Consider the following 52829-nt stretch of genomic DNA (forward strand, 5'->3'; position numbering starts at 1 on the left):
CCGCACGCCCGCGGACCTGACAGCTTTCCTCACCCCGGAAGCCGCCCAGCACAAGATCAAATCCGCATGTTGATTCTCTGCGCTCCCTAACGACCCGGGGAGCAATAGGGAGTGGATCAGCGAGCGGCGTCATGCGGCTTCGAATCCAAGGCGGAGGAGGGAGGCGGATGGGGTCTCCTCTGCTCGAACGCAGCTGAGAGCTTGGGGAAGGAGCGTCGGTGACCGACGACAACGCGGGAGGCGGAGTCGCAGGGCGTCGGGAGCCCGCTCCCTCTTGCTCCCCAGGTCGTAAGGGCTGTCCCGTGACCGGCAATGTCCGCCGCGACGGGAAGGGGTCACCGGCCGCGAGGCCCGGTCCGGTGCCCCGCCGGTTCAGTCCCCCGCCGGGCCCTCCGGCCCGTGCGGGTCCTTGCGCACGTCCGTGTCCGGCCCCTTGTCCGGTTCCTTGTCGCGACTCGGCTGGAGTCTCGACTTCACGTCCTCCGGCGGCAGGAACCGCGACCAGCGCTCCGGGAACTCGGACGGCATGTAGGGGCTGTCGACCTCGTCGTCGCCCTCCTCGTCGTCGCCGTCGTCCCCGGCCGCGCGCCGCGCCCGCGAACGCGCCACCAGCTCCGCGGCCTGGGCCGCCCGCACCCGGTCGTTGGCCGCACGCGCCGCGGCCGTCGCCAGCGAGGGCCACACCCGGTCGATGGCGGCGTTGACCGCCGCGCCGACCAGCACCGCGAACGCGGAGACGCCGATCCACAGCAGGACCGCGATCGGGGCCGCCAGCGAGCCGTAGATGGTGGGCCCCTCGACCGTGCTGGTGAGGTAGATCCGCAGCAGGAAGCTGCCGAGCACCCACATCGCGAGCGCCACCAGCGCACCCGGCATGTCCTCTATCCACGGCGAACGGACCGGCACGGACACGTGGTAGAGCGTCGTCAGGAAGGCGATCGACAGGAGGATCACCAGGGGCCAGTACAGGACGCTGATGATCTCGGTGCCCCACGGCACGAACTCCACGACCCGGTCCGGGCCGACCACGAGCAGCGGCAGTACGACGGCGCCGAGCAGCAACGCGACCACGTAGAGCAGGAAGGCGAGCAGCCGGGTCTTGACGATGCCGCGCTGGCCGTCGAGGCCGTACATCACGGTGATCGTGTCGATGAAGACGTTGACCGCGCGGGAGCCGGACCAGAGCGCGATCGCGAAGCCGATCGAGATGACGTCGGGCCGCGCCCCGGTGGTGACGTCCGCCAGGAGCGGCTTGGCGAAGTCGTTCACGCCCCGCTCACTGAGCACCGTCTGCGCGGCGTTGAGGATGTTGCGCTCGATGGAGGCGACCGTGGTGGTGCTGGTCCATTCGTCGACGTAACCGAGCAGCCCGATCAGGCCGAGGAGCAGCGGGGGCAGGGACAGCAGGGTGAAGAACGCCGCCTCGGCCGCGAGCCCGAGAATGCGGTACTCCATGCACGAGTTGACGGTGTCCTTGAGCAATTGCCAGACCATCTGCCGCTTGGACACGTTGCGGTAGAGGGCCCGGGCACGGTGGAGCCGCCCCGATGGCCGCTCGGGTGTTTCGTTTGCTGCCTGCACGTCTTTACCGTATCGGCATGGCACCCTCCACCCACACCGTGTCCAATCAGGCACCGCCGCTGGTCGGCTACGACGTCTTCGCCGCCGACCTCGCCCTCTCCGAGGCGGTGCGGCGTCATCTGCCGTCCGAACTCCTGGCCGCGGCCAGGGCCGAGCTCGGCGAGCTCGGCAGGGCCGCGGGGTCCGCGCAGGCGCAGGCGTGGGGAGCGCAGGCGAATGAGAATCCGCCGGTGCTGCGTTCCCACGACCGCTACGGTCACCGCATCGACGAGGTCGAGTTCCATCCGTCCTGGCACCGGCTGCTGGGGCACGCGGTCGGCGCCGGTCTGACCGGTGCGTGGAGTCGGCCGGGCGGTCATGTCCGGCGGGCAGCCGGCTTCCTGGTGTGGACGCAGGCCGAGGCGGGCCACGGCTGCCCGCTGTCGATGACGCACGCGGCGGTGCCGGCGCTGCGGACCGATCCGGCGCTGGCCGCCGAGTGGGAACCGCTGCTCACCTCGACGGTGTACGAGCAGGGGCTGCGGCCGGCTGCGCGGAAGGCCGGGGTGCTGTTCGGGATGGGCATGACGGAGAAGCAGGGCGGCACCGACGTCCGCTCCAACACGACCCGGGCCGAGCCGCTGTCCGCCGACGACGCGTACCTGCTCACCGGGCACAAGTGGTTCTGCTCCGCGCCGATGTCCGACGCGTTCCTGGTCCTGGCGCAGGCGCCGGACGGCCCGACCTGCTTCCTGCTGCCGCGGGTACTGCCGGACGGCACCCGCAACCCGTTCGCGATCCAGCGGCTGAAGGACAAGCTGGGCAACCGGTCGAACGCCTCGGCCGAGGTCGAGTTCGACGGGACGTGGGCGCGCCGGGTCGGTGGGGAGGGGCGCGGGGTGCGCACCATCATCGAGATGGTGGCGGCGACCCGGGTGGACTGCGTGACCGGTTCGGCCGCGCTGATGCGGCAGGCGGTGGCGCAGGCGATCCACCACTGCACCTACCGCAGTGTGTTCGGCGGGGTGCTGGTCGAAAAGCCGCTGATGCGCAACGTGCTGGCCGACCTGGCGTTGGAGTCGGAGGCCGCGACGGTCCTGGCGATGCGGTTGGCCGCGGCCTACGACGCGGACACCGAGAGCGAGCGGGCCTTCCTGCGGATCGCGGTGCCCGCGGCGAAGTACTGGGTCACCAAGCGGTGCGCGCCGGTGGTGGCCGAGGCCCTGGAGTGCCTGGGCGGCAACGGCTACGTCGAGGAGTCGGGGATGCCCCGGCTGCTCCGGGAGGCGCCGCTCAACTCGATCTGGGAGGGCTCGGGGAACGTCCAGGCGCTCGACGTGCTGCGGGCGCTGCGGCGAGAACCGTCGGCGCTCGACGCGTTCCTCCGGGAGGTCGGCAGGGCGCGGGGAGCCGATCACCGGCTGGACGGCGCGATCAGGGGCATGCTGACGGAGCTGGCGGATCTGGAGGGGATCGAGGCGCGGGCCCGTCGGCTGGTCGAGCGGATGGCCCTGGTGCTCCAAGGGGCGCTGCTGGTCCGGTGGGCTCCGCCGGAGGTCGCCGACGCGTTCTGCGCGTCGCGCCTGGGCGGGGACGGGGGCGCGGCGTTCGGTACGTTGCCGCACAGTCTCGACCTGGCCGCGGTGGTGGAACGGGCCCGGCCCGTCGAGCGCGGGACGCCCTGACCGGGTCTGCCCGGGACCGTCGTCCGGGACGCTGCGCGGGATGCGTTTCCGGCCACGCCGAGGGCGGCGGGGCGACACGCGCGGGAGAGCGACGGAGGGTGGTGCTGCGCCGACACGGCACCACCCTCCACGCGGTACACACCGCTCGGCGGGGCACAGGCGCCGCCACACGGTGTTCTGTCACTCTCGTACGGACCCGCACCCTCTCGCCAGAGTTGCAAAGGGTTGCAGCCATTATGTGGAGAGCACAGTATCGGGCCCCCCGGCGGGGCAGTATGGGCCGGCTGGTCATCGGGCCGGCCCTGGCGTTGGGGGTACGAGAGTGGATGCACGCGCTGCCGAGGTGACACGTTCGGCGGTCCCGAAATCCGCCCGGGACCTGCGCGGGACCCACCTGGCCAGGGAGGCGAGGCTCGCGGGCGATCCCTCGCCGACCGCCCCGCGCGCCGAGATCGGCGCCTCCTGGGACCGGGTGCTGCGCAGCGGCCTCGATCCCGACCAGTCCACCGAGAGCGTGCTGCTCCAGCGGGACGAGGTCGAGCGCCGGCGCCGCATGTCGGCACTGGGCGAGGTGATGCCGCTGCTGAACGAGAGTCTGGTGTCGCTGGCGGATGCCACCCAGCAGATCGTGGTGATCACGGATGTGGAGGGGAGGGTGCTGTGGCGCCGCGGCAACACGAGGGTGCTGCGCCGGGCGGACAGCATCTGCCTGGCCGAGGGGGCGACATGGGCGGAGGAGAGTACGGGGACGAACGCGATCGGTACGGCGCTGGTCTCGCGCGCACCGGTCCAGGTCCATTCGTCGGAACACTTCGTGCGCCGGCTGCACGACTGGACGTGCGCGGCGGCCCCGGTCCGTGATCCGCGGGACGGCAGGCTGATGGGGATCGTCGACATGAGCGGTCCGGCGTCCGGCTTCCATCCGACCTCGCTGGCGCTGGTCGGTTCGGTGGCCAGGCTGGCCGAGAGCGAGCTGCGCAACCGGCACCTGCGGGCCATCGACCGGCTGCGTTCGGTGGCGGCGCCGCTGTTGTGCCGGCTGAGCGGCCGGGCCGCGGCGGTGGACGTGCACGGCTGGCTGGCCGCGGTGACCGGGATGCCTCCGGTGGAGCGGCTGCCGCTGCCCAAGTCGATGCGGCCGGGCCGGGTCTGGCTGCCGTCGCTCGGCATGTGCGAGGTGGAGCCGCTGCCCGGGGGCTGGCTGGTGCGGGTCGCGGACGGGCCCGGGGACGGGCCGCGGCAGCGGGTGGTGCTGGACCTCAGCCGGCCGCACCGGCTCTCGGTCAGCGTGGTGGGTTCCGTGGGCACGTGGACGCAGCGGCTCTCGCCGCGCCACGCGGAGTTGCTGTACGCCCTGGCGCTGCACCGCGAGGGGCGCACGGCCTCCGAGCTGGCGCAGGACGTCTTCGGCGACGCGACCCGGACGGTGACGGTGCGGGCGGAGATCTCACGGATCCGGCGCCATCTCGCGGAGGTGCTGGCGCACCGCCCGTACCGCTTCGGCGAGGGGGTCGAGGTGGAGGTGATCCACCCCGATCAGCCGGCCGATCTGCTGCCGCGTTCGACGGCCCCGGTGGTGGTCGCGGCGCGCACCGCCTGAGTGGGCGGCGCACGGGGGTCCGGGGCGGCGCGGCCCGGACCTCGTGCCGTGCCGGGCCGCCCGGCGGCGGACCGGCTTGGGCGCGGGGCGCGCGGCATGGTTCCCTGGCAGCCATGAACAGCCCCGCGCACAGCAGCACCACCGTCGACGCCACCACCGTCGCCGCTCCCACTGTCGAGGTGACCGTCTGGTCCCTGGAACAGACCTCCCCCGACGACCTGCGTCCCGCCGCGGTCCCCGGGGGCGAGGTGCGGATCGTACGGTCCGCGGTGCCGTCGCCCGAGTTCAGCCGGTTCCTGTACACGGCGGTCGGCGGCGACATCCGGTGGACGGACCGGCTCGCGATGACCTACGCGCAGTGGCAGGAGACGCTGGACCGTCCGGGGGCGGAGACCTGGGTGGCGTACGAGAACGGCACCCCGGCCGGGTACATCGAGCTGGACCCGCAGGAGGACGGCGTGGTCGAGATCATGTACTTCGGGCTGATACCCGCCTTCCGGGGGCGCGGGCTCGGCGGGCACCTGCTGTCGTACGGGGTCGCCCGTGCCTGGGACCTGGCGGAGCGCTGGCCGGAGCGGGCACCGACGAGGCGGGTGTGGTTGCACACCTGCTCCGACGACGGTCCGCACGCCATGGACAACTACGTGCGGCGGGGCTTCCGGCTCTTCGACACGAAGGTGGAGCTGGGGCCGGCGATCGCGACTCCGGGGCCGTGGCCGGGGGCGGACCGGTAGGTACGGCCGGACCGGGCGATTGCCGTCATTACCGGGCACGACGAGCCGCACGCGGGGAGTGACCGGAAGCATAGCGTCTCGCATGGCGGGACATTCGCGTCCGCATCATGGATCGTGGTGGACTGGCCCGAGATCCGCGTGCCACGCTTTCGCCATGTCCGGAACTGGAATCGCCTTGGTGAGTCGACGCCACGTCGACCTCGGCCGCATGTCCAGCGCCATCTGTCCGGTGAGCTGAGAGTCCCAGCACCGCCGCGTTCCGCCGCTTCCCCGCGCCCCTCCGCATCTCCTGCGCACCGCCATGCCTCACCGCGAGTGTGCAGGTCAGAGCCGCCCTCCCGCAGTCCCGAAGGACGTATCGTCATGGCCGCCAGCCCGGATCAGCCCACGACCGCCACGCCCCGCCGCAAGGCCGGACGCCACCGTGGTGAGGGACAGTGGGCCGTCGGACACCACACTCCGCTCAACGGCAACGAGCAATTCAAGAAGGACGACGACGGTCTCAATGTGCGGACACGCATTGAGACGATCTACGCCAAGCGCGGATTCGACTCGATCGACCCCAACGACCTGCGCGGGCGCATGCGTTGGTGGGGTCTGTACACCCAGCGCAAGCCCGGGATCGACGGCGGGAAGACAGCCGTCCTGGCCCCGGAGGAACTGGACGACAGGTACTTCATGCTGCGGGTGCGCGTCGACGGCGGCCGGCTCACCACCGCGCAGCTGCGGGTGATCGGCGAGGTTTCGCAGCAGTACGCGCGCGGCACCGCGGACATCACCGACCGGCAGAACATCCAGCTGCACTGGATCCGCATCGAGGATGTCCCGGCGATCTGGGAGAAGCTGGAGGCCGTCGGGCTCTCCACCACCGAGGCGTGCGGCGACTGCCCCCGCGTGATCATCGGCTCCCCGGTGGCGGGCATCGCCGCCGACGAGATCGTCGACGGCACCCCGGCGGTCGAGGAGATCCACGACCGCTACATCGGCAACAAGGAATTCTCCAACCTTCCGCGCAAGTTCAAGACCGCGATCTCCGGCTCCCCGGTCCAGGACGTGGTGCACGAGATCAACGACGTCGCGTTCGTCGGTGTGGTCCACCCCGAGCACGGTCCGGGCTTCGACGTGTGGGTGGGCGGCGGTCTCTCCACCAACCCGCGGCTCGCCGAACGGCTGGGCGCCTGGGTGCCGCTGGACGAGGTCCCGGACGTCTGGGCCGGGGTGGTCGGCATCTTCCGCGACTACGGCTACCGGCGCCTGCGCAACCGGGCGCGGCTGAAGTTCCTGATGGCCGACTGGGGTCCGGCGAAGTTCCGCCGGGTGCTGGAGGACGAGTACCTGAAGCGCCCGCTGGTCGACGGCCCCGCGCCCGAGCAGCCCAGCAGCCGCTGGCGCGACCACATCGGCGTGCACCCGCAGAACGACGGCCGCTTCTACGTCGGGTTCGCCCCCCGGGTCGGACGGGTGGACGGCTCCACCCTGGCCACGATCGCCGATCTCGCCGCCGCACACGGCTCGGACCGGCTGCGCACCACCGTCGAGCAGAAGATGATCGTTCTCGACGTGGCCGAGGACCGGGTGGAATCGCTGGTCGCGGGTTTGGAGGCGCTCGGCTTCCAGGTGAGTCCGTCGCCGTTCAGGCGGGGCACGATGGCCTGCACGGGCATCGAGTTCTGCAAGCTGGCGATCGTCGAGACGAAGGGGCGCGGCGCCCGGCTGATCGACGAACTGGAGCGCCGGCTCCCGGACTTCGACGAGCCGCTCACCATCAACCTCAACGGCTGCCCCAACGCCTGCGCCCGCATCCAGACCGCCGACATCGGCCTCAAGGGCCAGCTCGTGCTGGACGCCGACGGCAACCAGGTGGAGGGCTACCAGGTCCACCTGGGCGGCGCGCTGGGCCTGGAGGCCGGCTTCGGCCGCAAGGTGCGCGGGCTGAAGGTCACCGCGGCCGAACTTCCCGACTACGTCGAGCGGGTACTCGTGCGCTACCTGGCGGAGCGCACGGACGGCGAGCGGTTCGCCACCTGGGCGGCACGGGCCGGGGCGGAGTCGCTGTCATGAGCGAACGCGCCGCGCCGTTCCACTGCCCGTACTGCGGCGACGAGGACCTGCGCCCGCACGAGAGCGGGCACGGCGCCTGGGAATGCGCCTCCTGCAACCGTGCGTTCCAGCTCAGGTTCCTGGGCCTGCTGAGCCGGGGGCTCCGGCACGACGACGTGGAGGGGGACCGGATATGACGCATGGTCATATCGGCGGCGCGACCGCCGAGGAGCTGCGGGAGATCGCCGGGCGGGCCGGGCGGGAGCTGGAGGACGCCTCCGCGACGGAGATCCTCCGCTGGGCCGTCGACGCGTTCGGCGCGGGGTTCTGCGTCACCTCGTCCATGGAGGACGCGGTCGTCGCGCACCTCGCCTCGCGCGTCCGTCCCGGCGTCGACGTGGTCTTCCTCGACACCGGGTACCACTTCCCCGAGACGCTCGGCACCCGCGACGCGGTCGAGGCGGTGATGGACGTCCGCGTCCTCACCCTCACCCCGCGGCAGACCGTCGCCGAGCAGGACGCCGAGTACGGGCCGAAGCTGCACGACCGCGACCCCGACCTGTGCTGTCGGCTGCGCAAGGTCCAGCCCCTCCGGGAGGGGCTGACCGGGTACACGGCCTGGGCGACCGGGCTGCGCCGCGACGAATCCCCCACCCGGGCGAACACCCCGGTCGTCGGCTGGGACGAGAAGCGGCGCAAGGTCAAGGTCTCCCCCATCGCCCGCTGGACCCAGGACGACGTCGACGCGTACGTCGCCGAGCACGGCGTCCTCACCAACCCGCTGCTGATGGACGGCTACGCGTCCGTCGGCTGCGCGCCCTGCACCCGCCGGGTGTCGGCGGGCGAGGACGCCCGCGCCGGACGCTGGGCGGGCCGGGGCAAGACCGAGTGCGGGCTGCACGACTGATGACGACTGATCAGGAGACTTCGATGAGCGTGACGGAGACGGGAGCCACCATCTGGCTCACCGGTCTGCCGAGCGCGGGCAAGACCACCATCGCCTACGAACTCGCCGGGCGGCTGCGCGGCGAGGGCCACCGCGTGGAGGTGCTCGACGGCGACGAGATCCGGGAGTTCCTCTCCGCCGGTCTCGGCTTCTCCCGCGAGGACCGCCACACCAACGTGCAGCGGATCGGCTTCGTCGCCGAACTCCTCGCGGCCAACGGCGTGAAGGTGCTGGTCCCGGTCATCGCCCCGTACGCGGACAGCCGCGACGCGGTCCGCACCCGGCACCGGGCGGAGGGCACCCCGTACCTGGAGGTGCACGTCGCGACCCCGGTCGAGGTGTGCTCGGAACGCGATGTGAAGGGGCTCTACGCCAAGCAGGCGGCGGGCGAGATCAGCGGGCTGACCGGGGTCGACGACCCGTACGAGGCGCCGGAGTCGCCGGATCTGCGGATCGAGTCGCACCGGCAGACCGTGCAGGAGTCCGCGGCGGAGCTGTACGCGCTGCTGAGCGAGAGGGGCGCGGTGTGACGACCGTCGCGAACGTGTCGGAGGGAACCGGCAGTCCGTACGCACTGAGCCATCTGGACTCCCTGGAGTCCGAGGCGGTGCACATCTTCCGCGAGGTGGCGGGCGAGTTCGAGCGGCCGGTGATCCTGTTCTCCGGCGGCAAGGACTCCATCGTGATGCTGCACCTGGCGCTCAAGGCGTTCGCGCCCGCGCCGGTGCCGTTCGCGCTGCTGCACGTCGACACCGGGCACAACTTCCCGGAAGTGCTGGAGTATCGCGACCGTACGGTGGCCCGGCACGGGCTGCGGCTGCACGTCGCCTCGGTCCAGGAGTACATCGACGCCGGGAAGCTCCGCGAGCGTCCCGACGGCACCCGCAACCCGCTCCAGACCGTGCCGCTGACCGAGGCCATCCAGCAGCACCGTTTCGACGCGGTGTTCGGCGGCGGGCGCCGCGACGAGGAGAAGGCGCGCGCCAAGGAACGGGTGTTCTCGCTGCGCGACGAGTTCTCCCAGTGGAACCCGCGCCGCCAGCGCCCCGAACTCTGGCAGCTCTACAACGGCCGGCACGCCCCCGGCGAGCACGTCCGGGTGTTCCCGATCTCCAACTGGACCGAGCTGGACGTCTGGCAGTACATCGCCCGCGAGGGCATCGAGCTGCCGGAGATCTACTTCGCCCATGAGCGCGAGGTCTTCGCCCGCTCCGGGATGTGGCTGACCGCGGGCGACTGGGGCGGCCCCAAGGAGGGCGAGCGGGTCGAGAACCGGCAGGTCCGCTACCGCACGGTCGGCGACATGTCCTGCACCGGCGCCGTCGACTCGGACGCGACCACGCTCGACGCCGTCATCGCCGAGATCGCCGCCTCCCGGCTCACCGAACGGGGCGCGACGCGCGCCGACGACAAGCTGTCCGAGGCCGCGATGGAAGACCGCAAGCGCGAGGGGTACTTCTGAGATGACCACGTCCACCCGGAGCACAGAGCAGTTGTCGGCGACCACTCTGCTGCGGTTCGCCACCGCGGGGTCCGTCGACGACGGCAAGTCCACTCTCGTGGGGCGTCTGCTGCACGACTCCAAGTCGATCCTCGCGGACCAGTTGGAAGCCGTCGAGCACGCCTCCCGCAACCGCGGCCAGGAAGCGCCCGACCTGGCGCTGCTGACCGACGGGCTGCGGGCCGAGCGCGAGCAGGGCATCACCATCGACGTGGCCTACCGCTACTTCGCGACGACCCGCCGCCGGTTCATCCTCGCCGACACCCCGGGCCATGTGCAGTACACCCGGAACATGGTCACGGGCGCGTCGACGGCCGAACTCGCCGTCGTCCTCGTCGACGCCCGCAACGGCGTCGTCGAGCAGACCCGCCGCCACGCCGCCGTCGCCGCCCTGCTGCGCGTCCCGCACGTCGTCCTCGCCGTCAACAAGATGGACCTCGTCGGCTACGCCGAGCCCGTCTTCGCCGCCATCGCCGAGGAGTTCACCGCGTACGCGGCCTCGCTCGGTGTCCCGGAGATCACCGCGATACCGATCTCCGCGCTGGTCGGCGACAACGTCGTGGAACCGTCCGCGCACATGGGCTGGTACGGCGGTCCGACCGTCCTGGAGTACCTGGAGACGGTGCCGGTCAGCCACGACCTGACCACCTGCCACGCCCGCTTCCCGGTCCAGTACGTGATCCGGCCGCAGACCGCGGAGCACCCCGACTACCGGGGCTACGCGGGCCAGATCGCGGCCGGGGCGTTCCGCGTCGGCGAGGCGGTGACGGTCCTGCCGTCCGGCCGTACGTCGACGATCAGCGCGATCGACGCGCTCGGCGAGAGCGTCGACATCGCGTGGGCCCCGCAGTCGGTGACGCTCCGGCTGGCCGACGACATCGACGTCTCGCGCGGCGACCTCGTCGCGCCGTCCGCCGACGCTCCGGCGGTGACCCAGGACGTCGAGGCGACCGTCTGCCACGTCGCCGACGAGCCGCTCGCCGTGGGCCGCCGGGTGCTGATCAAGCACACCACCCGCACCGTCAAGGCGATCGTCAAGGACATCCCCTCGCGCCTCACGCTGGACGACCTCTCCCAGCACCCGGCGCCCGGCCGGCTCGTCGCCAACGACATCGGCCGGGTGGTCCTGCGCACCGCGGAACCGCTCGCGCTGGACTCCTACGCGGACTCCCGGCGCACCGGATCGTTCCTGCTGATCGATCCGGCGGACGGCACCACGCTCACGGCCGGCATGGCGGGCGCCTCCTTCGCCACCGCGGCCGGGACCGGGGCGGCGGCCGACGACGCCGGATGGGACTTCTGATGGGCATCGACGTCTACTCCACGTTCGCGAAGGAGGGCGGCCGCGTCGGCAGCGGCGCCCTCGGCAGCGGCCAGGGCGGGGTCGCACGATGTGCGCGATGACGTACGCGCACCGCACGCGCGCCCACTCGCACCTTCCGCACCACCGGTTCAGACGAAGCCCTGCCGACCACCCGGCCGCGTCCCCGTAGGCCCCCGCGACTCCTGCGGTTTTCGAGGGACATGAGCACCGGGCCGACGAGAGGAACACCTCCCGTGCCTGCCCCCCGCACCACCGCACGCCGCCTGGCCGCCGTCGCCGCCCTGCCGCTGCTCGCCGTCGCGCTCACGGCCTGCGGCTACGGCTCCGCCGCCGACGACGACTCCGACACCTCGGGCGTCGCCGCCGGTGCGAAGAAACTCTCCGCGGACACCGTGCGCATCGGCTACTTCCCCAACCTCACGCACGCGACCGCGCTCGTCGGCGACCAGGAGGGGCTCCTCCAGAAGGAACTGGGCGGCACCCGGCTCAAGACCTCGCAGTTCAACGCGGGCCCGTCCGAGATCGAGGCGCTGAACGCCGACTCGATCGACATCGGCTTCATCGGCCCGTCGCCGTCCATCAACGGCTACACCAAGTCCGGGGGCAAGAACCTGAGGATCATCGGCGGTTCGGCCTCCGGCGGGGTCAAGCTGGTCGTCGACCCGAAGAAGATCAGGACCTTGGACGACCTCAAGGGCAGGAGGATCGCCACCCCGCAGCTCGGCAACACGCAGGACGTCGCCTTCCTCAACTGGATCTCCCGAAAGGGCTGGAAGGTCGACGCCCAGAGCGGCAAGGGCGACGTCTCCGTCGTCCGCACGGACAACAAGGTGGTCCCGGACGCCTTCAGGTCCGGTTCCGTCGACGGCGCCTGGGTGCCCGAGCCCACCGCGTCCAAGCTGGTCGCGGAGGGCGGCAAGGAACTGCTCGACGAGTCCTCGCTGTGGCCGGACAACAAGTTCGTGATCACGAACATCATCGTGTCGCAGAAGTTCCTCGCCGATCACGCGGACGTCGTCGAGGCGGTGCTGCGCGGCTCGGTCAGGACCAACGAGTGGATCAACGCCAACCCCGACGAGGCGAAGGCGTCCGCCAACGCCGCCCTGAAGAAGCTGACCGGCAAGCCGCTGCCCGCCGAGATCCTCGACCCGGCGTGGAAGTCCATCCAGATCACCGACGACCCGCTGGCCGCCACGCTCGACGCCCAGGCCGAGCACGCGGTGCGTGCGGGACTTCTGGAAAAACCCGACCTCGACGGCATCTACGACCTGAAACCCCTGAACAAGGTCCTCGAAGCCGCGGGCAAGTCCAAGGTCACCGACGCCGGACTCGGCGTCAAGTAACCCCGCCCGAACCCGAATCCAGGATCCGTCCCCGAATCCGGATCCCCAGGAGGTGACGACCATGGCGACCACGCTCACCAGGGCCGAGGACCGTACCGCGGTCGGGCACGCCGCCCGCATTTCGCACGTCTCCAAGTCCTTCGGCACACCGGAGGGGCCGCAGCTCGTCCTGGACGACATCTCGCTCGATGTCGCGCCGGGCGAGTTCGTCACCCTCCTGGGGGCCTCCGGATGCGGAAAGTCCACCCTGCTCAACCTGGTGGCCGGGCTCGACCGCCCGTCCGCCGGATCCATCGAGACCCCCGGCGGGCGGCCGGCCCTCATGTTCCAGGAACACGCGCTGTTCCCGTGGCTGACCGCCGGCAAGAACATCGAACTGGCCCTGCGGCTGCGCGGCGTGCCCAAGGCGGAACGCCGCGACGAGGCGGAACGCCTGCTCGGACTCGTCCGTCTCGGCGGCGCGCACAAGAAGCGCGTGCACGAGCTCTCGGGCGGCATGCGGCAGCGTGTGGCGATGGCGAGGGCCCTCGCCCAGGACAGTCAACTGTTGCTGATGGACGAACCGTTCGCCGCGCTCGACGCCATCACCCGTGACGTGCTGCACGACGAGCTGACCCGGATCTGGCACGAGACGAACGTCTCCGTCCTCTTCGTCACGCACAACGTGCGCGAGGCGGTGCGACTCGCCCAGCGTGTCGTCCTGCTGTCGTCCCGCCCCGGCCGGATCGCCCGGGAATGGACCGTCGGCATCGAGCAGCCGCGACGCATCGAGGACAACGCGGTCGCGGAACTGTCCGTCGAGATCACCGAACAACTCCGTGGGGAGATCCGCCGCCATGGCCAGCACTGACACCGAGCCGGACGATCTGGCGGGCCTGGAGGCCGGGCTCGACGCCCTGGACTCCGTGAAGGTGCGCCGCACCCCGGTGCGCGAGGTGCTGCTGCGCAAGGTGCTGCCACCACTGCTCGCGGTGGCCCTGGTGCTCCTCGTCTGGCAGCTCCTCGTCCGGGCCCAGGTGACCGACGACTACAAGCTGCCGTCCCCGGCCGCGGTGTGGGACAGCGCGACCGACATGTGGCTCCGGGGCACACTCCTGGACGTCATCTGGACCAGCGTCTCGCGCGGCCTGCTCGGCTTCCTGCTGGCCGTGGCGATCGGGACCCCGCTGGGGCTGCTGGTCGCCCGGGTGAGGACGGTCCGGGCGGCGATCGGCCCCATCCTGTCCGGGCTGCAGTCCCTCCCCTCGGTCGCCTGGGTGGCCCCCGCCGTGATCTGGCTCGGGCTCGACGACCGGATGATGTACGCGGTGATCCTGCTGGGGGCCGTGCCCTCGGTCGCCAACGGGCTGGTGTCCGGCGTCGACCAGGTGCCGCCGCTGTTCCTGAGGGCGGGCCGCACCCTGGGCGCGACCGGTCTGCGCGGGACCTGGCACATCGTGCTCCCCGCCGCGCTGCCCGGCTACCTGGCCGGCCTCAAGCAGGGCTGGGCGTTCTCCTGGCGCTCGCTGATGGCCGCCGAGATCATCGCCTCCTCCCCCGATCTCGGCCTGGGTCTGGGGCAGTTGCTGGAGAACGGGCGCAACAACGCGGACATGCCCGGCATCTTCCTCGCCATCATCCTGATCCTGTTCGTCGGCATCGCGATCGACCTGCTGATCTTCAGCCCGCTGGAGCGGTGGGTGCTGCGCAGCCGCGGTCTCCTCGTCAAGAACTGAGCCACGCCATGTCCACCCCGGTCCTCCTCGTCATCGCCCACGGCAGCCGCGACCCGCGGCACGCGGCGACCGTGCACGCGCTCACCGAGCGGGTGCGCTCGCAGCGGCCGGGACTGCGCGTGGCGACTGCCTTCCTCGACTTCAACGCGCCTTCCGTACCCAGGGTGTTGGAGCGTCTCGCGGCACAGGACGCCGAGGACGTCATCGCGCTCCCGCTGCTGCTCACCCGGGCCTTCCACGCCAAGTCGGACATCCCGGCGGTGCTGCGCGAGGCCCGGTCCGGCCTGCCCCGGCTGCGCATCCGCCGGGCCCGGGTGCTCGGCCCGTCCCCGTTGCTGAACGCGACACTGGAACGCCGCCTGCACGAGGCCGGGATCGGCCCCGGCGACCGGGTATCGACCGGTCTCGTACTTGCCTCGGCGGGCTCCACGGACCCGGAGGCGATCGCAGTGATCGCTGAAATCGCGCGGGAGCTGCGGCACACCGGTTGGTGCGCCGTGCGGCCTGCGTTCGCCTCCGCCTCTTCTCCCGCAGGGTTCCCCGGCACCGCGGACGCGGTGCGGGCCCTGCGGGCCGAGGGGGTGCGGCGGGTGGCGGTGGCCCCGTACGTCATCGCCCCCGGCCGGCTCCCCGACCGGATCGCCGCGGGCGCGGCCGGGGCGGACGTGCTGGCCGACGTGCTCGGCGCGGCGCCGGAGTTGGCGCGGCTGCTCCTCGACCGGTACGACGAGGCCCTCGTACCGGCGGCCCGGCGGGCCCCGCTCAGCGCCTGACCGGCCGCCCGCGGTCCCCCTCGGAGCGCACCGCGGCTCCCGCCCGGGTGCGGGGGCCGCGGTGCGCCCGACCGGCTCTCAGCCCACGTCCAGCCCTCCGGTCCGGGTGCGCTTGAGCTCGAAGAAGTCCGCGTTCCCGGCGAGCACCCGGAAACTGTCGAAGAGCCGTCCGGCTTCCTCCCCGCGCGGCACGGCACGCAGCACCGGACCGGACCGCACCGCCCCGTCGACGTGGATCGTCGGCGTGCCCACGTACGGGCCCGCCTCCGAGTCCTTGCCCGCGTCGTGACTGCGCCGCAAAGCCTCGTCGTGGGCGTCCGTATGCGCGGCGGCGGCGAGACCGGCGGGCAGGCCGAGCTCGGCGAGGGACTGGGCGGTCACCTCGTCGAAGTCGTCGTTCTTCCCCTGGTGGATACGGCTGCCCAAGGCGGTGCAGAGGTCGCGGAGCACGCCTTCCCCGTGCCCGGCCGCCGCCGCGACCGCGACCCGGACGGGCCCGATCGACCGGTCGACCAGGTCCCGGTACCAGTCGGGGAGTTCATTGCCGATGTTGTGCAGGTAGAGGCTCATGGCATGGAAGCGGAGCTCGATGTCGCGCCGTTGCTCCACCTCCAGCATCCAGCGCGAGGTGATCCAGGCGAACGGGCCGGCCGGGTCGAAGGAGAAGTCGACGGCGGTCCTGCCCGTGTCCGTGGTGCGGTGACTGATCATGTGCCGACCCCAGTCAGGCATTGGCATACACCCACGGGCCAATCGTCGCTTGATCCACTGGGCCATTTCCCGGCCGTCGCCGGGCCGCCCCGGGGCGCGGGGCGGCGCCCCGGCCCCCGGGCCGCCGTCGGGTCGTGCCCGGTTCAGTCCCTGCTCCACCGGGGGTCGCGACCGCTGTGGGCGAGTGCCCGTTCGAGCACGGAGGCCGACGCGGGCAGCGCCACCTCGTCGGCGAAGCCGTCGTAGGACCGGTAGAGCGCGGCGTTGCCGTCCACCACGTCGAGGAGATAGGCGGCCGCGGCGTCGGAGAGCCGCAGCTCCTGGCCGGTGGCACGGGCCACGTCCCAGGTGTGCAGCGCGGTCTCCGAGATGAGCATCGCCGCGGTGTCGGCGGCGGGAATCGTCGAACCTCCGAGGTCGATCTCCCCGTCCCACGCCGCCGGGTCGGACCAGGCGGCGACGGCGCGGTCCAGCTGTTCCGCGTATCGCAGCGCCCAGTCGGGGTCGGCGGTGAAGTCGCGGGCGACGAGCTCGTCGGAGAGGTCCTCGCGCCGGGCGCGGTGCTCCAGCCCGTGGGAGGTGTACAGCACCAGGTGGTTGACGAGTTCGCGCAGGCCCCAGTCACCGCAGGGGGTACTGGGTTCGTCGAGTTGTTCGCCGCGGACGGAGCGGGCGACCCGGGCCGCCTCGGCCGCGACTTCGGTCATGTGAGCGTGCTCGTTCTTCATGCCCCCGAGACTAGGACCGGTCCCCCGTACCCGGATTGAAGAAAGGCGACAGCGGTCCGGGAGACAGGGCATTCGTGCCGGGCCGGGTCCCGCCGGGCCGTGCCGGTCGGGTCGGGTCGGGTCGGGTCGGGTCGGGTCGGGTCGGGTCGGACGATCACGGCACTAGCATGACGGAATGTCCCCCATGTCTCCCTCGCCCTCCCCCATGCCCGCCCCCGCCGACGTGTTCCCGCTCGGTGGCGAGGTTCCCGTACGGCGTCTCGGCTACGGGACCGCGCAGCTGACCGGCCCCGGCTACTGGGGGCCGCGCGGCGACCGGGCGGACGCGGTGGCCGTGTTGCGTGCGGCCGTCGAGCAGGGCGTCACGCTGATCGACACCGCCGACAACTACGGTCCCGGCCTGGCCGAGGAGCTGGTGGCCGAGGCCCTGCATCCCTACCGGGACGACCTGGTGATCGCGACCAAGGGCGGTGTGGTGCGCACCGGTGACAGCGCCTGGCACGTCGCCGGGCGGCCGGAGCGGCTGCGGGAGATGTGCGAGGCGAGTCTGCGAAGGCTGCGGACGGACCGGATCGATCTGTACCAGCTGCACCGGATCGACCCGGACGTACCGCTGGCGGACCAGCTGGGCGCTCTGGATGAGCTGAGGAGGGAGGGTAAGATCCGGTACATCGGTCTGGACACCCTCACCGCCGACCAATTGGAGCAGGCCCTCTCCCTGACCGGGATCGCCTCGGTGCAGAACCGCTTCAATCTTCTCGACCGTTCGTCGGATGCCGTACTGAGCATGTGCGAGGCACACGGCCTTGCATTTCTTCCCTGGTTCCCGTTGGCCGACGGCGCGCTGACCGGTGATGCGGCGGCGGCGCTGACCGATGTCGCCGACCGGCACGGTGCCACCCGCGGGCAGATCGCGCTCGCCTGGCTGCTGCACCGGTCCCCCGTGCTGTGCCCCACCCCCGGTACCGGCTCGCCCCGCCATCTCGCGGAGAACCTGGGAGCCCGGGAGGTCCGGCTGTCGGTCGAGGACATGAGCCGCCTGGAGGCGCTCGCCTCCGTCTGAAGGACTTGCCCGTACGAAGGAGTTGGACCGCACGTGACCACTCGCACCACCGCATCCGTTCCCGCCCCGGCCGGGGCACCCGGTCCCCTCGCCGATCCGGTGATCCGGGCGGTGGACGTCTCGTTGGTACGGGACGGCAACGTCCTGCTCGACTCCGTCTCCGTGACCGTGCGCGGCGGTGAGCACTGGGCCCTGCTCGGCGCCAACGGGGCCGGCAAGAGCACGCTGCTGGGCGTGCTCGGCGCCGTCGGCCACCCCACCAGGGGCACGGTCGAGGTGCTCGGGCGCGCCCTGGGCCGGGTCGATCTGCGGGAGCTTCGCTCGATGCTCGGGCACGTCAATCCGCGCCACCCGCTGCGTTCACCGCTCTCGGTGCGCGAGGTGGTGCTGACCGGGCTGACCAACTCGGTCGAGCCGGTGCCGCGCTGGTCCCCGACCGGGGAGCAGCGGGACCGGGCGGACGCGCTGCTGAAGACCCTGGGCATGGGAGGGAAGACGGCGTCGCGCTGGCCGGCACTGTCGCAGGGTGAGCGGGGGCGGACGCTCATCGCCCGCGCGCTGATGCCGGAGCCGCGTCTGCTGCTGCTCGACGAGCCGGCCACGGGCCTGGACCTGGCGGCCCGCGAGCAGCTGCTGGACAGCCTGGACACCCTGCGCGAGGAGCATCCGGAGCTGGCGACGGTCCTGGTCACCCACCATCTGGAGGAGCTGCCGGCCTCCACCACGCACGCCATGTTGCTGCGCGGTGGGCGGTGCGTGGCCTCGGGCCCCGCCGACGAGGTGCTGACCACCGGCCGGGTCAGCGACTGCTTCGGGCATCCGGTGGCGATCTCCCGCACCGACGGCAGGTGGACCGCGCGGGCGCGGCGGGCGGTCCGCCGCTGAGCGGAGTCCGGACGGGTTCCTCGCCGCCCGTTGCGGGTTCAGTCGTCGGTGGCGGGGACGGTGTCCGCGTCGGTGGGGGTGAACAGTGTGGCCTGGTGGAAGTAGAGCTCCCATCCCGTGCCGGTGAGCCGCCACAGCGAGCTGCGGTGGGCGAGCCTGCCGTTCCGCTCGGTGTCGTAGGTGAGGTGGACCAGTGCGCCGTCCAGTTGGGTCCCGTGCATCCGGGACGCGGTCTGGGGGCCGGGGCGCGGGGCGTCCTCGCCCGTGAGCGAGGCGATCATCTCGTCCCGGTTCCAGACCCGGCCCGTGGAGTCGATCTCACGGTAGTCCGGGTGCAGAAGTCGGCCGAGGATGTCGGGGCGGGCGCGCACCTCGGGGTCCAGGAGGCGCAGCTCGCCCTCCACCGCGGCGGCCACGCCGGAGGACGGTTCGGTCATGCGTCGGCTCCGTGCTGTGCGGCCGGGGCCTGTGCGGTCATCTCCACCAGTGCGCGCACGGTGTTCCAGTTGCGGGAGGTGGCGACGACGTCCTTCAGGAGGGAGGGCCGGGACAGGGCGTCGGCGAGGCGGGACCGGCCCAGTCCGTCGGGGGTATGGAGGTAGAGTGCGCGGTCGCCCAGCCGGAACTCCTCGGGAAGGTGGGCCGCCGGGTCGATCCCGGCGAATCGCGCCGCGTCGACCGGCTGCCCGAAGTACGTGATGTGCAGTTGTCTGCCCTCGAGTTCGGCCGCCGGGAAGGGGCACGCCTCGGCGACCGCGGCGAGGTAGGAGGCGTTCCGGACCAGGCAGGGCACGGGAAAGCCGAATCGCTCCTCGATCGCCCGCTCCAGTCCGGTGGCGAGCGCGTCCTCGTCGTCCGACGGATTGCTGAAGACGGCGTTGCCGCTCTGCAGGTGGGTACGGACATCGCCGTGGCCCAGTTCGGTGAGCAGGGTACGGAGTTCGGCCATCGGAACCCTCCTGTGGCCGCTCACATTGATTCCGCGCAGTAGTGCCGCGTACATCGTCATATGCACACCCTAAGCGCTGACCCACCAGGGATCACGGGACAGCGCTCAGGGCGCTCCGCACGCGCGATGCGGCCGCCGCGCCCCGTGGGGGAGGGCACGGCGGCCGCGGTCCCGTGGGGTGGGGGGGGGGGGGGCCCCCCCCCCCCCCCCGGGGCGCCGAAACAGCCAATATCTCAGCGGTAGTGTGGGGCGCGGTGTGGGGGGGGGGGGGGGGGGGGGGGGGGGGGGGGGGGGGGGGGGGGGCGGGGGGGGGGGGGGGGGCCCCCCCCCCCCCCCCACCACGGGTCGACTACTCGACGATCTTCAGCAGCTTGTTGGGCGTGCCCTTGGTCGCGTTGGAGATCGCGTCGGGGGTGGCTCCCTCGGTCAGCGCCGTGGCGACCTCGTCCGGGGTGGCGTCCGAGTGCTCGGCGAGGTAGACCGCGGCGGCACCGACGACGTGCGGGGTCGCCATGGACGTGCCGGAGATCGTGTTGGAGGCGTCGTCGCTCTCGTTCCAGGCCGACGTGATGTCCGACCCGGGCGCGTAGATGTCGACGATCGAGCCGTAGTTGGAGAAGTACGACTGCTCGTCGTCCACCGTGGACGAGGCGACGGTGATCGCCTCCGGGACGCGGGCCGGCGAGCTCTGGCTCGCGTCGGAGGAGTCGTTCCCGGCGGCCACCGCGAAGGTGACTCCGGAGGCGATGGCCTTCTGGACCGCGGCGTCGAGCGCCTCGTCCGCGCCGCCGCCGAGGCTCATGTTGGCGACGGACGGGCCCTCGTGGTTGGCGGTGACCCAGTCGATGCCCGCGACGACCTGCTCGGTGGTGCCCGAGCCGGAGTCGTCGAGCACCCGGACGGCGACGATCTTGGCCTTCTTGGCGACACCGTAGGTCGCACCGGCGATGGTGCCGGCCACGTGGGTGCCGTGGCCGTTGCCGTCGTCCGCGCTGTCGTCGTCGTCGACGGCGTCGTAGCCGGAGGTGGCCCGACCCTCGAACTCCTCGTGCGTGGTGCGCACACCGGTGTCGATGACGTACGCGGTCACGCCCTCGCCCGCGCTGTCCGGGTAGGTGTACGCGTTGTCGCCGGCCGTCTCGGTCTGGTCGATCCGGTCGAGGCCCCAGGACGGCGGGTTGTCCTGGGTGGTGTCGATGTGGAACTTCTTGTTCTGGACCACCTTGGAGACGGCGGGGTCGGCCGCCAGGCGCTTGGCGTCGGTGAGCGAAAGGCCGCTGGCGGAGAAGCCGTTGATGGCGGACGTGAAGTTCCGGTTGAGCTTGCCGCCGTACTTCTTGGCGAGCTTCGACTTGTCGGCCTTCTTGTCCAGCATCACGATGTAGCTGCCCTGGACGGCGGTCGCCGCGTCCGCACCGTAGACGACGCCCATGGTGGGGGCGGGCGACGCTCCGGCGACGGGCGTGTTCAGCAGGGTGACTCCGGCCGCTGCGGCCACGGCGGTTATGGCCGCGGTGAGCTTGATCCGGCGTGCGCGCTTGTGAATGGCCATGAAGAGGGGTCTCCTCGTCATTCTTTGTGGGGGGATTGGCCCCCGGCCGGAAAATCTCCGGGGGCTGGCTCGAAACCCTCGCCGATTGACGCGCTCAGTTCAAGACCTTCTTGCGGCTGTGACTTACTCAACAAAGTTTCGTCATAAGAAACCGGCCAGCCGCTCCCAAGTCGGGCGCACTCACCGCAAGCCGGGCCGTCGGACCCCCGCGGGAGCGGTCGGCACGCTTCGCACCCGGGAAGACGAACGTCGCGGCACCACGCCGGACGGGGCGGAGTCGGCTTGATTCCGACCCGCCCCGGGAGCAACGATCCTGACGGTGCATCACCTACGGCACCCCGGCACGACGGAACCACCCCGGAAGAGGCGGCAGCCGCAGGGGCGGAAGCCGGAGGGACGATCGGACCGGGAGGCATCCGGCGCGCACCCGCCGGGGATGACGACTTGAGGAGCAAGAGGGTGCGGGCTCCCGACGCCCCGCGACTCCGCCTCCCGCGTTGTCGTCGGTCCCAAGGGCTCCGCCCTCGTCCCCTCCCCGCCTCGGATCCGAAGCCGCATGACGCCGCTCGCCGATCCACTCCCTGTTGCTCCCCGGGTCGTTACGGGACAGCCTCTGGGGGCCGCACCGGAAACACCCGGCTCAGCGGCGAACGATCCGGACCTCGGAAACCCCCATCAGCCCGGCGAGAGGAACCCGGGCGGCCGTCTGCTCCGGACTCACGGTCAGGTCGTCGCCGCGCAGCATGTCGAGCAGCATCTCGGCGAGCGGCATCACCATGTGCCTTCCCCAACAGCGTTCCGACACATGCCCGAAGGGCAGGTACCCGGGATGGTACTCGGGATCGAGTTCGTCCCACCGCTCGGGACGGAACTCCTCGGGGTCCTCCCAGAGCGCGGGGTCGCGATGGCTCAGCAACGGCAGGATCAGCACGTCGTCGGCAGCGCCGATCCGGGAGTCGAGGGCGGGGTACTCGGGGGACGCCTTCCGCAGGACGTTCCAGGAGGGCGGCAGCAGCCGCATGGCCTCGTGGAGGATGTTCCGGTTCGGCACCTCCTCGGCGAACGGCGATCCGAGCCAGAGCGCGTTGGCGACGAGCGTCGAGACCGTGAAGCAGACCGGGGCGGCCGCCCTCCGGTACAGACCCATGGCGTAGCGGCGGTCGCCGTAGCTGCCCGCCTCGGCGGTCAGGCCCGCGATGGCGGACACGTCGGCACCGGGGCGGAGCCGGCCCGGCAGTGCCGCCCCGGCGGCGATGACCGTCCAGGTGAGCTTGGGCGTCAACTCCAGCGCGCGGTCCATGAGGATGCGTAACCGGTAGGGATCGGCGCCGAGTACGAGGTCGCGCAGGAACACGTGGCCGACGTGCGGCCACTCGCCGGTGAGGTCGACCCCCTCCGGAAGCGGCTTCTTCAGGGCCGCCCGCACATCACGGCCGATGGCCCGCATGACCGTGGACGCCTCGGCGCGGGGGATCGACCGCCCGTGGAGCGGCTTGAACGTGGGCCGCTCGTCCTCGGCGGCCGGCCTGGCGGCGAGGATCCGGTCGGCCAGCACGGCCCCCGCGACACCGACGGTGCCGGAGTCCAGGCGGAAGACCTCCTCGCCCCGATGGTCCCGCAGGAGCGCCTGGAGTCTCGGCGCGAAGACGACGTCCCGGGCACGACTGCCGGTACCGGATATGTACATCGATGGTCTCCAAGAAACGGGAGGGCCCGCGCCCGGCGGGCCGATGAGGCCACGCCGGACACGGACCCGGATCGACGAACCGCGTCCCTCGGTCGGACGGCCGATTTCGTCGGCTCAGTACCAGTGGTACCAGGCGTACGCCTTCAGGCTCTTCTCCGGCGTCAGCTTGTCCTTGAGCGAGAAAAGGAACTTCACATCAACACCTCCATCTTTGCCTTGAATTTACATTTCCAGGGGCATGACTCGGACCGCATACGGCAACAACCCCCGATCCTGGACCGGAAATTCTGCGCCGCTCGCCGCCGAAAAGAGTGAAACCCAGCGTGAAAGACGTTGTCAATGACATGTTTTTCGGTGCGCCCGAATCGCGGCGGAACGGGAGTTCCGCGCCGGGGTCTCCGCAGCCCCGAAACAGCGAGGAGCAAACAGGACCAATACGGCAAGGACGTTCCGGACCCCTGATGCCGCGAAGCCCGTCGAGTCGCACGGAACCGACCGGCCGGAGCGCCGGGAGGGAGCACCCTCCCCGAGGGCTGCCCCGTAATCCCCGGCGGGCGTGCGACGGCAGCCACGACACCTCGCCACATTGCCGGAACGCCCGAGTACATCCGGTTTCCGACGCCCTTCCGCCTTGCGATGCACCGCGTCCGACGCCGCACGCCGATCCACCAGGAATGAGGGACAGCCTTTACCCTGTCGACATCCCGGACACAAGGGCCTGAAAGGCCGAATTCATTCTCCCGAATGACTGAATCGCCGACTTCAGGAATATGACGCACCATCACTTCGACGGAGCCGGGAGGCACCGGCGCCCCCGGTGCGCCATGGATTACGGGACACCCCTCAAGTGAATGAGGCATCGGGAGGCAATCCGATTGGTCCATGAACCCGCTCCGGCGCAGGCTCCGTGCCGGCCCGCGGTCGAGAACGTGCGCCGACGGTGTTCCGTCCGCGGTGCCGGGGCCGCCGGGAGTTCAGCGTTGATAGCGGGCCAGCACCCGGTTCCCGTCGTCGACCAGGCGTCTCCTCAGCTCCTCGGCATCGATCGCGCCGCTGTAGTACTCCTGGAGCGCCGGGGTGGCGATCTTGTCCTTCCACTCCGGGTAGCCCCGGACCGACTGGGCGGGTGCGGGCCGCAGCCCCCGCGCGACCGCGACGCCGGTGGCCCAGCCGTGCCGGTCGGTGTGCAGCGCGGGATCGGCGAGGGCCGCGGTGCCGGTCGGGAGCATCCAGTCGCCCTTGGCGAGCCGCACCATGTTCGGTGGCCGCAGCAGGAAGTCGATGAACCGCGCCGCCTCCTTCTTGTGCGGACTTGCCGCCGCGACGGAGAGGGTCTGCGGACTCACCCCCTGAACGGCTCCGCCACGGCCCGCGGGGGCCGGCAGGACCGTCCAATCGAAGCCCTCCGGGGCCTGCTCGACGATCTGCTGACGGTACGAGAAACCCAGCGGGACCATCGCGTACTTGCCGCCGAAGAAGCCGGGAAGGGTGTCCGAGCCACCCATGCCGAGGGCGGTACGGGCGGCGCTGCGGTCGGTGCCGATCTGGTCGTGGAGGGTGTCGGGGACGATCCGGTCGCCCTCCTCGGACCGGATCGTCACCTTGCCGCCCGGACCGCGGTGGAAGAGCCGCCCGCCCGCGGAGAGACCGAGGTTGAGGGTGACGGAGACGGGTTCCTTGAGCGGCCAGGCGACGCCGTACCTGCCCCTGCCGGTCAGCCTCTTGGCGACCTGCCGGAACTCGTCCCAGCTCCAGGGGCGATCGGGGGTCGGGATGCGGACCCCCGACGCCTTCAGGAGCTTCGTGTTGGCGATCAGCACGCGGGGTTCCTGGAGGAACGGCACCCCGTAGACGCCGTCGCCGAAGGTCGTGGTCCGCCAGCTCTCCCGCGGGATGTCGGCGGTCAGCCGGTCGGTCAGGAGCGTCCGCAGGTCAGCGAGGTATCCGCCGTCGGCGAAGTCGGCGAGGTCGTCGGACGCGTCATGGATGACGTCCGGCGCCTCGTCGCCCTCGAACGAGGTGAGCAACTGGTCGTGGACGGTGTCCCAGCTGCCCTGCACGTAGCGCACCTGGATGTCGGGGTGGGCTTCGTTCCACTCCTTCACCAGTTGTTCGTTGGCCTCGACCGACTCCTTCTGCCAGGCGAGCGACTGGAAGCGGAGCTCCACCCGCCGGTCGGTTCCCGGGTCGTCGTCCGTTCCCGCGCAGCCGCTCAGCAGCAGGGCCAGCGTGGTGGCCGCGACGGCTGCCGCCCTCAGGGGCGAGACACGCATCAGCTCCTCACCGCCCCGGCCAGCAGGGATCCCGAGATCCGCCGTTGGATGACCGCGAAGACGACGAGTGAGGGCAGAGTCGCGAGGAAGGCGGCGGCGGCCAGCGGCCCGAGGTCGGCGGCGCCCTCCGCGCCGATGAAGTGGGTCAGCACGACCGGCAGGGTCTGCTTCTCCGGTGTCTTGAGCAGGACGAGCGCGAAGAAGAACTCGTTCCAGGCGGTGATGAACGCGAAGAGCGCGGTGGCGACGATGCCGGGGACCAGCAGCGGGGCCGTGACCGAGACGAGCGTGCGCAGCCGGCCCGCCCCGTCGACCGAAGCGGCCTCCTCCAGCTCGACGGGCACCGCCCGTACGTACCCGGTCAGCATCCACAGGGCGAAGGGCAGCGCCCAGACCGCGTACACCATGATCAGCCCCCACAGGGTGTTGATCAGACGGAGCTCCTTCAGGATCAGGAACAGCGGGATGATCAGCAGGACGAGCGGAAACGCCTGGCTGACCACGACCCAGCCGGTGGCGGCCCTCGACAGCCCGGAGCGGTGGCGGGCCGTCACATAGGCCAGCGGAGTGGCGACGACGATCGCGACGAGGGCCGCGCAGCTCGCGGCGATCAGCGAGTTGGCGGCGGCCTGGACCAGGGGCTGTTCGTCGAACGCGCTGCGGAAGTTGTCGAGGGTCGGGTGCTCGGGGATCCAGGTCGGGTGCAGCGAGCCAAGTTCCCGTGCCGGTTTGAAGGCGGTGGAGGCCAGCCACAGGAACGGGAACGCCAGCAGGACGAGGTAGCAGAGCAGGGCGGCGTACTGTCCGGCGCGCACGGCGCGCCGAGGAGCGCGGTTCATCGGTCCTCCCCTCCCCCGAGCCGTCCGGCCAGGTACACCGCGAGGAGCACGGCGATCACCGCGACCATCACGCAGCCCATCGCGGCGGCGTAGCCGAACTGTCCGTAGCGGAACGCCTCCTCGTACGCGAAGAGCATCGGCAGCCGGGTGCGGCCGCCGGGCCCGCCGTCGGTCAGCACGTAGACCAGTGCGAAGGAGTTGAAGTTCCAGATGAAGTTGAGCGCGGTGACGGCGAGCGCGACCGGCCTGAGCACCGGCCAGGTGACGGTGCGGAAGCGTCGCCAGGCACCGGCCCCGTCCAGCGCCGCCGCCTCATGGAGTTCGGGCGGGGCGTTCTGGAGCCCGGCCAGGAGGGCGACGGTGGTCTGAGGCATACCGGCCCAGACGCCGACCACGATCGCGGCCGGCAGGGCGGTGGCGAGTCCGCCGAGCCATGCCCGGCCCTCGCCCAGACCGAGCTCGCGGATCATCTCGTTCAGGACGCCGGCGTCCGGGTGATAGACGAGCCGCCACATGATGCCGACGACCACCTCGGGCATCGCCCACGGAACGATCGCCAGGGCCCGTGCCAGCCAGCGCATCCGCAGGTTCTGGTCGAGCAGCAGGGCGAGGCCGAGCGCGAGGACGAATTGCGGAACGGTGACGCCGACCGCCCACAGCAGGCCGATCCGGAAGGACTCCCAGAAGAGGGTGTCGTGCAGCAGGTCCTGGAAATTGAGCACGCCCACCCACTGGGTGGAGCGGGTTCGGCCGGACTGGGCGTCGGTGAAGGCCAGCGCGAGGCCGTGGAGAAGCGGGCCGACGCTGAGGATCAGGATCGGGATCAGCGCGGGCAGCACCAGAAACCAGGCGCCGGCGCCCCGACCGGCCCGCTGCGGCGGACCTCCGCGCCGACCGCCGCCCCGACTGCCCCGACTGCCCCGGTCACCCTCAAGGGGACTTTTTCCGGCTTGTGCGGTTGCACTGGCTAATGTCACGCATAAGCCCCTTTGCGTCATTCGATCGGTTTTGCACCGTTCTGGCCGCTCAGGTGGCCCCCGTCATCGTGCTGACGGCACATCCGTTCGTCAACCCGGCCCGCGCGGATGCAAAAATCGGAACCATGGACGAAATGCGTGCGCGTGAGGTATTGGCCACCGCCGGTCTGCCGGACGGTGCGGAACTGCTCGCGCTGGGCGAGAACGCGGTGTTCGCCGTGGACGACCTGGTGGTCAAGGTCGGACGGGACGCCGTGCGCAGCCCGGAGCTGCGGGACCGGGCCGAGCGCGAGGTGGCAGTCGCCCGGTGGCTGGCCGCCTCCGGGGTCCCCGCCGTACGGGCCGCCGAACCCGGGATGCGACTGGTGGACGGCCATCCGGTGACGTTCTGGCACCGGTTGGCGCAGGCCGTGCGCCCGGCGGAGCCGCGAGACCTGGCGGGGCCGCTCGCGCTGGTGCACGCGTTGCCCGCGCCGGAGGACTTCACCCTGCCGCGCCGTGAGCTGCTGGGCGGCGTCGAGCGCTGGCTCCGGCTCGCGGGCGACGCGATCGACCCGGCCGACGCCGACTATCTGCGGGAGCGCCGCGACGGCTTCGCGGCGGCCGCGGCCGCGCTGGTCCCCCATCTGCCGCCCGGCCCGATCCACGGCGACGCGCTCGCGCGCAACGTCCACGTCGGCCCCGACGGTCCGGTGCTGGTCGATCTGGAGACCTTCTCCGCGGACCTGCGCGAGCACGACCTGGTGGTGCTCGCGTTGTCCCGGGACCGGTACGGGCTGGCCGCCGAGGCGTACGACGCCTTCACTGCCGCGTACGGCTGGGACGTGCGGGAGTGGGACGGTTGCGCCGTACTGCGCGGGGCCCGGGAGACGGCAAGTTGCGCATGGGTGTCCCAGCACGCACCGGCCAACCCGAAGGCGCTCGCGGAATTCCGTCGCCGGGTCGCCTCGCTGCGCGAGGGCGACGCCTCGGTGCGCTGGTATCCGTTCTGAGGGACGATCGTCCGCACCCGACCCGGACCGGGTCCGTCCGGCACGCCACGCTCCGAGGGGCGCGGTCCCAGCGCCATGCGCCGAGCGGCGCTTCCGTCAGCCGGCCACCCGCGCCGGCTCGCGCAGCGGCCAGTGGCCGTCGACCACCGCGTCCGCGGTGCCCTTGCGGCGCAGGAACTGCTGGAAGTCGGCCGCCCACCGGGCGTACCACTCCACCTGGCGCTCGTGCAGTTCGGCGGCGGTCAGCTCGGCCACCGAGCCGTGCCGCTCGGCTATCGCGTGAGCCACCCGGACCGCGGCCAGCGCGTCCGCCGCCGCGTCATGGGCCCCGCCGTGCACCACGCCGTACTCGACGCAGACCGCTTCGAGATTCCTCTTGCCCTTGCGGTAGCGATCGACCGCCCGGTCGATGGTGTACGGGTCGATGACCGGCCCGATCCCCGCCCCGTCGAGCCGGTCGCTCAGCGACGGCAGCCCGTGCCGTCGCAACTCGGCGGTCAGCAGGGTCAGGTCGAAGGCCGCGTTGTACGCGACGACCGGCACCCCCTGGCGCCAATGGCCTGCCAGTGTCTCGGCGATCTCGTCCGCCACCTCGCGCACCGGCCGGCCCTCCGCCGCCGCCCGCTCGCTGCTGATGCCGTGGATCGCCGACGCCTGCTGGGGGATCCGGACGCCCGGATCCGCCAGCCAGGTGCGCTGCCGCACCGGCTCCCCGCCGCGGCCGACTACGCCGACGACCGCGGCCGTCACGATCCGCGCCTCCAGCGGCTCCGTGCCCGTCGTCTCCAGGTCGAAACCGACCAGCGGCTCCCGGTCCCAACTCATCGGGTACCTCCTTCGTGGTGCTCCCCCAAGTGGTGACCACCCTCGCACGCGCCACTGACAACGGACGGACGGCCCCTCAGGAGACGGGCCGGGAGTCCGTCCACACGGACTCGAACTCCTCGCGGTACGTCTCGAACAGCCCGTGCTCGTTCTCCTGTCCCGCGCGGACCACCGCGCGCCCGCCGCCCCGCAGCACCAGCACGGGCGCCTCCATGCCGCGTGCCCGGCGCAGGTACGGCTGCACGACCCCGACCGCGTCCGTCCCGTCGCCGTCCACCAGATAGGCGGTGAAGCGCGGTGTCTCGTCGAAGACGTGGATCTCGAACGCCCCGGGGTCGCGGAGCCGGGAGCGGACCCGGCGCATGTGGAGGATGTTCATCTCCACGGAACGGCTCAGCTCGCCCTTCTTGAGGCCGAGCTCCCGCTCCCGCCGCTTGACCGCGCTGCTCGCCGGGTTGATGAACAGCAGCCGGACCCGGCAGCCGGACTCGGCGAGCCGGATCAGTCGCCGGCCGGAGAAGTTCTGCACCAGCAGGTTGAGCCCTATGCCGATCGCGTCGAGGCGGCGCGATCCGCCGAAGAGGTCCTCGGCGGGCAGCTGGCGCTGGAGCCGCACCCGGTCCGGGTGGACGGAGACCACGTCCGCGTACCGGTCGCCGACCAGCTCCTCGACGGCGTCGACCGGGAGCCGGTCGGCCGACGGGACCGAGGCCCCGCCGCCCAGGATCTCCAGGAGCCGGGCGGAGGCGCGCTCGGCCTGGGCGAGGACCGCCTCGTTCAGCGCGCGGTTGCGGGAGACCACGTTCCGGGCGACCTCCAGCTCGTCGAGCGCCAGCTCGACCTCGCGGCGGTCGTCGAAGTAGGGCTCGAAGCACGGCCAGTGCTGGACCATCAGTTCACGCAGTTGGGGCAGCGTGAGGAAGCTGAGGACGTTGTCGTCCGCCGGGTCCAGGAGATAGCCCTTGCGCCGGGACACCTCGCGCACGGCGACGGCCCGCTGCACCCATTCCTGCCCGGCGGGCCCCGCGGCGGCCACCACCCACTCCTCGCCGTGGACCGGCTCGTAGATGGGCCGGAGCACCGCGGCGACCACGGCCCGCAGCCGCTGCTCCACGAGATTCAGCCAGATGTAGGCACGCCCGGCCCGCTGGGCGCGGGTGCGCACCTCGCTCCAGGCATCCGCTCCCCAGTCCAGTTCCGCGCCGATCTCCACGGGCCGGGCCAGCGAGACCGCCCCGGGCGGGGCATCGGTGGATTCCCCCTCGTGACCTGTGTCACCCGGGGGCAGCTCGAATCCTTCCGAGCTCACCCGTGCACCGCCTTCCACTCCCCCACCAACGATCAAGGAAGGGTACTCCGGGAGCGCGATCCGATGCAGCCGGATGCACAGGCTCCTCATTTCAACTCCCCATCAGCACACGAGGGTTCCCGGCGGCGAGATCCGGCGTAGTGAGCGGATTCATAGTGCTGGGACTCCCCGATCGCCGCTTCGCTCCGGGCCCGGAGCGGATTGCGGGGGCCGTATTCCGGTTCCGGGGGCGACACGGAGGGGACCGATGTTGACCGGACCGCGCGACGTCCTAGGAAGCCGCACCTCTTTCAGGGAAGATTCGGTGGAGATCCGATCAATCAGCCCATAAGCCTCATTTTCAAGCCCAGCATCCCCATCCCCGAACCCCCAAGCCCCAGGAATCCGGATCAGAAGGGGAAGAGTCGAAGCCATGCAGGTCTGGCCGGGACAGGCGTATCCCCTCGGTGCCACGTACGACGGCGCCGGGACCAACTTCGCGGTCTTCTCGGAGGCCGCCCACCGAATCGAGTTGTGCCTGCTGCACGACGACGGTTCCGAGACGGCGGTGGAGCTCAGGGAGACCGACGCGTTCGTCCGCCATGCCTATCTGCCGGGGGTGATGCCCGGTCAGCGGTACGGCTTCCGGGTCCACGGGCCGTACGAGCCCGAGCGCGGCGTCCGCTGCAATTCGGCGAAGCTGCTGCTCGACCCGTACGCCAGGGCCGTGGCCGGGCAGATCCGGTGGGGCGAGGCGGTGTACGGCTACCCGTTCGGCCGACCGGACGCGCGCAACGACCTCGACTCGGCACCGCACACCATGACATCGGTCGTGGTGAACCCGTACTTCGACTGGGGCGACGACCGGCGGCCCCGTACCGACTACCACCGCACGGTGATCTACGAGGCCCATGTGAAGGGCCTGACGATGCTCCATCCGGCACTGCCGAAGGAACTGCGCGGGACCTACGCGGGGCTGGCCCATCCGGAGGTGATCGCCCACCTCACGGAACTCGGCGTCACGGCGATCGAACTGATGCCCGTTCACCAGTTCGTCCAGGACCACCGACTGGTGGACGCCGGGCTGGCCAACTACTGGGGCTACAACACCATCGGCTTCTTCGCCCCGCACAACGCCTACGCCTCCTGGGGCGACCGCGGCGAGCAGGTGCTGGAGTTCAAGCAGGCGGTACGGGCGCTGCACCAGGCGGGCATCGAGGTGATCCTCGACGTGGTCTACAACCACACCGCCGAGGGCAACCACCTGGGGCCGACGCTCTCCTTCCGGGGGCTGGACAATGCCTCGTACTACCGGCTCGCGGAGGACCAGCGGTACTACACGGACACCACCGGGACCGGGAACTCCCTGTTGATGCGGTCGCCGCACGTGCTCCAGCTGATCATGGACTCGCTGCGGTACTGGGTCACGGAGATGCACGTGGACGGCTTCCGGTTCGATCTCGCGGCCACGCTGGCCCGGCAGTTCCACGAGGTGGACCGGCTGTCGTCGTTCTTCGACCTGGTGCAGCAGGACCCGGTGGTCAGCCAGGTGAAGCTGATCGCCGAACCGTGGGACGTCGGCGAGGGCGGCTATCAGGTGGGCAATTTCCCGCCGCTGTGGACCGAGTGGAACGGGAAGTACCGGGACACCGTGCGGGACCTGTGGCGCGGCGAGCCGAGGACCCTCGCCGAGTTCGCCGGGCGGCTGACCGGGTCGTCGGACCTGTACCAGGACGACGGGCGGCGGCCGCTCGCCTCGATCAACTTCACCACCTGCCACGACGGTTTCACGCTCCACGACCTGGTCTCGTACAACGACAAGCGCAACGAGGCGAACGGCGAGGGCAACCGGGACGGGGAGAGCCACAACCGGTCGTGGAACTGCGGCGCGGAGGGCGAGACGGACGACCCGGGGATCCTGGCGCTGCGGGAGCGCCAGATGCGGAATTTCGTCGCCACGCTGATGCTGTCCCAGGGCGTGCCGATGCTGAGTCACGGCGACGAGTTCGCGCGCACCCAGCGCGGCAACAACAACGCCTACTGCCAGGACGGCGAGCTGTCGTGGGTGCACTGGCCGGAACCCGCCGACGCAGCGCGCAGCGGCCCGCAGGACGGTGCCGGGGACGCCCCGGGCGACGAGCCGGCCGAGGACGGGCTGGGCAGCAGTCTGCTGGAGTTCACCCGGGCGATGGTGTGGCTGCGCCGGGACCATCCGGTCTTCCGGCGTCGCAGGTTCTTCCACGGCCGTCCCGTCGAGGGCACGCACGACGAGCTGTCGGACATCGCGTGGTTCACGCCCGGGGGCCGGGAGATGACCCAGCGGGACTGGCAGGCCGCGCACGCCAAGGCCCTGACGGTCTTCCTCAACGGCCACGCGATCTCGGAGCCGGGGCCGCGCGGCGAGCGGATCTCCGACGACTCCTTCCTGCTGATGTTCAACGCGAGCGCCGAGACGCTGGAGTTCTCCGTCCCGGTGAACCACGGCCGGCAGTGGATGGTGGTCGTCGACACGGCCCGCCCCGCCGGGGTGCTTCCGCGCTCCGGGCCGAGGGTGGCGGCGGGCGAACGGGTGACGCTGGTCGGACGGAGCATGGCGGTGCTCCAGCGGCCGGCGTAGTGGCCGCGTGCGCGCCCGGCGACACCGCCGGTCGAGCCCTTTGCGGCGTTCCCTGACACAGGGGGCCGCGAGCCGGGTACGTAACGGCGCATGACGCCCACCGCCACCTACCGGCTCCAGCTCCAGCCCGACTTCCCGTTCCCGGCCGCCGAGGACGCCGTGCCGTATCTCGCCGCGCTCGGGGTCTCGCACCTCCACCTCTCCCCGGTCCTGGAGGCCGTGCCGGGTTCCCGGCACGGCTACGACGTCGTCGACCACGGCCGGGTGCGTGCCGAACTCGGCGGCGAGGAGGGTCTGCGCGGACTGGCCCGCACGGCACGGCGGCACGGTCTCGGCCTGGTCGTGGACATCGTGCCGAACCACATGGCGGCCGTGCCCCGGCTGAACCGTGCCCTGTGGGAGGTGTTGCGGGAGGGACCCGGCTCCCCGTACGCGCGCTGGTTCGACATCGACTGGGAGGCGGGGGGCGGCACGGTGCTGCTGCCGGTGCTCGCCGGACGGATCGGCGACGAACTCGACGCGTTCCGGGTCGACGGGGAGGTGCTGCGCCACGGCGGGCAGGAGTTCCCGCTCCGGGCCGGCACCGCGCACCTGCCGCTGCCGGAGCTGCTGGACGCCCAGCACTACCGGCTCTGCTGGTGGCGGCTTGCCCGTACCGAGCTGAACTACCGCCGGTTCTTCACCATCTCCGGCCTCATCGGGGTGCGGGTGGAGGACCCCGAGGTCTTCGCCGCCACCCACGGCAAGATCCTCGAACTCGTCCGGGAAGGGGTGATCGACGGGCTGCGCGTCGATCACCCGGACGGGCTCGCCGATCCCGCGTCCTACCTCGAACGGCTCAAGGCCGCGGCCGCCGGGCGGTGGACGGTCGTCGAGAAGATCCTCACCGATGACGAGCGCCTGCCCGCCGACTGGGCGGTCGCGGGCACGACGGGGTACGACGCCCTGCACCGGGTGGACGGTCTCTTCGTCGATCCGATGGGCGCCGCCGAACTGATCGGCCGCTATCGGGAGTACGCGGGGCCCGCCGCGGACCGCGGCGGTTCCTGGGCGGCGACCGTGCGGCAGGCCGCGTACCGGGTGGTGACACACGAGCTGGCCGCCGAGACCGGGCTGCTGACCCGGCTCGCCGCGCGTGTCTGCGCCGAGCACCCGGCGCTGCGCGACCACGCGCCGTGGGCGCTGCACACCGCGATCCGCGAACTGCTCGTCCGGATGCCCGTCTACCGGCCGTACGTGACGGCCGGCGGGCCCTGCCCGGAATCCGCCGCGGAGACGCTGCCGGAGGTGGTCGTGCGGGACGCGAGGGCGGCGTTCGCGGTGGCCGAGGAGGCGGCTGCCGTGGATGTGGTGCGGGATCTGGCGCTGGGGCGGCTGGGTGCCGGGCCCGACCGGGCCGCGTTCTGCACCCGGTTCGCCCAGACGGCGTCGGCGCTGCGTGCCAAGTCGGTCGAGGACATGGCGTTCTACCGCTACGTTCCGCTGGTCTCGGCGAACGAGGTGGGCGGCGATCCCGGCCGACCGGCCGTGACGCCCGAGGAGTTCCACGCCTTCTGTGCCCGGACGGCGCGCTACTGGCCCGCCACGGGCACGGCGCTGACCACCCACGACACCAAACGGAGTGCCGACGTCCGGGCCCGGATCGCGGTGCTGTCCGAGTGTCCGGAGCAGTGGTCCTGGCTGCTGGTCGAACTGGCCCGGACCGCTCCGGCGGCCCCGCCCGACGAGCAGTTCGCCTGGCAGGCCTGGCAGACGGCCCTGGGGTGCGCGGGGCTGCCCGCCGGGGAGGCCGTGGGCAGGCTGGAACCGGCGCTGCTGAAGGCGGTCCGGGAGGCGGGCCTGTACACCGGATGGACCGAGCCCGATCCGGGTTACGAGCGGGCGGTGACGGACTTCGTCGCCGCGGGACCGGCCTCGGACGGCGGTCCGGTGCGCGAGATGCTGGACCGGTTCGCGGGCACGCTCGCCCCGTATGCGCGGGCCAACGTGCTGGGCGCGGCACTGGTGCAGCTGACGATGCCGGGGGTGCCGGATCTGTACCAGGGCACGGAGGAGGAGTACGTGGCCCTGGTGGACCCGGACAACCGGCGGCCGTTCCGCCTGCCGCCCGAGGGCGGCGCCCGCGGCGAGAAGGGCGAGGTCACCGCGGTGGCCTTGCGGTTGCGGCGCGAGCGTCCCGAGGTGTTCGGCGCCTCGGGCGCGTACCTCCCGCTGGGCGCGCACGGTCCGGCGGCCGCGCACTGTCTGGCGTTCTGCCGTGCGGGCGAGGTGGTCACGGCGGTCACCAGGCTGTCGTTGCGGCTGGCGGAGTCGGGCGGCTGGCACGGCACGGAGCTGGCGCTGCCGGACGACGGGCCGTGGACCGATCTGCTGACGCCCGGCCGGAAGTTCGCCGGGGACTCGGTCGCGGTGGCGGAGCTCTTCGCCGAGCGGCCGGTGGCGCTGCTGGTCCGGGCGGGCCGGTGAGGGCGGGGCGATCGGGGCCGGGCGGGGCGGTGAGTTCCGGCGTCTCAGAGCCTGTCGGGTGGCCATCGATCGGAAAGCGGACGCGGCATGGTGCGTGCGATTCCAAGGCGCCGGGAGGGCCCAGTAGCGGAGCTACTCGGTCATGTCGGCAACGCCGGAAGCGTGCGTGCCAGGACGTGGCCGCCCGGTCAGAGGTCACCCGACAGGCTCTCAGGCGGGCGGTCCGAGGACGGGTGCGGAGAGGCGGAAGCTCATCCGGCCGAAGCTCACCTGGTCCCCCTCGCGGACCGGGACCGATCCGGTGACGCGTTGCCCGTTGACGCACGTGCCGTTGGTCGAGCCGAGGTCGCGGAGCATCCAGCCCCCGTTCCGGACGGTCAGCTCGGCGTGGAGCCGGGAGACGGTCTCGTGGTTGAGCCGCAGGCCGTTGCCCGGGTCCCGGCCGATCAGCAGGGGGTGGGGGCTCGGGGCGGGAAGGAGCAGCTTCGGCAGCCGCTCGGTCTGCCAGACCCGGCGCACCCGGCCGGGAAAGCCGGACACCCCGCTCACGACCTTGAGCATCCGCCGCGACCAGCGTCCTTCGTCCGCCAGGTCGGCGGTGAGCGCCGCCAGTTCCTCCGGGCTGCGGGCGACGAGGGCGAGCTCCATCCGGCGCATGAAGGTGTCGTGGGACAGCTTGCCCTGGGCGGCACCGTCCCGGAGTACGCCGACGGCGCGGTCGCGCTGGGCGTCCGACAGCCGCGCGGGGGACGTGTGGAACTCGAAGGAGGACGTCACGGGCCCAATTGTCGGCCGGACCGCCCCGGAGTGTCCAGAAGAGGCATGCCGTCCGGCCGCACACCCTGCCCGGAAATTCCCCGGCGGCGCGGCGGAGGCGTTGTTACTGTCTCCGGCCGCGGGCCGCACGGCGATCCCGGCGGTCCTCCTCGCATCCTCAGGAGACCTTGTGCCCCATGCCTCGCAGGAACTGACCGTCCGTCCGCTCGCGGGCCCGCACGAACTCGGGCTCTTCCTCGAACTGTCGTATCTGCTCGATCCCGAACTGGCCGAGGACCTGTCGGACGGGCGCCGCCGCCCCGGCTGGATGTGGCTGGCCCTGCGGGGCGAGCGCGTGGTGGCCCGGCTCGCATGGTGGAGCCGGGACGGGTCCGCGCCCCTGTTGCTCGACGTCTTCGACCTGGACGACGCCCTGCCCGCCCCGGAGCGCGAGGAGATCGGCCTGCACCTGCTGGAGACGGCGACGGCGGCGGTGATCCCGACCGGCGCGCCGCGGCCCGAGTACGGCCGGTACGTGCCGTCCGACTGGCGCGAGGACCCGGCCGTCCGCGAGGGCGTGGAATCCCGGATCCGGGTGATGGAGCGTTCGGGCGCACGAATGCTGGTGGAACGGCTGCGTCTGGAGTGGCGTGCCGGTACGCCGGTACCCCCGGACCCGGGCCGGCTGCGGTTCCGGCCGGTGGACGGGCGGGAGGATCTCCTCGCGCTGATGACACCGGTGATGGAGGGCACGCTCGACGCCCACGGCCGGGCCGACCTGGCGGCTGGGCTGAGTGCCCGCGAGGCGGCCGAGAAGCACTACGACGAGGAGCTGGCGGGGTACGCCACGCCCCGGGAGTGGTGGCGGATCGCCGAACTCCCGGACGGCGAGCCGGTCGGGTTCGTGGTGCCGGCGCGCAACGACTACAACCCGATCATCGCGTACATCGGCGTGCTGCCCGACCGACGCGGCCACGGGTACGTCGACGACATCCTCGCGGAGGGGACCCGGGTGCTGGCCGCCCAGGACGACGTGGAACGGATCCGGGCCTCGACCGACCTCGGGAACGTCCCGATGGCGCGTTCCTTCGCGCGTCTCGGCTATGTGGACTTCCAGCGCGCCTTCGACATGGTCTGGGACTGACACCGGCGGGGCCCGTCGCGGTGGCGGCCGGTCGCCCGGGGCGCGGAAGTCCCGGGCCCAGGCTCCGGGGTCCCAGGTGTCCAGGGCGTCGCGGAAGTCGCCCCCGAAGGCGCTGTACGGGCGGCTGCCGTAGGTCGCGCGGTGGTGGGCGAGGACGGGGCTGCCGGGGAAGCGGAGCCCGTTCTCGTACCACGCGGCGGGCGGGGCCCAGCCGAGCGGGGCGCGGCGGCCCGCCGCGGGCAGTTCGTCCACGGGCACGCGCGGCGGGGCCCAGCCGGGGACGGAGGCGGGTGTCCAGTGCACGAGGATTCCCAGTCGGGCCCGGGACCACCAGGAAGCAACCATGGCACGAAGTATTGATCACCTACCGGGTCGTTCGTAACGGCCCGGAGGCGATGGGGAGCGGGCTCCCCCTTGCTCCCCAGGCCGTCGGGCCCCGGTGCGCGGTCCCTGTCAGGCGCGCCGGTTCTTCTGCGAGTGGATCAGGTCGCGGTACCAGGCGTAGGAGTCCTTGGGGGTTCGGCGCAGCGTCTCGTAGTCGATGTGGACCAGGCCGAACCGTTTGCTGGCGCCCTCGATCCATTCGACGTTGTCGGTGAGCGACCAGGTGAAGTAGCCGCGGACGTCGACGCCCGCGTCGATGGCGGTGCGCAGGGCCTTCAGGTGTCCGTCGAGGTAGGCGATCCGGCGGCTGTCCCGGGTGGGCTCGTCGATGGCGCAGCCGTTCTCCGTGATGTAGAGCGGCGGGAGCCGGTCGCCGAAGCGGGTGCGGAGTTGGACGAGGGTTTCGCGCAGGCCGTCGGGGACGACGGGCCAGCCGAAGTCGGTCCGCTCGTATCCCTCTATCTCGCGGATGCCGAAGGGGAGTTCGGCGGGCATCTCGAAGCCGGAGAAGGAGTCGAGGGCGTGCGGGGCGGGCGCGCCGACGAGCGTGGGGTTGTAGTAGTTGACGCCGTACCAGTCGAGCGGGGCGGAGATGGTCGTCAGGTCTTCCTGGACCGGTCCGGGCATCAGCGCGGCGAAGTTCTCGTCGGGGTAGCGGCCGGTGAGGATGGGGTCGGCGAACAGCCAGTTGGTGACCGTGTCGTACAGCTCCGCGCCGAGGCGGTCCTCGTCGCTGTCGCCCGCGGTCCAGACCGGGGTGTGCGAGAGGGCGGCGCCGATGTTGTCGGCGCCCGCGCCGCGCAGCGCGCGGACGGCCAGGCCGTGGGCGAGGAGCTGGTGGTGGGCGGCGGGCAGTGCGTCGAAGAGCAGGGTCCGGCCGGGTGCGTGCTGGCCGAGGGCGTAGCCGAGCAGGGTCACCTCGGCCGGTTCGTTGATGGTGATCCACATCGGGACGCGGTCGGCGAGCCGCTCGGCCACGATGCCCGCGTACTCGGCGAAGCGGTAGGCGGTGTCCCGGTTGAGCCAGCCGCCCGCCTCGTCCAGCGGCAGCGGGGTGTCCCAGTGGTAGAGGGTGGGGGCGGGGGCGATGCCGTGGGCGCAGAGTTCGTCAACGAGGCGGTCGTAGAAGTCGAGGCCCTGCGCATTGACGGCTCCGCTGCCGCCGGGCACGACGCGCGGCCAGCTGATGGAGAACCGGAAGGCGTCGGCGCCGAGCCCGGCCAGGAGCGCGACGTCCTCGCGGTAGTGCTGGTGGAAGCCGGTCCCGCGGGCGGTGTCGGTGCCGTCCTTGATGCGGCCGGGCTGCGCGGCGAAGGCGTCCCAGCCGGACGGGCCCTTGCCGTCGGTGTCGGACGCGCCCTCGGTCTGGAAGGCGGAGGCGGAGGCTCCCCACAGGAACCCGGGCGGGAAGGCCGGCATGGTCGACGTCGCGTCGTCGAGCGGGGCCTTCGGGCCCGTGCCGCTCGGCGGTGCCGCGTTCGACGCCGGGACGTTCAACGGTGGCACGGTCATCTCGGCCTCCACAGCCGTAAGAGGGAGTGCGTATTGAGCGGAACCAGGCGGGGCAATGATCAGAACCAGACCCTAATCGCCGGTGCCGGGCTCGATCCAGTGTCGTGAGTCGGTCGTCGCGGCTGCTGCCGATGGGCACGGGGCGAGAACACGAGGAGCGTTGCATGCTGTTCGAGGTATGGGCACCGGAGGCGGAATCGGTCGACCTGCGGCTGGCGGGGGCACGGCGGTCGATGGCGCGCGATGCGGAACGGGCCGGCTGGTGGACGGCCGAGGCGGAGGCGTCGGACGGGGACCGCTACGGGTTCGTCCTGAACGGGTCCGGCGCGGGCGGGGGGCGGGTGCTGCCCGACCCGCGGTCGCGCAGGCAGCCGGACGGGCCGGACGGCGAGAGCGCCGTCGTCGACCACTCGGCGTACGCCTGGCGTGCCGCGTGGGCGGGGCGGGGGCTCCCGGGAGCGGTGCTGTACGAGCTGCACATCGGCACGTTCACCGAGGGGGGCACCTTCGACGCCGCGGCGGCCCGGCTCGGCCACCTCGCCCGACTGGGCGTCACCCATGTGTCGCTGATGCCGGTGTGCCCGTTCCCCGGCATCCACGGCTGGGGGTACGAGGGGGTGTCGCTGTGGGCGGTGCATGAACCCTACGGCGGCCCGGAGGGACTGAAGCGCTTCGTCGACACGGCGCACGGCCTGGGGCTGGCGGTGGTCCTGGACGTGGTGCACAACCACCTCGGACCGTCCGGCAACCACCTCCCGGCCTTCGGCCCGTACTTCACCGACACCCACCACACACCGTGGGGCGCGGCCGTCAACCTCGACGCACCAGGTTCGGACGAGGTGCGGGCGTATCTGCTGGGCAGCGCGCTCGCCTGGCTGCGGGACTACCGGCTCGACGGACTGCGGCTGGACGCGGTCCACGCGCTGGCCGACGCGCGGGCGCTCACCTTCCTGGAGGAACTGTCCGCGGCGACCGACGCGCTGGCCGCGGAGCTCGGCCGCCCGCTCTCGCTGATCGCCGAGTCCGATCGCTGCGACCCGAGGACGACGACACCGCGCGAGGCGGGCGGCATCGGACTGCACGCCCAGTGGAACGACGACTTCCACCACGCCCTGCACACCGCGCTGACCGGCGAGTCCCAGGGCTATTACGCGGACTTCGCCGCCGCTCCGCTGACCGCCGTCGCCAAGACGGTGACCAGCGCGTTCTTCCACGACGGCACGTACTCCGGCTTCCGCGGCCGGACGCATGGCCGCCCGGTCGACATCGTCCGCACTCCGGCCCACCGGTTCGTCGGCTACGCCCAGACCCATGACCAGATCGGCAACCGCGCGCAGGGCGACCGGCTCTCCGCCTCCCTCTCCCCCGGTCTGCTGGCCTGTGCCGCCGCCCTCGTGCTCACCGGCCCGTTCACCCCGATGCTGTTCATGGGCGAGGAGTGGGGCGCCGAAACTCCCTGGCAGTTCTTCACCGACCACACCGATCCCGTACTCGCCGAGGCGGTGCGCACCGGCCGACGGCGCGAGTTCGCGGCACACGGCTGGGCCGCGGATGACGTCCCCGACCCGCAGGACCCGGCCACCCGGAACCGCTCCTGCCTGGACTGGGACGAACCGGAACGGGAACCGCACGCCCGGCTGCTCGCCTGGCACCGCGAGCTGATCACCCTGCGCCGCGCCCTGCCCGACCTCTCCGACCCGGATCTGGCGTCGGTGCGGACCGCCTTCGACGAGCGGGCACGCTGGCTGGCGTACCGGAGGGGCGACCTGCGGATCGCCGTCAACCTGGCCGGGGAGCCGGCCACGATCCCGCTGGGCGGCGGTCGGCACCGGGGCGGCGCGGGCAGGGTGGTGGCCGCGTGGGAGCCGGTCGAGGCACCGGGGACCGACGGCTTGCTGCGGCTGCCGCCCCAGTCGTGCGTGGTGCTGGCCGACGACTGACGAACCGGTGGCCCGCCCCGGGTGCCGCCGCCGGCGCCGGGGGCGGCACCCGGGGCTGTCCCGGAATCCCTGACAAGACAGCCCTCAGGCGACGACCGCCAGTTCGCGTGCGGTGGTGTTGAGGCGGCGGCCACCGTCCTCGGTGACGGTGACGATGTCCTCGATCCGGACGCCGAACCGGCCGGGCAGGTAGATGCCGGGCTCCACGGAGAAGCACATGCCGGGGACCAGCGGCAGTTCCTCGCCCTCGATCATGTACGGCGGCTCGTGGGTGGTGACGCCGATGCCGTGGCCGGTGCGGTGGATGAAGCGCTCGCCGTAGCCGAACTCGGTGATGACGGCGCGGGCCGCCCGGTCGATCTCCTGGCAGGCGACGCCCGGCCGGACCGCGTCGCAGCCCGCCTGCTGTGCCTCGCGCACGATGTCGTGGACCCGTTGTTCCTCGGCGGTGGGTTCGCCGACGTGGACGGTGCGGGAGGTGTCGGAGCCGTAGCCGTGCTTGAGGCCGCCGAAGTCGAGCACCACCATGTCGCCCCGTTCGATGGTGCGGTCGCCCGCCTCGTGGTGCGGGTTGGCGCCGTTCGGGCCGGACCCGACGACGGTGAAGTCGACCTGGGAGTGTCCGAACCTCCGGAGCAGGTCGGCGAGTTCGGCGGCGATGTCGGTCTCCTTGCGGCCGGAGAAGCGCACCTTGAGGATCTCTTCGTAGGTGGCGTCGGCGGCGGCCCCGGCCGCCGCGATCCGCTCCAGTTCGTGGGCGTCCTTCACCGCGCGGAGCATCGGCAGGGCCTCGCTGAGGGAGACGTACGAGGTGTCGGGGAGCGCGCGGTGGAGTCCCAGCAGGTGCATGGCCCAGGCGTTGTCGCTGATCCCGAACCGGCCCCTGCCGTCGAGGAGCGGGGCGGTGACGGCGTACGGGTCCTTGCCGTCGGTCCAGTCCCGCAGGGTGAGGGCCGGTGCCCCGGCGGCCTCCTCGGCGTCCGGGGCCTCCAGCGTGGGGACGACGAGCACCGGGTCCCGGCCGGGCACGAGGGCGAGCAGGGTGAGGCGTTCGGTGTTCACCGGACGGTAGCCGGTGAGGTGGACGAGGTCGGGGCCGGGGGCGATCAGTACGCCCGCCAGTCCGGCCTCGGCGGCGGCCTCGGTGGCGCGCGCCATCCGGGCCCGGTAGTCGTCGGCGGTGAACGGTGCGGGCTGGTTCGGGCTGGACATGCGGACCTCCTGGCGACGCGACACGGCGTACAGCATCCTGCCCGGACGCACCGGCCGACGCGAGCGGGATGACGGGACGGGGCGCGGGCGGTGCGGTTCGGCCCGGTCCCGCACGGCAACGGCTCGGCGCCCGGATCGACGGGCGGCCGTTGGGGCAGCTCCCCGATGTCGTACGTGGAACTCGCGGACGCGCCGCGCGGCGACGACTGGACGGAACGGGCGGATGTCACGCGCGGCACCGTCGGGGTGCACGACGTCCCCGGTGGGCTGCTGGGCGCGGGGCGCCGGGTCTGGACGTACGAACCGCCGGGCTCGGCGGGCGGGCCGGTGCCGGCCAACCGACGACTGCGCGACGTCCTGGCCGCTCGGGGGTACGACGACGCGGTGTACCGCGAGTTCAACGGCGGTCACGACGGTCTGTGCCGGCGCACGGAACTCGCGGACGGGCTGATCGGGCTGCCGGCACCCGCCGACGCGCCATCGCGTCCATGACGCGTCAAACCCGCCCGTCGCACCTCTTCCGCGATCGGCGGGTTTCGGTCATGACGCGTTGGGACCTTCGCCGTCCGGCCGTCCCCGCGGCTGCGGTCAGGCGGTGATCTCGACCAGGGCGACACCGCTGTACGCCGGTACCCCGTCGCGGGTGACGACCGCGCGTACCGTCACCCATCCGGCGGCGCCGCTGTGGTCCGGCGCGAGCCATACGCTGCCGTCGGCATCGGTGGCCGGACGCGCGATCGGCCGTCCCTCGACCTCCCAGGCGACGTCCGCTCCGGTCAGGTCGACCGGCGTGCCGTCCCATGCGGCGAGGGTCAGTGCCGCCCGGACGGTGCCGTCGGCGGGAAGCTCGGCGGGGGTGGCGGTGAGGCTCAGGTCGGCGTGAACCGCGTCCGACCGGTATCCCTCCAGGTCCGCCGGGTACCAGGCGAGTTCGCGCACGAACCGGCCGCCGCTCCACCGGGCGAGGTGGCCGGGCCGGTGATGCGCGTCGTCGATCAGCGCGTACGTCGGGGTGCCGTTCTCGCTCGCGACGAAGCCGTGCGGAGCGACGGTCACCGTGCCCGCCCCGCCGGGCAGCGGCAGTGCGCGCGGTGTCAGGTCGTGGCTGGCGACGATCTCCACACCGCCCTCGAACACCGTCCGCGACACCTTCAGGTCCTCGGTGAGATACCGGAATCCGGTCATCGCCCGGCCGAAGTACCGTGCGGCCACTCGCTTCTGCACCAGCGACAGCCCCTTCAGCAGCTCGAAACCGCGCCCGGCCCTGAAGTCCGCCGTCATGTGCTGTGCCTGGTAGTGCAGGTTGAGGCCGAAGGCCAGCGCCCAGCTGAGGTTCTCGGTCGTGTCGACGCCGCGGTCCAGGTTGTGCGGGTAGAAGGCGATCTTGTCGTGCATGACGGCCGTGCCCAGCGGCCATTGCTGGACGACGACGCCGTTGCGGTTGGGGCCGTCGTACGTGTTCGCCCGGTCGCCCTGCATGGTGTTGAGGTAGAAACCGAGGCTCGACGTCAGGCTCTGGAAGATCCGGTCGCCGCCGACCCCCTCGGTGCCGATCGGCAGGACGGCCGCGGACTGCGCGGTCTGCTCCACGAGCTCCTCGCAGTACGCGTAGGGCGGCGCGCCGAAGTCGGCGGCGTGGTCGTACTCGCGGCGCGCGATCTCGTCCTGGAACATCATGTCGAGCCCGTAGCTGTCGCGGAAGGTGCGCAGCTGGTCGAGGATCAGCGCCCGGGGCGCCTTGCGCCAGCCGCCGATCAGATAGCCGAGGTTGCCGGTGTGCGTCTTGGTGACCAGCCTGCCGTGGCCGTCGCGGATGCCGATCCGCTCGACGCCGCCGAGTTTCGCGACCTCCCGGCTGTCGGGGTGCCACCACGTCGGATTGGTGTACGCGCTGGCGTAGTGCCCGCGGGCGTGGATGGTGTCGATGAGCTGCCGGAACCGTGCCGGTCCGCCGAGGTAGTCGAAGGTGAGGAAGTCCGGGTAGTGGTGGTCGTGCTGCCCGTCGGAGTAGTAGCTGGCGAGTTCCACGCTGTACGGGCCGCCGGGCACCGCGCGCAGGTAGTCGAAGGCCGCCTCCGGCTTTCCCGTCGCGGCGGTGCCGCCGGTCGGCTGCCACAGGTCCATCTTGAGGTGCACCGCCTCGGGCAGTCGGGTGCGCAGCCGCGGGCCGAGCTTGTCCGTCAGTCCGCGCCAGGCGTTCATCCCGTTGTCCGCCCGGTACGCGGCGAACAGGTCGAACGCGGTGCCGCCCGCGGCCAGCCGGGTCGCCGGGAGCCCTTCGGAACGGCCGGGGGCGATCCAGGCGTCGAGCCGGTGCATCAGCCCGGTCAGTGCCTCGCCGCGGGCACGGGTTCCCACGAAGCCGAACTGGGTCGGGCGGAAGGGCTTCGCACTCGCGGGCTGCACGGAGTACACGCCGAGCGCGGAGTCGTCCTCCTCGAACAGGATCAGATCGTGGGTCGCGGTCGGCATGCCGTAGTTGGCGTAGAAGCCGCCGGCCAGCAGCGACCGGGTGTGGGCCAGCCCGCCCCACTTCGGCGCGATGCCGAGCATGGTGCCGTCGGCGGGGATCGTCCGGTACGCCACCTCGGGGCAGGCGACCAGCTGAATCGGCCGGGACCAGAGGTTCCGGATCGCCGTCGGGCGCAGTTCTAGGTGGCCGGGGCGGAGCCGGACGGCCACCTCGGCGGCGAAGAACCCGGGCACGGTGAGCCGGACCGCGGCCTCGTCGGCGGCGACCCGGGAGACCTGGACCGCGGCCTCGTCACAGAACACGCCGGTGCCGTTGTCGTAGTACACGGCGAGCGGCAGCACGCCCGGTGACTGGACCCGGCCGCCGGATGCCCAGTCGAGCAGTCGGCCGCGCCCGTCGACGAGGACCCGGTCCGTGCCGTGGGTCAGTTCCAGCGCGTCGGCGCGGCTCCAGTCGGCCACCGGCCCGCCGTCGCCGACCACTTCCACCCGGTCCACGTCGAGCACGAGCGGATCGGCGGACTGCTTGTCGTCGGGGAAGAAGACCAGCACGAGTCGGCGCAGCGGGTGGGTGAGCCTGCCGTCGCCCACCCCGCTCCAGGACGTCCGGGCGAGCCGCTGCGGCTCGAAGGTGATCCTGGTCGGGCCGTCGAAGCCGGTGGGGTCGACCCGGGTGGCGAGCGTGCCCCACTCCTCCTTGTCCTGGTCGAAGACCTTCAGCCACAGGTTGCCCTTCTTCGGCACGACGCCGGTGACCCATACCGACACCCGGGCGAGGTGCGGCTCGTACGGGCTGGGGAACGCGATCGAGAACTCGCTGTACGCCCCGGTCATGGTGATCCGCGCCCGGCCGGCCGTGCCGGTGGGCTCCAGGGTCGTCTGGTACGTCGTGGTCGGCGGCAGGTCGTGCGGCACGCCGTCGACCACGAGACGCACGGTCGCGTCGGCGTCGGCGCGGGGGGACGGCTCGGCGGTGGCGGCCGAGGCCGGTACGGCACCGGCCGCCACGGACACGGCGGCGGATCCGGCGAGGAAGGTGCGGCGCTTCATGGGTACGCTCCGGCTCTGCTCGATGGGAGACAGCGTGTGCGCACCGTACGACCCCGGCCATAACGCGTCAATACCCTTGCAGATGACGGAACTTGACCATGAGGTTGACGCGTTAAAACACATGCCCCGATGCGGCGTGCCGCCATCCGGGGGCACGGGCCGGTGAACGTCCGGCGGCATCGACCGGGCATCCCCGATCAACCGGAAGCCCACGGATTTATTAGGATAGGCTTGCCTTATGTTCATGGCGCGTGAGGGAAGAACCGGGCGACCGGTTCCGTGCCACCGGACCGACGAAGCGTCATCCGCCCACGTGGCGGCCCGCATCGTCGCCCGGTCGGGATCCCCGCCGGTGTGTTCACCGGCGTGCTCGGCGGCCCGTTCCTTCTCCGGGTCCTCTTCCGGCCCGCACACTCCCGAGGAAAGGCATGACCGGCATGACCGACGCCACCGCGTCCGAGGCCCCGTCGGGCACGGGCCCCGCGGACCCCACGGGCCGCACTCTCTCCGGCATGGATCTGACGATCGAGGCGCTCACCGCCGGATACCCCGGCCACACCGCCGTGAACGGGGTCGACCTGTCCGTGCCCGCCGGGAAGGTCGTCGCGATCGTCGGCCCCAACGGCTGCGGCAAGTCCACCCTGCTGCGGTCGATCGCCCGGCTCCACCGTCCGGACGCGGGCACCGTCCGGGCGGGCGAGGCCGACGTCTGGCAATTGAGCCAGCGCGCCGCCGCCCACCGCATCGCCCTGCTGCCGCAGTCCCCCCAGGCACCCGAGGCGGTGACCGTCGCCGGCCTGGTGCGATACGGGCGCCACCCGCATCAGGGACTGTTCCGCCAGTGGTCCCGCGAGGACGAACAGGCCGTGCGCGAGGCCCTGTCGGCGACCGGCACCGCCGGACTTGCCGGCCGCCGCGTCGACCAGCTCTCCGGCGGCCAGCGCCAGCGCTGCTGGCTGGCGATGGTGCTCGCCCAGCAGACACCGATCGTGCTGCTCGACGAGCCGACCAGCGCACTCGACCTGGGCCACGCCGTCGAAGTCCTCGAACTGGTCAGGGAGGTGGCCGCGGCGGGCCGCACCGTCGTGATGGTGCTGCACGACCTGGCGGGCGCCGCCCGTTACGCCGACATCCTCGTCGCCATGAACGGCGGCCGGATCGTGGCCCGGGGTGCCGCCCGTGAGGTGGTGGACGCCGCCCTGGTCCGGGAGTTGTACGGCATCGAGGCGGACGTGCTGGCGGCGCCGGGGGACGGCGCCCCCGTCGTGGTACCCACCGCGCGCGAGGTCCGTGAGCAGCGGGCGTCGGGCGTCGGCCGCTGAGGGCTGTCCGGCGAAGCCGCACCGGACCGGGCGGGCGGGCGGTCACGGTGTCAGCGGGTGCCCCTGCCCTCCAGGTAGGCCAGCACCGCGAGCACCCTCCGGTGCACCGTGCCGTCGTCCGCCTCCAGGCCGAGCTTGAGGAAGATCGAGCCGATGTGCTTGCTCACGGCCCGTTCGGTCACCACGAGTTCGGCCGCGATGGTGCCGTTCGCCTTGCCCTGGGCCATCAGCTCCAGGACCTGGCGCTCGCGCGGGGTGAGGCTGCGCAGCGGCTCGGCCGACGACTTGCGGGTCAGCAGCTGCGTCACGACCTCGGGGTCGAGGGCCGTACCGCCGCCCGCGATCCGGTCGAGCGCCTGGAGGAACTGGTCGACGCGGCCGACCCGGTCCTTGAGCAGATAGCCGATGCCCTGCGCTCCCCCGGCGAGCAGCTCGGCGGCGTACGTCTCCTCGACGTACTGCGACAGGACCAGGATCGGCAGTTCGGGCATCTCGGCGCGGGCGGCGATCGCGGCGCGCAGCCCCTCGTCGCGGAAGGTGGGCGGGAGGCGCACGTCGAGCACTGCCGCGTCCGGGCGGTGCTCCAGCAGGGCCGGCAGCACCTCGGGGCCGGTCGCCGCGTCCGCCACCACCTCGTGGCCGGAGCTGGTGAGCAGCAGGATCAGCCCCTCCCGCAACAGCGCGTTGTCCTCGGCGATCACAATCCGCACGGCAGCTCCACTTCGATGTCCGTCGGCCCCCCGGTGGGGCTGCTGATGCGGGTGGTGCCGTCGAGGGCGGCGACGCGCCGTCTGATGCCGACCAGCCCGCTGCCGGCGCGTTCGTCCGCGCCGCCGTGGCCATCGTCCCCGATGGCCACCCGCAGGGTGCCGGGGGCCCGGTCGATCCGCACCGTCGCGGCCGTCGCGCCGCTGTGCTTGCCGATGTTGGTCAGGGCCTCGGCCACGACGAAGTAGGCGGCGGCCTCGATCGCGGCCGGAAGCCGTCGTCCGTCGTCCACCGCGTCCACGTCCGCGGCGACGGGCACGGCGGCGTCGGCGGCCAGGGCGCGGACCGCGCCCGCGAGTCCACGGTCGGTCAGGACCGGGGGGTGGATGCCGCGCACCACGTGCCGTAGCTCCGCCAGGGCCGCGTCCACGCCGTCCTGGGCCTCGTCCAGGCGCAGGCGCGCGGCGGCCGGGTCGCGGTCGAGGAGCTGCTTGGCCAGGCCGATGCGCATCGACAGGGCGACGATCCGGGCCTGGGCGCCGTCGTGCAGGTCGCGTTCGATGCGGCGCAGTTCGGCTCCGTGCGCCTCCACCGCCCCGGCCCGGCTCTCGGTCAGCTGGTCGATCCGGTCGGCGAGGGCGGCGGACGGGGAGGGGGTGAGCAGCGATGTGTTCCAGCTCGCCGACAGGTCGGCGAGGACACCGATCCAGCGCAGCGCCCATCCCCGCCGCTCGGGCGGCGGCGTGCCGTACTCGTCGGCCCTCCTGCGGTCCAGCAGGTGCTGGAGGGACAGCGCCACCCCGTCGACGAGAAGCCCGGTGGGCCACAGCACCATGGCGAGGTAGGCGAGGGCGTTGCCCGCGAGCGCGTGGACCGGCATCCAGCGCACCCCGTGCCAGACCGTCGGGTCGGTGAGGACCCGCCTGACCCGTTCGGAGAGTTCGCCGCCGTCCGTCGCGGGCCAGGGCGCGGGCACGTGGGGGACGCCCAGCCGCTCGGCCGCCCTGCGGCGTTCGAACTCGACGAGCCGGCGCAGCGGCTTCACCGCCTCGGGGAGCGCGGGCAGCCCGATGATCACGGCCGCGAACAGCAGGACCGCCACCACGAGGAACGTGCTCACGTAGCAGACCAGCGCCGTCAGCACACCGACGAACAGGTGGCGCGAGGCGTGCCCCGCCCGCCGGATCGCGGCCGTCAGCGGGTGGTCTTCGGTGCTCATGACGCACCACGGTACGGGGCGGCGTCCGCGCCCGGAGTGGTGGTCTCCCCCGGCCCGGGGTGTAGTGGGCTGAACCCCCGTCCGGGTATGCGCCCCCTCGCCCGCCCGTCCCCGCCTTCTTAGCGTTTACGCAGGTCAACAGGGAAAAGCGAGAGGCAGGGTGGATCGACGGTGGACACGGTGGCAGGGGTGCGGGCGGCCGCGCTGAGTCTGGAGTCGGTGAGCCGGCGTCATGGGCGGCGCGGCGGCCGGGAGACGCTCGCGCTCGACGGGGTGAGCTGCACGGTCCCGGCCGGGAGTTTCACCGCGGTGGTGGGTCCGTCGGGGTCGGGGAAGAGCACGTTCCTCCAGTGCGCGGCGGGCCTGGACCGTCCGACGGAGGGGACGGTGCGGGTCGGGGGAACCGATCTCGGCAGGCTGTCCGAGGCGGCGCTGACCCGGCTGCGCCGGGACCGGATCGGCTTCGTCTTCCAGTCGCACGCCCTGAATCTGGTGGCGTCGCTGAACATCGAGGAGAACGTGGTGCTGCCGCTGGTGCTGGCGGGCGCGGACCCGGCGGACGAACGGGTGCTGGCGCGCGGCCGGGACCTGCTGACCCGGGTCGGTCTGGCGGGCCGCGGCGGTCGGGCCCCGGCGACGCTGTCCGGCGGTCAGCAGCAGCGGGTCGCGGTGGCACGGGCCCTGGTGACCGACCCCGATGTGATCTTCGCGGACGAGCCGACGGCGTCCCTGGACCCGGAGTCGGCGGCGCTGGTCCTGGGCCTGCTGCGGGACGCGGTCCGGATCGACGGCCGCACGGTCGTCATGGTCACCCACGACCCGGCGGCGGCGAGCTGGGCGGACACCGTACTGACGATGGACGGCGGCCGGCTGCGATGAGCACGTACACCGGTGCGGAGACGGACACGGAGACGGACACGGGGACGGGCGACACGTCCCGCGGGCCCGGCACGGACGTACGTCCCGGGGTGCGGCGGGCGTCGGCCTTCCTCGCCCGGCGTTCGCTGCGGGCCCATCGGCGGGCCTGGGCCGCGGTGTTCGCGGCGACGGCGGCCGCGGTCGCGCTGATCGGCTCGTTCGCCCTCGTCCTCGGTGCGTTGCTGTCGGCCGTGCCCCCGGTGGCGCGGTACGCCGGGGCGGACGCGGTGGTGGTGGGCGACCAGCGGGTCACGTACACGGCGAAGCCGTGGGGCAGCGAGCCGCAGACCGCCGAGACCCATCTGCCGGAACGCGTCCGGCTCGACCGCTCGGCGGTGGCGCGCGCGGCCGGTGCCAAGGGGGTCGCGAAGGCCGTCGCGGACGACTCGGTCCCGGTGGTCGTGGGCGACGTCGGCGGCGACGGAACCGGGCGCGGCGCGGCCGGGGCCGTCGGCCGGTCCTGGCAGGCCGCGGTGCTCACCCCGTACCGGCTGACCGGCGGTCACGCGCCGAGCGCCCCGGACGAGGTGGTCGTCGACGACGCCCTCGCCGCCGCGGCCGCCCTCCGCCCCGGCAGCCGGGTCACCGTACGGGCCGACGGGGCGCCCCGGCCCTACACCGTCAGCGGTGTCGCCGCGCCCGCGCACCGGGGCGACGGCCCCGCGGTGTTCTTCACCGAACGGCGGCTGACGGATCTGGCCGGACACCCCGGCACCGTCGATGCCATCGGCGTCGTCGCCGAACGGGGTGTGACGACCGGTGCCCTGCGGGCCTCGCTGGAGGCCGCGTTGCCCGACCTGGCCCGCGGCGACCGCGCGATCGAGGTCCTGACCGGTGCGGAGCGCGGGCGGGCCGAACACGTCGACGCGCTCGGCACCCGGGGCGAGCTGCTTCCGCTGCTCGCCTCCGTCGCCGGAACGGTCCTGATGGTGGCGCTGCTGGTGATCGCCACCACGATCTCCCAGGCGGTCCACCAGCGGTCCGGCGAACTGGCGCTGCTGCGGGCGGTCGGGGCGACACCGCGTCAGCTCAGGTCGGCCGTCGGGCGCGAGGTGAGCCGGGTGGCCGGTGCGGCGGCGGTGCTCGGCGTGATCGGGTCCGTTCCGCTGGGGCTGTACCTGCGGTCGCTGCTGGCCACGGAGGCACTGCCGCTGCCCGTGCCGCTGTGGCTGCCGCCGGTGGCGGGCGCCGTGGCCGCGGTGCTCGTCGTGCTCCCGGCCCGCCCGGTGTCGCTGCTCGCGGCCCGGTCCGTCACCGGGCTGCGGCCCGCGGTGGCCCTGGGCACCGCCGGTGCGCCCGAGCCGAGCGAACCGGGCCGGGTGCGCACGGTCGCCGGGGTGGTGCTGGCCGTCGCGGGGATCGGCTCGGCCGGTGCGGCGACCGCGCAGGGCGGGCAGGCCGCCGCGGTGGCCGCCTCGGGTGCGGCGACCTCGCTGATCATCGCGGTGGCGCTGCTCGGGCCGCGGATCGCCCAGGTGGCGCTGCGGGTGCTGGGCGCGCCGCTGCGGGGGCTGGGCGGGGTCTCCGGCTTCCTGGCCGCCCGGTCCGCCGCCGCGCACCACCGGCGGCTGGGGGCGGCGATCACCCCGATCGTGCTGCTCGTCGCGTTCGTCTGCGTGCAGCTGTCGGCGGCCTCGACGCTGGAGCGGGCCGCGGGCCGGCAGGCCGCCGCCGCGCTGCGGGCCGACCTCGTGGTGACCGGCCCGGGGGCGGGGCTGCCGCCCGGTGCCGCCCGTGCGGTGCGGGAGGTTCCCGGGGTGGTGGCGGCGACGGGGGTGCTGCGCTCCGCCGTCGTGCTGGCCCACCGCGAGCTGGGCGAGCCGCGCCTGGAACGGTTTCCCGTGCTGGGGGTGACGGCGGATCGGCTGACCGGCACGCTCGATCCGCGTGTCACGGCCGGTGACCTCGCCGACCTCACCGGTCGGGGCACCGTCGCGGTCGGCGAGGACCGGGCGGCCGGCCTGGACGTGGGTGTCGGCGACACGGTGGAGCTCCGCCTCGGTGACGGCACGCGGGTCGCGCCCCGTGTGGTCGCGGTCTACGAACGGTCCCTGGGGCTCGGTGAGTTCATGCTGCCGCGCGAGGCGCTGACCGCGCACACCACGGCGTCCGGCGACCGGAGCGTCCTGGTGCGCACGGACGGCTCGCCCGCATCGGCCGACGCGGTACGGCACGCGCTCGCCCCGTACACGGGTGCACGGGTCCGTGCCGCGACGCCGGACGACGTACGGATCGCCCCGTCGGCATCGGGGCAGGGCGACGCCCTGGTGATCATCGGGGTCGGGGTGATCGGCGGCTTCGCCCTGCTGGCGGTGGTCGGCACGCTGTCCCTGATCTCGGTGGGCCGCGCCCCGGAGTTCCGTCTGCTGCGCCTGGTCGGCGCGGGCCGCCGTCAGGTGCGGCGGATGCTGGTCCTGGAGACGGCGCTGGTGGCGGTGGCCGGCCTGGTGATCGGCACACTGGTCGCGGCGGTGCCGCTGATGGCGTTCGCGCTGTCGACGACCGGTTCGGTGCCGTATCTGTCCCCGGCACGGTACGCGGTGCTGGCGCTGGCCGTCGTGGTGGCGGCCGGACTCGGCACGATCCGGCCGGGCGCGTCGGGGGGACGCGGCGTCGGGGGCCGGTCGGGCTGACTCCGTCCGGCGGTCCGCCGGGCCGACGGACGGCTGCCCGGTCCCGAACGTGCGCCGTTCGGGACCGGGCAGCCGGTCACTCGTTGCCCCGAACCGGTCAGACGACGCTGCCGGTCCAGTGCCTGACCGGTGCCGCGATGCCGGTGGCGGTGCCGTTGAGGGAGAACAGCGTGTCGATCGGGCGGCCGTCGGGGGTGTACCCGCTTCGGTAGAGGATGCCGACGTCGCTCCTGCCGTCCCCGCTGTAGTCCCCGGAGGTCAGTCCGCTGGCGTTCCATCTGAACGAGCCGGTGCTGGTCCAGTCCTCGCGAGGAGCCGCCAGGTCGGTGCCCTTGCTGGTGAAGGTGAACAGCGAGGTGGCGAACTTGCCATCGGCCGCCACGCCCCGGTCGTAGAGGACGGCGATGTCGTCCTTGCCGTCGCCGTTGTAGTCCCCGGACGTCACCTTCGAGGCGTCCCAGTTGAAGGAACCGGAACTGGTCCACG

Annotated in this window: 45 protein-coding genes and 1 pseudogene; 25 read left to right on the plus strand and 21 right to left on the minus strand. The window is 72.4% G+C overall.

Annotated features, from left to right (window positions below; all coding sequences use genetic code 11):
• Window positions 1-372 precede the first annotated feature (372 nt).
• Window positions 373-1581, minus strand: a complete 1209-nt coding sequence (locus ACFC79_RS26085) for a YihY/virulence factor BrkB family protein (protein ID WP_376244408.1) — start codon at window positions 1579-1581, stop codon at window positions 373-375.
• Between the two features lie 17 nt (window positions 1582-1598).
• Here ACFC79_RS26085 and ACFC79_RS26090 point away from each other — a divergent pair, with 17 nt between their 5' ends.
• The 14 genes from ACFC79_RS26090 (at window position 1599) to ACFC79_RS26155 (ending at window position 15221) form a co-directional block, all read left to right on the plus strand.
• Window positions 1599-3245, plus strand: a complete 1647-nt coding sequence (locus ACFC79_RS26090; protein WP_376244411.1) for an acyl-CoA dehydrogenase family protein — start codon at window positions 1599-1601, stop codon at window positions 3243-3245.
• Between the two features lie 379 nt (window positions 3246-3624).
• Complete coding sequence (locus tag ACFC79_RS26095; protein WP_376244706.1) at window positions 3625-4845, plus strand: GAF domain-containing protein; 1221 nt, start codon at window positions 3625-3627, stop codon at window positions 4843-4845.
• 113 nt (window positions 4846-4958) lie between these two features.
• Window positions 4959-5579, plus strand: coding sequence for a GNAT family N-acetyltransferase (locus ACFC79_RS26100; RefSeq protein WP_376244414.1), 621 nt, complete (start codon window positions 4959-4961; stop codon window positions 5577-5579).
• 154 nt (window positions 5580-5733) lie between these two features.
• A complete protein-coding gene (locus ACFC79_RS26105) occupies window positions 5734-5817 on the plus strand; it encodes a putative leader peptide (RefSeq protein WP_309474722.1) in 84 nt (27 codons plus the stop codon).
• A 125-nt stretch (window positions 5818-5942) separates the two neighbouring features.
• Window positions 5943-7640, plus strand: coding sequence for a nitrite/sulfite reductase (locus ACFC79_RS26110; protein WP_376244416.1), 1698 nt, complete (start codon window positions 5943-5945; stop codon window positions 7638-7640).
• Window positions 7637-7816, plus strand: coding sequence for a hypothetical protein (locus tag ACFC79_RS26115; protein ID WP_376244419.1), 180 nt, complete (start codon window positions 7637-7639; stop codon window positions 7814-7816). Before ACFC79_RS26110 ends, ACFC79_RS26115 begins: the two co-directional genes overlap by 4 nt.
• Entirely contained in the window at window positions 7813-8526 is a 714-nt protein-coding gene (locus ACFC79_RS26120; protein WP_376244422.1) for a phosphoadenylyl-sulfate reductase, read from the plus strand. Before ACFC79_RS26115 ends, ACFC79_RS26120 begins: the two co-directional genes overlap by 4 nt.
• A 23-nt stretch (window positions 8527-8549) precedes the next feature.
• Window positions 8550-9095: an adenylyl-sulfate kinase gene (cysC, locus tag ACFC79_RS26125; RefSeq protein ID WP_376244424.1), complete on the plus strand. Its 546-nt coding sequence runs from the start codon at window positions 8550-8552 to the stop codon at window positions 9093-9095.
• On the plus strand, window positions 9092-10027 hold the full coding sequence (gene cysD, locus ACFC79_RS26130) for a sulfate adenylyltransferase subunit CysD (protein WP_376244427.1): 936 nt from the start codon (window positions 9092-9094) through the stop codon (window positions 10025-10027). The genes cysC and cysD overlap by 4 nt, the downstream gene beginning before the upstream one ends.
• Before the next feature lies 1 nt (window position 10028).
• Window positions 10029-11369, plus strand: coding sequence for a sulfate adenylyltransferase subunit 1 (locus ACFC79_RS26135; protein WP_376244430.1), 1341 nt, complete (start codon window positions 10029-10031; stop codon window positions 11367-11369).
• A gap of 254 nt (window positions 11370-11623) precedes the next feature.
• Complete coding sequence (locus ACFC79_RS26140; RefSeq protein WP_376244432.1) at window positions 11624-12733, plus strand: aliphatic sulfonate ABC transporter substrate-binding protein; 1110 nt, start codon at window positions 11624-11626, stop codon at window positions 12731-12733.
• Between the two features lie 61 nt (window positions 12734-12794).
• Window positions 12795-13583: an ABC transporter ATP-binding protein gene (locus ACFC79_RS26145; protein ID WP_376244435.1), complete on the plus strand. Its 789-nt coding sequence runs from the start codon at window positions 12795-12797 to the stop codon at window positions 13581-13583.
• Window positions 13570-14448, plus strand: coding sequence for an ABC transporter permease (locus ACFC79_RS26150; RefSeq protein ID WP_376244438.1), 879 nt, complete (start codon window positions 13570-13572; stop codon window positions 14446-14448). The genes ACFC79_RS26145 and ACFC79_RS26150 overlap by 14 nt, the downstream gene beginning before the upstream one ends.
• 8 nt (window positions 14449-14456) lie before the next feature.
• Entirely contained in the window at window positions 14457-15221 is a 765-nt protein-coding gene (locus ACFC79_RS26155; protein WP_376244441.1) for a sirohydrochlorin chelatase, read from the plus strand.
• Window positions 15222-15299: 78 nt separating this feature from the next.
• Here the strand turns inward: ACFC79_RS26155 and ACFC79_RS26160 are convergent, their stop codons facing one another.
• Together ACFC79_RS26160 and ACFC79_RS26165 are read right to left on the minus strand one after the other, a co-directional pair.
• Window positions 15300-15932: a DsbA family protein gene (locus ACFC79_RS26160; RefSeq protein WP_376244444.1), complete on the minus strand. Its 633-nt coding sequence runs from the start codon at window positions 15930-15932 to the stop codon at window positions 15300-15302.
• A 143-nt stretch (window positions 15933-16075) separates the two neighbouring features.
• Window positions 16076-16660, minus strand: coding sequence for a TIGR03086 family metal-binding protein (locus ACFC79_RS26165; protein ID WP_376244447.1), 585 nt, complete (start codon window positions 16658-16660; stop codon window positions 16076-16078).
• Between the two features lie 184 nt (window positions 16661-16844).
• On the opposite strand from ACFC79_RS26165, the gene ACFC79_RS26170 reads away from it, so the two are divergent.
• Window positions 16845-17723 (plus strand): aldo/keto reductase, encoded by an 879-nt coding sequence (locus ACFC79_RS26170; protein WP_376244709.1) that lies wholly within the window; start codon window positions 16845-16847, stop codon window positions 17721-17723.
• A 99-nt stretch (window positions 17724-17822) separates the two neighbouring features.
• The gene (locus ACFC79_RS26175; protein WP_376244712.1) at window positions 17823-18608 is read left to right on the plus strand and encodes an ABC transporter ATP-binding protein; all 786 of its coding nucleotides are present in this window, start codon (window positions 17823-17825) and stop codon (window positions 18606-18608) included.
• Between the two features lie 38 nt (window positions 18609-18646).
• Here ACFC79_RS26175 and ACFC79_RS26180 read toward each other — a convergent pair whose 3' ends face one another.
• The 8 genes from ACFC79_RS26180 to ACFC79_RS26215 all read right to left on the minus strand — a co-directional run bounded on the left by ACFC79_RS26180 (window position 18647) and on the right by ACFC79_RS26215 (window position 26885).
• Window positions 18647-19045, minus strand: coding sequence for a DUF4440 domain-containing protein (locus ACFC79_RS26180; protein ID WP_376244450.1), 399 nt, complete (start codon window positions 19043-19045; stop codon window positions 18647-18649).
• A complete protein-coding gene (locus ACFC79_RS26185; RefSeq protein ID WP_376244452.1) occupies window positions 19042-19617 on the minus strand; it encodes a DUF1697 domain-containing protein in 576 nt (191 codons plus the stop codon). Before ACFC79_RS26185 ends, ACFC79_RS26180 begins: the two co-directional genes overlap by 4 nt.
• A 289-nt stretch (window positions 19618-19906) precedes the next feature.
• Entirely contained in the window at window positions 19907-21109 is a 1203-nt protein-coding gene (locus ACFC79_RS26190; RefSeq protein ID WP_376244455.1) for a S8 family serine peptidase, read from the minus strand.
• A 640-nt stretch (window positions 21110-21749) separates the two neighbouring features.
• A complete protein-coding gene (locus ACFC79_RS26195) occupies window positions 21750-22796 on the minus strand; it encodes a cytochrome P450 (RefSeq protein WP_376244458.1) in 1047 nt (348 codons plus the stop codon).
• A gap of 114 nt (window positions 22797-22910) precedes the next feature.
• The gene (locus ACFC79_RS26200) at window positions 22911-22991 is read right to left on the minus strand and encodes a tryptorubin family RiPP precursor (protein ID WP_376244715.1); all 81 of its coding nucleotides are present in this window, start codon (window positions 22989-22991) and stop codon (window positions 22911-22913) included.
• Between the two features lie 779 nt (window positions 22992-23770).
• Window positions 23771-25069 (minus strand): ABC transporter substrate-binding protein, encoded by a 1299-nt coding sequence (locus tag ACFC79_RS26205; protein WP_376244461.1) that lies wholly within the window; start codon window positions 25067-25069, stop codon window positions 23771-23773.
• Entirely contained in the window at window positions 25069-25908 is an 840-nt protein-coding gene (locus ACFC79_RS26210) for a carbohydrate ABC transporter permease (RefSeq protein WP_376244464.1), read from the minus strand. Before ACFC79_RS26210 ends, ACFC79_RS26205 begins: the two co-directional genes overlap by 1 nt.
• On the minus strand, window positions 25905-26885 hold the full coding sequence (locus tag ACFC79_RS26215) for a carbohydrate ABC transporter permease (RefSeq protein WP_376244467.1): 981 nt from the start codon (window positions 26883-26885) through the stop codon (window positions 25905-25907). The genes ACFC79_RS26210 and ACFC79_RS26215 overlap by 4 nt, the downstream gene beginning before the upstream one ends.
• A 125-nt stretch (window positions 26886-27010) precedes the next feature.
• Here ACFC79_RS26215 and ACFC79_RS26220 point away from each other — a divergent pair, with 125 nt between their 5' ends.
• On the plus strand, window positions 27011-27877 hold the full coding sequence (locus ACFC79_RS26220; protein WP_376244470.1) for a phosphotransferase enzyme family protein: 867 nt from the start codon (window positions 27011-27013) through the stop codon (window positions 27875-27877).
• 96 nt (window positions 27878-27973) lie between these two features.
• Here ACFC79_RS26220 and ACFC79_RS26225 read toward each other — a convergent pair whose 3' ends face one another.
• Both ACFC79_RS26225 and ACFC79_RS26230 read right to left on the minus strand, forming a co-directional pair.
• A complete protein-coding gene (locus tag ACFC79_RS26225; RefSeq protein WP_376244473.1) occupies window positions 27974-28702 on the minus strand; it encodes an exonuclease domain-containing protein in 729 nt (242 codons plus the stop codon).
• A gap of 76 nt (window positions 28703-28778) precedes the next feature.
• The gene (locus tag ACFC79_RS26230; protein WP_376244476.1) at window positions 28779-30011 is read right to left on the minus strand and encodes an SAV2148 family HEPN domain-containing protein; all 1233 of its coding nucleotides are present in this window, start codon (window positions 30009-30011) and stop codon (window positions 28779-28781) included.
• 412 nt (window positions 30012-30423) lie between these two features.
• On the opposite strand from ACFC79_RS26230, the gene glgX reads away from it, so the two are divergent.
• Both glgX and treY read left to right on the plus strand, forming a co-directional pair.
• Entirely contained in the window at window positions 30424-32607 is a 2184-nt protein-coding gene (gene glgX / locus ACFC79_RS26235) for a glycogen debranching protein GlgX (RefSeq protein WP_376244479.1), read from the plus strand.
• Window positions 32608-32697: 90 nt separating this feature from the next.
• Window positions 32698-35073 (plus strand): malto-oligosyltrehalose synthase, encoded by a 2376-nt coding sequence (gene treY, locus ACFC79_RS26240; RefSeq protein ID WP_376244482.1) that lies wholly within the window; start codon window positions 32698-32700, stop codon window positions 35071-35073.
• Between the two features lie 210 nt (window positions 35074-35283).
• On the opposite strand, the gene ACFC79_RS26245 is transcribed toward treY, so the two are convergent.
• The gene (locus ACFC79_RS26245; protein WP_376244485.1) at window positions 35284-35850 is read right to left on the minus strand and encodes a DUF1707 and FHA domain-containing protein; all 567 of its coding nucleotides are present in this window, start codon (window positions 35848-35850) and stop codon (window positions 35284-35286) included.
• A gap of 169 nt (window positions 35851-36019) precedes the next feature.
• On the opposite strand from ACFC79_RS26245, the gene ACFC79_RS26250 reads away from it, so the two are divergent.
• The gene (locus ACFC79_RS26250; RefSeq protein ID WP_376244488.1) at window positions 36020-36973 is read left to right on the plus strand and encodes a GNAT family N-acetyltransferase; all 954 of its coding nucleotides are present in this window, start codon (window positions 36020-36022) and stop codon (window positions 36971-36973) included.
• 33 nt (window positions 36974-37006) lie between these two features.
• On the opposite strand, the pseudogene ACFC79_RS26255 reads toward ACFC79_RS26250, so the two are convergent.
• A pseudogene (locus ACFC79_RS26255) lies at window positions 37007-37318 on the minus strand (alpha-L-fucosidase); the annotation flags it as partial.
• 108 nt (window positions 37319-37426) lie between these two features.
• Window positions 37427-38776 (minus strand): GH1 family beta-glucosidase, encoded by a 1350-nt coding sequence (locus tag ACFC79_RS26260; protein WP_376244717.1) that lies wholly within the window; start codon window positions 38774-38776, stop codon window positions 37427-37429.
• Between the two features lie 257 nt (window positions 38777-39033).
• Between ACFC79_RS26260 and treZ the strand changes: the two genes are divergently transcribed.
• Entirely contained in the window at window positions 39034-40809 is a 1776-nt protein-coding gene (treZ, locus tag ACFC79_RS26265) for a malto-oligosyltrehalose trehalohydrolase (protein WP_376244491.1), read from the plus strand.
• 84 nt (window positions 40810-40893) lie between these two features.
• Here treZ and ACFC79_RS26270 read toward each other — a convergent pair whose 3' ends face one another.
• Window positions 40894-42021 (minus strand): aminopeptidase P family protein, encoded by a 1128-nt coding sequence (locus ACFC79_RS26270; protein WP_376244494.1) that lies wholly within the window; start codon window positions 42019-42021, stop codon window positions 40894-40896.
• Between the two features lie 90 nt (window positions 42022-42111).
• Here ACFC79_RS26270 and ACFC79_RS26275 point away from each other — a divergent pair, with 90 nt between their 5' ends.
• Window positions 42112-42513 (plus strand): hypothetical protein, encoded by a 402-nt coding sequence (locus tag ACFC79_RS26275; protein WP_376244497.1) that lies wholly within the window; start codon window positions 42112-42114, stop codon window positions 42511-42513.
• Between the two features lie 96 nt (window positions 42514-42609).
• Here the strand turns inward: ACFC79_RS26275 and ACFC79_RS26280 are convergent, their stop codons facing one another.
• Window positions 42610-45543 (minus strand): hypothetical protein, encoded by a 2934-nt coding sequence (locus ACFC79_RS26280; RefSeq protein ID WP_376244500.1) that lies wholly within the window; start codon window positions 45541-45543, stop codon window positions 42610-42612.
• A 512-nt stretch (window positions 45544-46055) separates the two neighbouring features.
• On the opposite strand from ACFC79_RS26280, the gene ACFC79_RS26285 reads away from it, so the two are divergent.
• Window positions 46056-46865 carry an ABC transporter ATP-binding protein gene (locus ACFC79_RS26285; protein WP_376244720.1) on the plus strand — a complete coding sequence of 270 codons (810 nt, stop codon included), beginning with the start codon at window positions 46056-46058 and terminating at the stop codon, window positions 46863-46865.
• 50 nt (window positions 46866-46915) lie between these two features.
• Here ACFC79_RS26285 and ACFC79_RS26290 read toward each other — a convergent pair whose 3' ends face one another.
• Both ACFC79_RS26290 and ACFC79_RS26295 read right to left on the minus strand, forming a co-directional pair.
• Complete coding sequence (locus tag ACFC79_RS26290; RefSeq protein WP_376244503.1) at window positions 46916-47575, minus strand: LuxR C-terminal-related transcriptional regulator; 660 nt, start codon at window positions 47573-47575, stop codon at window positions 46916-46918.
• A complete protein-coding gene (locus ACFC79_RS26295; protein ID WP_376244505.1) occupies window positions 47563-48792 on the minus strand; it encodes a sensor histidine kinase in 1230 nt (409 codons plus the stop codon). The genes ACFC79_RS26290 and ACFC79_RS26295 overlap by 13 nt, the downstream gene beginning before the upstream one ends.
• A 171-nt stretch (window positions 48793-48963) precedes the next feature.
• On the opposite strand from ACFC79_RS26295, the gene ACFC79_RS26300 reads away from it, so the two are divergent.
• Together ACFC79_RS26300 and ACFC79_RS26305 are read left to right on the plus strand one after the other, a co-directional pair.
• Entirely contained in the window at window positions 48964-49671 is a 708-nt protein-coding gene (locus ACFC79_RS26300) for an ABC transporter ATP-binding protein (protein WP_376244507.1), read from the plus strand.
• The gene (locus ACFC79_RS26305) at window positions 49668-52343 is read left to right on the plus strand and encodes an FtsX-like permease family protein (RefSeq protein WP_376244510.1); all 2676 of its coding nucleotides are present in this window, start codon (window positions 49668-49670) and stop codon (window positions 52341-52343) included. The genes ACFC79_RS26300 and ACFC79_RS26305 overlap by 4 nt, the downstream gene beginning before the upstream one ends.
• Before the next feature lie 97 nt (window positions 52344-52440).
• Here ACFC79_RS26305 and ACFC79_RS26310 read toward each other — a convergent pair.
• Window positions 52441-52829, minus strand: a 389-nt coding sequence (locus ACFC79_RS26310; protein WP_376244513.1) for an FG-GAP repeat domain-containing protein, incomplete at its 5' end; no start/stop codon positions are given.

The organism is Streptomyces sp. NPDC056061, from assembly GCF_042266885.1.
GTDB lineage: Bacteria > Actinomycetota > Actinomycetes > Streptomycetales > Streptomycetaceae > Streptomyces.

Excerpts from the sequence above, each read along its gene's own strand:
- ACFC79_RS26170 (WP_376244709.1), top strand. The coding sequence starts at position 16,845 with ATGTCTCCCTCGCCCTCCCCCATGCCCGCCCCCGCCGACGTGTTCCCG.
- ACFC79_RS26090 (WP_376244411.1), top strand. The coding sequence starts at position 1,599 with ATGGCACCCTCCACCCACACCGTGTCCAATCAGGCACCGCCGCTGGTC.
- ACFC79_RS26210 (WP_376244464.1), bottom strand. The coding sequence starts at position 25,908 with ATGAACCGCGCTCCTCGGCGCGCCGTGCGCGCCGGACAGTACGCCGCC.
- ACFC79_RS26190 (WP_376244455.1), bottom strand. The coding sequence starts at position 21,109 with ATGGCCATTCACAAGCGCGCACGCCGGATCAAGCTCACCGCGGCCATA.
- ACFC79_RS26185 (WP_376244452.1), bottom strand. The coding sequence starts at position 19,617 with ATGACGATGTACGCGGCACTACTGCGCGGAATCAATGTGAGCGGCCAC.
- ACFC79_RS26120 (WP_376244422.1), top strand. The coding sequence starts at position 7,813 with ATGACGCATGGTCATATCGGCGGCGCGACCGCCGAGGAGCTGCGGGAG.
- ACFC79_RS26115 (WP_376244419.1), top strand. The coding sequence starts at position 7,637 with ATGAGCGAACGCGCCGCGCCGTTCCACTGCCCGTACTGCGGCGACGAG.
- ACFC79_RS26160 (WP_376244444.1), bottom strand. The coding sequence starts at position 15,932 with ATGATCAGTCACCGCACCACGGACACGGGCAGGACCGCCGTCGACTTC.
- glgX (WP_376244479.1), top strand. The coding sequence starts at position 30,424 with ATGCAGGTCTGGCCGGGACAGGCGTATCCCCTCGGTGCCACGTACGAC.
- ACFC79_RS26295 (WP_376244505.1), bottom strand. The coding sequence starts at position 48,792 with ATGAGCACCGAAGACCACCCGCTGACGGCCGCGATCCGGCGGGCGGGG.
- ACFC79_RS26305 (WP_376244510.1), top strand. The coding sequence starts at position 49,668 with ATGAGCACGTACACCGGTGCGGAGACGGACACGGAGACGGACACGGGG.
- ACFC79_RS26110 (WP_376244416.1), top strand. The coding sequence starts at position 5,943 with ATGGCCGCCAGCCCGGATCAGCCCACGACCGCCACGCCCCGCCGCAAG.
- ACFC79_RS26195 (WP_376244458.1), bottom strand. The coding sequence starts at position 22,796 with ATGTACATATCCGGTACCGGCAGTCGTGCCCGGGACGTCGTCTTCGCG.
- ACFC79_RS26100 (WP_376244414.1), top strand. The coding sequence starts at position 4,959 with ATGAACAGCCCCGCGCACAGCAGCACCACCGTCGACGCCACCACCGTC.
- ACFC79_RS26105 (WP_309474722.1), top strand. The coding sequence starts at position 5,734 with ATGTCCGGAACTGGAATCGCCTTGGTGAGTCGACGCCACGTCGACCTC.
- ACFC79_RS26165 (WP_376244447.1), bottom strand. The coding sequence starts at position 16,660 with ATGAAGAACGAGCACGCTCACATGACCGAAGTCGCGGCCGAGGCGGCC.
- cysC (WP_376244424.1), top strand. The coding sequence starts at position 8,550 with ATGAGCGTGACGGAGACGGGAGCCACCATCTGGCTCACCGGTCTGCCG.
- ACFC79_RS26145 (WP_376244435.1), top strand. The coding sequence starts at position 12,795 with ATGGCGACCACGCTCACCAGGGCCGAGGACCGTACCGCGGTCGGGCAC.
- ACFC79_RS26270 (WP_376244494.1), bottom strand. The coding sequence starts at position 42,021 with ATGTCCAGCCCGAACCAGCCCGCACCGTTCACCGCCGACGACTACCGG.
- ACFC79_RS26280 (WP_376244500.1), bottom strand. The coding sequence starts at position 45,543 with ATGAAGCGCCGCACCTTCCTCGCCGGATCCGCCGCCGTGTCCGTGGCG.
- ACFC79_RS26150 (WP_376244438.1), top strand. The coding sequence starts at position 13,570 with ATGGCCAGCACTGACACCGAGCCGGACGATCTGGCGGGCCTGGAGGCC.
- ACFC79_RS26225 (WP_376244473.1), bottom strand. The coding sequence starts at position 28,702 with ATGAGTTGGGACCGGGAGCCGCTGGTCGGTTTCGACCTGGAGACGACG.
- treY (WP_376244482.1), top strand. The coding sequence starts at position 32,698 with ATGACGCCCACCGCCACCTACCGGCTCCAGCTCCAGCCCGACTTCCCG.
- ACFC79_RS26155 (WP_376244441.1), top strand. The coding sequence starts at position 14,457 with ATGTCCACCCCGGTCCTCCTCGTCATCGCCCACGGCAGCCGCGACCCG.
- ACFC79_RS26285 (WP_376244720.1), top strand. The coding sequence starts at position 46,056 with ATGGATCTGACGATCGAGGCGCTCACCGCCGGATACCCCGGCCACACC.
- ACFC79_RS26135 (WP_376244430.1), top strand. The coding sequence starts at position 10,029 with ATGACCACGTCCACCCGGAGCACAGAGCAGTTGTCGGCGACCACTCTG.
- ACFC79_RS26205 (WP_376244461.1), bottom strand. The coding sequence starts at position 25,069 with ATGCGTGTCTCGCCCCTGAGGGCGGCAGCCGTCGCGGCCACCACGCTG.
- ACFC79_RS26180 (WP_376244450.1), bottom strand. The coding sequence starts at position 19,045 with ATGACCGAACCGTCCTCCGGCGTGGCCGCCGCGGTGGAGGGCGAGCTG.
- treZ (WP_376244491.1), top strand. The coding sequence starts at position 39,034 with ATGCTGTTCGAGGTATGGGCACCGGAGGCGGAATCGGTCGACCTGCGG.
- ACFC79_RS26260 (WP_376244717.1), bottom strand. The coding sequence starts at position 38,776 with ATGCCGGCCTTCCCGCCCGGGTTCCTGTGGGGAGCCTCCGCCTCCGCC.
- ACFC79_RS26220 (WP_376244470.1), top strand. The coding sequence starts at position 27,011 with ATGGACGAAATGCGTGCGCGTGAGGTATTGGCCACCGCCGGTCTGCCG.